Here is a 56,807-nt window from a genome sequence, read left to right on the forward strand (position 1 = left end):
CACCACTTCTTGGGACGCGATCTGCAGACATGAGTCCGATCCGCTCCGAACCGCACGAGGTTGATGCACAGACCATTGGCAGAGAAGGCAATCTGACCTTCGTCGAGCTGACCTGGAAAGAGGGACAGATCGAACAGTGGGTCCGGTTCGGCCATCCGGTCTGCGAAGAGCGCATTGATCATCACCGGCGCCGCTTCGGCTTCGCGCCGGGTGCCGTCTTCGCGGTCAATCGCTGGGCTGCCAACGCCTATGGCACGGTCCTCTCGCGCTTCGACATCCTTCAGGCTGCGAAGCCCGGAACTCCCCTTCAAACGCTGCCCTACCTGCGGCCTGGAGGGACTTTGCTGCTCTCCACCCACGGATGGACCAAGGTCGAACGCGTGTTGCAGGCGATCGACGCCATCGAGGCGCTCGGCATCGACCCGGCGGATGCGTCACCGGACCACTGGCGACACCTGCACAATCGTCTGGCCACCTCGCAATCGGCCCATTCCTATACCCGTCTCCAGCACCGAGCATGGCTCAAGCGACGGAGCCTCGGGCTATGAAGGCGCGGCGCACCATCATCTGGGTGACGGCCCTGTCGGTCACCCTGATCGTGCTGCCTGCAGTTGCCACATGGTCGCCGCGCGTGCTGTGGAATGCCAGCGCGAGCGTTCCTGTCGGGCTCTATCGGTTGCACTCGGTTGGCCATCTGACCATGGGGGATCTGGTGGTCGTTCAGCCGCCACCAGCGCTTTCGGACTACCTCGATGCGCTTGGCTACCTGCCGCGCAGCGTTCCGCTGCTTAAGCATGTCGCCGCGCTCGAAGGCGCTTTGGTGTGTCGCTCAGGTGACGCGATTACCGTCGATCAGCTTCGTCTTGGCTATGCCCATGTGCAGGACCGCTACGGCCGCGATCTGCCCGTATGGCAGGGCTGTCATCGGCTCGGCGCTGATGAAGTCTTCCTCATGAACCCGGAAGCGCCCGACAGCCTGGATGGTCGGTATTTCGGGCCTTTGCCGCGCACCGCGATCACCGCCCGGCTGACACCGCTTTGGACCGTTTCCAACCGTGCCATTGCAGAGCCGGCGCATCCGGAGTCCATGCCACACCGCAATAGAAAGGAGGCACGCCATGCCCCAGATTGGTGAATTCACCCGCACGAAATCTGGCTTTGCCGGGTATGTCCGAACGCTGACACTGGACCTTGAGGTCTCCCTCGAAAAGGCCGAGGCGACCGAGGCCGAGAACGCCCCTGACTACCGTCTTTTTCACGGGGACGGTGACCTCGCCCGTGAAATCGGCGCGGCCTGGGCCCGCACTGGGGAGAAGGCCGGAGAATACTTCTCGGTGCTGATTGATGACCCGATGCTGGCGCAACCGATCCGCGCCAACCTCTTCCGCAACGGTGAAATTTCTGTCTGGTCGCTGCAGTGGACCCGTCCGCCGAAGCGCAATGGGACGGCGTGAGTAATGCTGAAGATCCGCCCACAGCGCAGTGTCCGAAATGAGGTCGTGCAGCCACGCATCGTCCAGGCCTGCGCTGCCTTCCTTCTTTCCGGTCTTGCCGCGGCAACGCCTATCAGTGGTCCAGGGCTCGCTGAAACTCCAGCCGTCATCCGTGATCCGGCCCGCGATCCCTATGCAGCCGCCATCGCCGAAGCCTCCGCGCGCTTCGCCATCCCGGAGCGTTGGATCCGCGCCGTGATGCAGGCCGAAAGCGCGGGCGATCCGCGTGCGGTCAGCCATGCCGGGGCCATGGGGCTGATGCAGGTCATGCCCGGAACATGGGCCGTCCTGCAGCAGGACCACGGTCTCGGAAACCACCCGTTCGATCCGCGCGACAACATCCTTGCAGGCACGGCCTATCTGCGCGCCATGCTCGATCGCTATGGCACCGTCGGCGGTATGCTTGCCGCCTACAATGCGGGGCCAGGGCGCTACGACGCATACCTCTCAGAGGGCCGTGCTCTTCCCGCCGAGACCCGCGCCTATGTCGCGATGCTGGCCCCACGTCTGGACGGCGCGGCGCCGCTCCCGAGCCGCGCAACCGTCGCCGATTGGCGCGAGGCGGCCCTCTTCACCGACAGATCGGCGGAGCGTCCGCAGCGGAATGCCGGCAATCCGGATGCAGGGCGACCGTCGCTTGAAGCCAGTTCAGCCGCCACAGATCCCGGCATTTTCGTTGTCCGGCCCGGCGCGGAGACACGGCCATGAGCGTAATCGGGGTTTTGGGTGCGCTGGCGGGCTGTGTCGCAAACGCGGCGGAAGGGCGTGATTGGACAACGGGCGGGCAGGAAGGAGGGCAAGATAAAAGGGCATGCCACGAATGCCGCAAGTCCCTGACGGGACTGGCGTTTTCGCGTGCATGGCGGTCGGTCGTGTGCAGGTTTCCGGGATTTCTCCTGCGATTTCAATACTCCGGCATGCACAGGGGCGTTCCGAGAAACGGGAGAGTTTTCGCATGACCGAACCTGAGCGCGACTTCCGCATCAGGCCCGGAAAGCCCCGCAGCACGCGTACCCCGCGTCCCAAAGCCTTTGTCGACCAGGTTCTGCGGGCGGCCCACAAGGCAGGTCACGTTTCGACGCGCCCAAGCGGCAAAGAGCGAAGCCATTCCACCTTCGGGCGCGGGCAAAGTCGATTTGGCAGATCGCGGCTTTTCTCCTCATCGCGTCGGGTCATGGTCGCTGCCCGCATCGCCCGCCACAAGGGCCGGGCCTATCGCGCGGCTCCGCTCTCGACCCATCTCGCCTATCTGCGCCGCGACGGCGTCGGCAAGGATGGGGAGAAGGGCCTGCTCTTCGGTGCCCGGACCGACGATCTGGACGGTTCCGACTTCGCGGCAAGATGCGAGGACGACCGGCACCATTTCCGCTTCATCATCTCGCCCGAGGATGCCGCAGAGATGGAGGACCTGCGCGGGTTCACCCGCGATCTCGCGCGGCGGATGGAAGCCGATCTCGGAACGCGGCTGGACTGGGTCGCCGTGGATCACTGGAACACCGACAATCCGCATGTGCATCTGATCGTCCGTGGCGTGGATGATCGTGGCGGCGATCTCGTGATCGCGCGCGACTACATCAGCAGCGGGCTGCGGTCCCGCGCCGAGGAGCTCGTTGCGCTGGAGCTCGGCCCAAAGCCGGAGCACGAAATCTGGCATGCGCTCGAACGGGAAGTCACGGCAGAACGCTGGACGCGCCTCGACCGGGAGCTGCGCTATCAGGCCGATGATCTCGGTCTGCTCGACCTGCGCCCCTCAGCACCCGGACCCGCGGACCCGCAAATCCGCCGGTTGATGATCGGCCGCCTTCAGTACCTTCGGAGACTCGGTCTCGTGTCGGAGGGCCGCCCCGGTGAATGGATGCTCGGGCTCGAGGCCGAACGTACGCTCCGCGATCTGGGCGAGCGCGGCGACATCATCAAGACGATGCACCGTGCCTTCGCCGAGCGGGGGCAAGACCGCGGCTTCTCGGACTTCGCCATCGATGCAGGCAGGTCAGGGGACCCGATCATCGGCAGGCTGGTCAAGACCGGCCTGCATGACGAACAGACCGGCACCGCCTATGCCGTGATCGATGGGACGGATGGGCGCGCGCACCATGTCCGCTTCCGCGGTCTGGAGGCCTTCGAGCAGGCACCCGCGCCGGGCGGAATCGTCGAGGTCCGCCGTTTCGGCGGTCTGGGCGATCCGCGTGCGACGCTTGTCTTGGCAAACCGATCCGATCTCGACCTGCAAGGCCAGATCACCGCCCCCGGCGCCACCTGGCTCGATCATCGGTTGGTCGAACGTTCCCGTATGCCGCTTGCGATGGGCGGATTCGGGGCGGAGGTCCGGGACGCGCTCGATGCCCGTGCCGAACATCTGGCGGACGAGGGGCTGGCCCAAAGGCAGGGACAGCGGGTCATCTTCCAGCGCAAACTCCTCGCGACCCTGCGGCAGCGCGAACTCGATGCTGTCGGCCAGACCCTCGAGACCGAGACAGGCTTGCAACATCGTCCCGCAATGTCCGGCGAGCATGTGTCCGGCACCTACACGCGGCAGCTCCGTCTGTCCTCCGGCCGCTACGCGATGATCGAGGGTATCGGTCCGGATGGCGGTCGCAGTTTCCAGCTCGTCCCCTGGTCCCGCGAGATCGAGCCCCGCATTGGCCAGCACATCACCGGGATCGCGCGAGGCGGCGGTGGGGTCGACTGGAGCCTCGGGCGCAAGCGCGGGCTCGGCATCTGACGAAAGGACACTGACCATGACCGCTACGAAAATCCTTTGGGGCCAGATCCTCGCCGTCTTTCTGATCGTGCTCACGACGACCTGGGGCGCGACGCAATGGGTGGCCTGGCGGCTAGGGTTTCAGGCGCAGCTGGGCAGCCCATGGTTCGAGGCCTTCGGCATGCCGATCTACCCGCCACCCGCCTTCTTCTGGTGGTGGTACTTCTACGATGCCTATGCGCGCACGGTGTTCTGGGAGGGCGGGGCGATCGCGGCCTCGGGCGGCTTCATCTCCATCGCCGTCGCCATCACCATGTCCGTCATCCGGGCGCGCGAGGCCGCCGACGTCGATACCTATGGGTCGGCCCGCTGGGCGAACAGGGCCGAGGTCGAGGCCGCCGACCTGCTGGGTTCCGATGGTGTCGTGCTCGGCAAGCTGGATCAGGACTACCTGCGCCACAACGGGCCTGAGCATGTGCTCTGCTTTGCGCCGACCCGGTCAGGCAAGGGCGTGGGTCTCGTCGTCCCGTCGCTGTTGACCTGGCCAGGCTCTGCCATCGTCCACGACATCAAGGGCGAGAACTGGGAGCTGACGGCCGGGTTCCGCGCGCGCCATGGCAGGGTGCTGCGGTTCGATCCGACCAGCATGACCTCTGCCGCCTACAACCCGTTGCTTGAGGTCCGCCGCGGTGAGTGGGAGGTGCGCGATGTCCAGAATGTAGCCGATGTTCTCGTCGATCCCGAAGGCTCGCTGGAGAAGCGAAACCATTGGGAAAAGACCTCGCATTCGCTGCTGGTGGGCGCGATCCTGCATGTGCTTTACGCCGAACCCGACAAGACCCTGGCCGGCGTTGCCGCATTCCTGTCCGATCCGCGCCGTCCGATCGAGCAGACCCTCGAAGCGATGATGGGGGCGCGCCACCTGGGGGAAGCCGGACCGCATCCGGTCATCGCCTCGACCGCGCGGGAGCTTCTGAACAAGTCCGACAACGAACGCTCGGGTGTTCTGTCGACGGCGATGTCCTTCCTTGGCCTCTACCGCGATCCCGTCGTCGCCCATGTGACCCGGCGCTGCGACTGGCGGATCGACGATCTCATCGGTGCGGACCAGCCGGCGACCCTCTACCTCGTCGTGCCGCCTTCTGACATCTCCCGCACCAAGCCGCTGATCCGGCTCGTGCTGAACCAGATCGGTCGACGGCTGACCGAAGATTTGAAGGACACGCGCCGTCGCCATCGCATCCTGATGATGCTCGACGAATTCCCGGCGCTCGGGCGGCTCGACTTCTTCGAAAGCGCACTGGCCTTCATGGCGGGCTACGGGATCAAGAGCTTCCTCATCGCGCAGTCCTTGAACCAGATCGAGAAGGCCTATGGCCAGAACAACTCCATCCTCGACAATTGCCATGTCCGGGTGAGCTTCGCGACCAATGACGAGCGCACCGCCAAGCGTGTCTCGGATGCCCTTGGCACGGCGACCGAGATGAAGGCGATGCGCAATTACGCCGGTCACCGGCTGGCACCCTGGCTGGGTCACCTCATGGTCTCTCGCTCTGAAACTGCGCGCCAGCTGCTGACGCCGGGCGAAATCATGCAGCTGCCGCCCGACGACGAGATCGTCATGGTCGCAGGTTCCCCGCCGATCCGGGCGAAGAAGGCGCGATATTTCGAGGACAAGCGGTTCGTCAATCGCGTGGTGCCGCCGCCAGAACCGCGGAAAGTAGATCCGGTCCTGCAGGATGATCCATGGTCATCGCTTCCGGCCATCGAAGCCGATGAACCTTTGCGCGCGTCCGCGCCGTCGGGTGAAGCTGATGACGCGAATGCAGGCCTGCGACGGGAACCAGACTTGCCTGAGCATGTGGCCGCAGCCCCGGAAAGGACGACAGAACCAGCGCGCGAGTTCGAGATGATGCTCGACGACGAAGCGGAGGAGACCGCACGACAACGGCAGGCCCTGCGCAAGCAGATGGGCCAGGTGGCCCGACAGGCCTCGATGGACCGCAACGATGGCATCGATCTCTGAGGACTGACCTATGCGCGACCGTCTCAACCTCTCCCTACCAGCCGAGTTGATCGGCCGGATCAACGACATCGCTGACCGGAAACGCGTGACCCGCTCCGCCATCGTCGAGGTGGCTGTAGAATCCTTCCTCTCGCCCGATCACGCCGACATGCAGGAGGCCGCCCTGACGCGCCGCCTCGATCGCCTCTCCCGCCAGGTCGCGCGGCTGGAACGCGACCAGCGGATCACGACCGAGACGCTCGCGCTCTTCGTCCGCTTCTGGCTCACCATCACTCCGCCGATCGCACCGGAGCAGCAGGCCGCGGCACAGGCCAAGGGCCGCGAGCGGTTCGACGGGTTTGTCGAGACCTTGGGGAAGCGAGTGCAGAAGGGGCGGTGGTTTGCGGATGAGCTATCAGATGAGGCCGATAGCAGGTAACCCGAACCGACCAGTGGAAAAGATCACTCTCGTCTGCATGGGGCACGAGCCCGACCTGTCAGCCCATCTGATCCTTGCAGCCAAGCCCTACAAAATCGATGTCGAAGTCGTGGACATCCTGCGCGACAAGGCCGACCTCGAGTTCAAGCGCGACTCAGACGCCAAGGTGGCGGTCAAGGACGGCGAGTTGGTCATCGAACGCTTCTACCCCATGAACCTGTTGCAGAAGCTGTCCATGCAGAAAGAGGCCGTGGACGACTGGCGCGAACTGACCGAGAGCATTCTAATCGACTGGAACTACGATGGCGCGGTTCTGCAGCCCGAAGTCGTGGATATCCCGGAGAAGAAAACTGACCTCGTGATCGGCCGCTACAAGGTGCCCGCCGACGCAGGCACCATCCGCGTCAAGATCACCGACCTCCTCTCGGAATCCTGGGAAGGGAACGTCACCAATGGCTAGACGTCCCAGAACCCAAAGCGCGTCGCTGGACTTCGCCTTCTTCCAGTTCCTGTGGGAGTTCTACCGCGGAAACCGCGGCACTATTCGCACCCACTACAAGGAGCTGACCCGCAAGTTCCTGGACTTCAACAACCCGGAAAAGAACCCCAAGGCCTTTCTGCGCGAACCGCAGTTCGAGGCGCTGGAGATGTACGTGTTCCTCAAAGAGTTCATGGGGAACGCAAAGGTCGAAGAGATCTTCAAGGCCTGGTTCGAGAAATCGGGCCGCTTTGCGGATCGTGCCGAGGGCGGGATTGTCGGCGACACGCGCCAAGGGTCGATGTTCGATGCAGTGACGCAGGACCAATACAAGGCCGTCTTTGCGGCGATGCGCAAGAACTCCCGCATCTATCCGAACTACATCTTCGCTCTGACCATGGGGACCGGCAAGACGATCCTCATGGCGACCTGCATCTTCTACGAGTTCCTGCTGGGCAACAAGTTCGAGAAGGACAAGCGTTTCTGCCACAACGCGCTGGTCTTCGCGCCGGACAAGAAGCTCAGCACACAGGTCACGTGTTCCTCTCAGACGACAATCTCGAGATCCTCAACGACGAGCTTCAACAGAACTTCCGCATCAGCGCCGACGAACTTCAAAACGTGGCAAGCGACAAGGAACGAGTTCAAATCCGCGTGGTTGAAAGGCGACCACCAGATCGAAGACTCGGTTGTGCAGGCAAAGAAAGACTTTGCACAGCAAATCGCCGTGGCCAGCGGCATGGAGTATCGCATCATCAAATCGAGTGATGCCGACGAGCGATGATATCGACTGCTAATGTGATCACCGGTGAAAATCGGCCTCGCTGCGGGGCCTCGGTTTGCACATCCAGCTAAGCCGTAGGACTGAATTGAGGTTCATTCAAATGAGAGCGTCTTATTCATTCAGGCTGGCTTCGTGCAAGTTTACGAGACCCGCCAAACCTCGCCATCATCCAACCGCTTCACGTAATCCACACGCTCCCCATCCCAGTGATACGCGAAATGAGCCCCTTGGGTCGGGATGGGGATCACGTCGGGCCAGAAGGCGGCGATGCACAGGCCCTCGGGAAAGCGCACGCTGGGCCAGGTGATGCCGTTCGATCCGGCCGCACGGCGCTCGGAACCGAAGAGTTGCGAGGGGCGGTAGTCGTGGGGATCCAGTAGATCGGCGCGGCCTGTGGCGTCGTCAAGATCGGCGTCGATCGATCCGATCAGCTCGCGGAACTGCGAGGTCCAGCCCGGCGGTTCGTCCGTCGCGCGCATGAAGCGGGCGTGGTGATGGACGGTCTCGGCGATCGCCACCTCGGTGCGGTCGCCCGCATAATAGAGGCCGAAGCTGCCATCCGAGAACCGTCCGGGCCTGAGCGGCGAGCAATGCACGAAGGGCGCCATGACCCAGCTCGCACCGGGGCCGGTCACGCGGCGGGCGACAGGCACCTTGGAGAGATCGCCGATGCTCTCGCGGATGCGCGGGTTGAACTTGGCCTCGGCCGAGGCCAGCGCCTCCCAGTCGGCTGGATCGGCGATGTCCTCGAAGAGGTCGATGGGCGGGTGGATCGAGCGGATGATGCGGACCGTCCGCGGCCAGGTCACGCGGCGGACAGGCACATTCACCAGGCACCCCGTTCGGCATCGAGATAGGCGCGCAGGTCGATCAGATCGGTGATCTCGCCTCTGAGCATAACGTCCAGTGCGCTTCGGCCCGCGAAGGCGGCGTTCGGCTTGCGGATCCAGGCATAGCCCCGGGCAGGGTCGGTGAAGAGATAGCGCAGCGCCTTGTGGATCCCCATCAGGATCGCCATGCGCGCGCGCAGGTCGCGGTCGATCCGGCCGATATCGCCGGTCTTCCACCGCGCCCAGGTGCGTTGCGCCATGTCGCCCAGCAAGGTGCGGGCTTCGGCATCCGTCAGCTCCCAGGCCCGGAACAGGTTGACCGTCGTCCGCGCCAGCGCAGCGGCCTCCTCATCGGTGATGACAGGAAGATCGGTGCGGGCGAGGACGGGCTGAACTGTGGCGAACTGCATGGTATTCTCCTTTGGCATCAATATAGACAATATGTGCCAAAAGGCAATATGGGTCGTGCGGTGCCGGTTCGAGCGCTTCCAGCCCTTTCCCCTGTCTTTGCACGCCAGAGCCCTACGCCCCTTGAAGACCTGTTGAGCGCATCCGGTTTCCGGTTTTCTTGATGGACCCGATCCAGGGCCACCCGTCGGTGGCCACTCACGGAACGGGGACAGCATGGCAGAGGCAGCTCGGAAACCGGAAGCGATGGCCCGCGGCGCGCGGATGCTACGAACGGCGCTCGGGCCCGCCATCGCCGGTTTTCTGGAAGACCCGATGACCGTCGAGGTCATGCTCAATCCCGACGGGCGGCTCTGGATCGACCGGCTCTCCGAGGGGCTTTCCGATACCGGCGCCACGCTGTCGCCCGCCGATGGCGAGCGGATCGTGCGGCTCGTCGCCCATCACGTAGGGGCCGAGGTCCATGCCGCGCGCCCGCGCGTCTCGGCCGAACTGCCCGAGACCGGGGAACGCTTCGAGGGGCTCCTCCCGCCCGTGGTCACCGCGCCCTGTTTCGCGATCCGCAAGCCCGCCGTCGCGGTTTTCACGCTCGCCGATTACGTCTCTGCCGGTATCATGACCGAGACCCAGGCGGCGCTGTTGCGCGAGGGCGTTGCCGCGCGGGCCAATATCCTCGTGGCGGGCGGCACCTCGACCGGCAAGACGACGCTGACCAATGCGCTTCTGGCGGAAGTGGCCGGATCGTCAGACCGCGTCGTGATCATCGAGGACACCCGCGAGCTGCAATGCACAGCACCCAACCTCGTGGCCCTGCGCACCAAGGACGGCGTCGCCTCGCTCTCCGATCTCGTCCGCTCCTCGCTGCGCCTGCGCCCCGACCGCATTCCCATCGGCGAGGTGCGCGGGGCCGAGGCGCTGGACCTCCTGAAGGCCTGGGGCACAGGGCATCCGGGCGGGATCGGCACCATCCATGCGGGCTCGGCGCTGGGCGCCCTGCGCCGGATGGAGCAGCTCATCCAGGAGGCGGTGGTCACCGTGCCGCGCGCCCTCATCGCCGAAACCATCGATCTCGTCGCCGTCCTCTCCGGGCGCGGGGCCAACCGCCATCTCGCCGAGCTTGCCCGCGTCGAGGGGCTGGGACCGGACGGCGACTACCGCATCGCCCCGGCGGCGCGGCCGATCGGGACGGACACTGACACAGGAGACTCTTCATGAACCGACCCCTTCACCGGCTGCGCGCGCGGGCTGCGCATACCGTCACCTATGCAACCGTCACCCTGATGCTGTCCGGACCCGCCCGGGCGGCAGGCTCGTCCATGCCCTGGGAGGCGCCGCTGCAATCGATCCTCGAGTCGATCGAAGGCCCGGTCGCCAAGATCATCGCGGTGATCATCATCATCGTCACCGGCCTGACGCTGGCCTTCGGCGACACCTCCGGGGGGTTCCGCCGCCTGATCCAGATCGTCTTCGGCATCTCCATCGCCTTCGCGGCGAGCTCCTTCTTCCTGAGCTTCTTCAGCTTCGGCGGCGGGGCACTGATCTGATGGACGGTACATTCGAACAGCTGGCGGACGTCCCGGGCTTCACCGTTCCGGTGCATCGTGCGTTGACAGAGCCGATCCTGCTGGCCGGTGCGCCGCGGGCCTTCGCGATCCTGAACGGGACACTGGCCGGGGCCATCGGGCTCGGGCTGCAGCTCTGGGTCTCTGGGATCGTCATCGGCCTTCTGGGCCACGTGGTGGCGGTCTGGGCCGCGCGGCGCGATCCGCTCTTCGTCGAGGTCGGACGCCGGCATCTGCGGCTTCCCGGTCATCTCGAGGTCTGAGGCAGAACCATGATGAATCTCGCGGAGTATCGCCGGAAAGGGACGCGACTGGCGGATTACCTGCCCTGGGCGGCGCTGGTGGCGCCCGGCGTGGTGCTGAACAAGGATGGCAGCCTGCAGCGCTCGGCCCGGTTCCGGGGCCCCGATCTCGACAGCGCGGTCGCGGCGGAACTCGTGGCCGTGGCGGGGCGCATCAACAATGCCTTCCGACGCCTCGGGTCCGGCTGGGCGATCTTCGTCGAAGCGCAGCGCGTGGCGGCGGCCGACTATCCCGACAGCCGCTTTCCCGACCCGGCCTCGGCGCTGCTCGATGCCGAGCGTCGCGCGGGCTTCGCCGAGCAGGGGGCGCATTTCCAGTCCGACTATCTTTTGACCTTCCTCTACCTGCCGCCCGCCGAGGAGGCCGCGCGGGCCGAGACCTGGCTCTACGAAGGCCGCGACAAGACCGGAATCGATGCGGGCGAGGTGCTGCGTGGGTTCATCGACCGCACCGACCGGGTGCTGGCGCTCTTCGACGGCATCATGCCCGAATGCCGCTGGATGGGCGACAGCGAGACGCTGACCTACCTACATTCCACGATCTCGACGCGGGCTCACCGCGTCCGCGTGCCGGAAACTCCGGCCTATCTCGACGCGCTTCTGGCCGACCAGCCGCTGACCGGTGGGCTCGAGCCGCGGTTGGGGACCGCCCATCTGCGCGTCCTGACTCTCTCGGGGTTTCCGACGGCCACCACGCCCGGGATCCTCGACGATCTCAACCGGCTGGCCTTCCCCTATCGCTGGGCGACCCGCGCGATCCTGATGGACAAGATGGAGGCCGCGCGGATAGTCGCGCGCATCCGTCGCCAATGGTTCGCCAAGCGCAAATCCATCGCCGCGATCCTGAAAGAGGTGATGACCAACGAGCCATCGGCGCTGGTCGATACCGATGCCGCCAACAAGGCCGCCGATGCCGACATGGCCCTGCAGGAGCTCGGGGCCGATATCGCGGGCGAGGCCTATGTCACGGCGACGCTCATCGTCTGGGACGAGGACCCGCGCCGCGCCGACGAGAAACTGCGCCTCGTCGAGAAGGTCGTGCAGGGCCGGGACTTCACCGCCATGGTCGAGACGGTCAACGCCGTCGATGCCTGGCTCGGCTCGCTGCCCGGGCAGGCCTACGCCAATGTCCGCCAGCCGCCGATCTCCACCCTGAACCTCGCCCATATGATCCCGCTCTCCGCCGTCTGGGCCGGGGATGAGCGGGATGCGCATTTCGACGGACCGCCGCTGCTCTATGGCAAGACCGAAGGCGCGACACCGTTCCGGCTTTCGCTCCACGTGGGTGATGTCGGCCATACGCTGGTCGTCGGTCCCACCGGGGCGGGCAAATCCGTGCTGCTCGCGCTCATGGCGCTGCAGTTCCGCCGCTACCCGCGCGCGCAGGTCTTCGCCTTCGATTTCGGGGGCTCGATCCGGGCCGCGACCCTCGCCATGAGCGGCGACTGGCATGATCTGGGGGGCGAGCTGACCGAAGCCGCAGAAGCCACGGTCTCCCTCCAGCCGTTGGCGCGCATCGACGAACCGGCAGAGCGCAGCTGGGCCGCAGGCTGGATCGGTGCCATCCTCGCCCGCGAGGGCATCACGATCACGCCGGAGGTGAAGGAGCATCTCTGGTCCGCGCTGACCTCGCTGGCCTCGGCCCCGGTCGGCGAGCGCACGATCACCGGTCTCGCCGTCCTGCTGCAATCCTCCGACCTCAAACAGGCCCTGCGCCCCTATTGCCTGGGCGGCGCCCATGGGCGGCTGCTCGATGCCGAGACCGAAGAGCTCGGCGCGGCCTCGGTCCAGGCCTTCGAGATCGAGGGGCTGATCGGCACCTCGGCGGCCCCCGCGGTCCTCTCCTATCTCTTCCACCGCATCGGCGACCGGCTCGACGGGCGGCCGACGCTCCTGATCATCGACGAGGGGTGGCTCGCGCTCGATGACGAGGGTTTCGCGGGCCAGCTCCGCGAATGGCTGAAGACGCTGCGCAAGAAGAACGCCTCGGTGATCTTCGCCACCCAGTCGCTCTCCGATATCGACGCCTCCGCCATCGCGCCCGCCATCATCGAAAGCTGTCCGACCCGGCTCCTCCTGCCCAACGAACGGGCCATCGAGCCCCAGATCACGGCGATCTACCGCCGTTTCGGCCTCAATGACCGGCAGATCGAGATCCTCGCCCGGGCCACGCCCAAGAGCGACTACTACTGCCAGTCGCGGCGCGGCAACCGGCTCTTCGAGCTGGGCCTTTCCGAAGTCGGCCTCGACCTCTGCGCCGCCTCGGCCAAGTCCGACCAGACGCTGATCTCGGACATCCTCGCCGAACACGGTCGCGACGGCTTTCTCGCGGCTTGGCTCAAAGCCCGCGGTATTGGCTGGGCTGCCGAGCTGATCCCCGAGCTCACCAATCTCGCGCCGGAGCCCGAGGCCCCGGACGCCCCGATCCCCCAAGCCCCCAAACCCGCAAAGGAGACCACCCCATGACCCATGCCGCCCATCGCCTGACCAAGCTCGCCAGCGCCTCCGCCTTGGCCCTCACGCTCGCAGCCCCCATCGGTCTTTCGCCGATCTTCGCGACGCCGGCCCAGGCCTTCCTCTTCGGCGGCGGCGGGCGCATCGTCTACGACCCGCGCAACCACGCCGAGAACATCCTCTCCGCCGCCCGGGCGCTCGAGCAGATCAACAACCAGATCACCCAGCTGCAGAACGAGGCGCAGATGCTGATGAACCAGGCCCGCAACCTTGCGAGCCTGCCCTATTCCTCGCTGCAGGCGCTGCAGCAGAATGTCGACCGGACCCGGCAGCTTCTGTCCCAGGCGCAGAACATCGCCTTCGATGTCGCCCAGATCGACCAGGTCTTTCAGCAGGACTACGCGAATATCCCCATGGCCGCGCCCGAGGCGCAGCTTCTCGCCGATGCGCGGTCCCGCTGGGAAAACACCGTCGGCGGTCTGCAGGACGCGCTGCGCGTGCAGGCCGGCGTCGTCGGCAATCTCGACGGCCAGCGCGCCGAGCTCTCCGCCCTGGTCGGCGAAAGCCAATCCGCCGTGGGCGCCCTGCAGGCCACCCAGGCGGGCAACCAGCTCCTGGCGCTGCAATCCCAGCAGATCGCCGACCTGATCGCCGTCGTCGCCGCCAATGGCCGCGCCTCGGCGCTGGTCGAGGCCGAGCGGTCCGCGGCGGCCGAACAGGGCCGCGTCCAACGCGAGCGGTTCCTCACCCCGGGCGCGGGCTACCAGCCCGGCAATGCCCAAATGTTCAACAACTGAAGGGAGCAGGCCCATGGAGGGATCGGTCCTCGCGCGCATCGCGGCCATCGTCTTCGTCGCCATCGCGATCACCGCGGCGGTGGTGGAGATGGGCCGGGACGAGGCGGGGCAGGTGGCGCGTCCGGTGGCTCCTCTCATGCCGGAGACCGATCCCTTGCGCGCCGAACAGAGGCGCTGCCAAGAGCTGGGCGAGGCCGCGGCCTCCGATCCCGGCTGTCTCGCCGTGTGGGCGGAAACCCGCGACCGCTTCCTTGGGCGCGGCCGGGCCGGGGGCGAGTGAGCCATGGGCGGCACCGGCGTTATCGACACCTTCCTCGGGGTCTTCACCTCCTATATCGACAGCGGCTTCGGACTGTTGGGTGGCGAAGTCGCCTTCATCGCCAGCACGCTGATCGTGATCGACGTGACGCTGGCCGCGCTCTTCTGGGCCTGGGGCGCGGATGACGACATCATCGCCCGTCTCGTGAAAAAGACCCTCTTCGTGGGCGTCTTCGCCTGGCTCATTTCCAACTGGAACAGCCTTGCGGCCATCGTCTTCGACAGTTTCGCGGGGTTGGGGCTTCTGGCCTCCGGCACCGGCTTCTCGCCCGCCGATCTCCTGCGCCCCGGACGGGTGGCGCAGACCGGGCTCGATGCCGGGCGGCCGCTTCTGGAGTCCACCGCCGATCTCATGGGCTTCGTCGCCTTCTTCGAGAATTTCATCCAGATCGCCTGCCTGCTCTTCGCCTGGGCGCTGGTGCTCCTGGCCTTCTTCCTGCTCGCCGTGCAGCTCTTCGTGACGCTGATCGAGTTCAAGCTGACGACGCTCGCGGGCTTCGTGCTGATCCCCTTCGGCCTCTTCGGCAAAACCGCCTTCATGGCCGAGCGGGTGCTGGGCAATGTCGTTTCCTCCGGCATCAAGGTGCTGGTGCTGGCGGTGATCATCGGCATCGGCTCGACGCTTTTCGGCCAGTTCACCGCCGGGTTCGGGGGCCTGACACCCACCATCGACGAGGCCATGGCGATCGTGCTGGCCGCGCTCTCGCTCCTCGGTCTCGGAATCTTCGGCCCCGGCATCGCCACGGGCCTTGTCTCCGGTGGGCCGCAACTGGGCGCAGGCGCGGCCGTCGGCACCGGGCTTGCCGTGGGCGGGGCTGCCGTCGCGGCGGGTGGCGGGGCCATGCTCGCGGCCCGAGGTACAGGCGCACTCGCCTCGGGCGGGGCAGCCGCCACGCGCGGAGCCGCTGCCGCCACCGGGACCGCGTCCACCGCCTATAGCCTCGGATCGATGGGTCAGACCGGGGCTGCTGGTGTGGCCTCCGGACTCCGCGGTGTGGCCCGGGCCGCTGGGTCCGCCGCCGCATCGCCCCTGCGCCGGGCCGCCGCCTCGGCTAGTGATGCCGTCAAGGCAAGCCATGCCGACGGCGCCCGCGCTGGCTTCGTAGCCACGGGCGGCACCTCCTCGCTCGGCAGCGTGGCAGGCGCGTCGGCTGCCATGTCCGCTCCCGCAGGCACCCCACCGGCCTGGGCGCGGTCCATGCGTCGCAGCCAGGCCATGAGCCATGGCGTCTCCGCAGCCACTCACGCGTTGCGCGCCGGGGACAGTCCCGGTTCCGGCGCCTCCGTCCCCCTCTCTGAAAGCGACCGCCCATGAGCCTCTTCAAACGCGCCGGCGCGCATTACGGCAAGACCCCGGACCCCGAGACCCCTTACCAGAAGGCCGCCCAGGTCTGGGACGAGCGCATCGGTTCCGCCCGGGTGCAAGCGAAGAACTGGCGCCTCATGGCCTTCGGCTGCCTGGTCCTAGCGGGCGGTTTCGCCACGGCGCTGGTCTGGCAATCGGCGCGCGGCACCGTCGTGCCTTACGTCGTCGAGATCGACCGGCATGGCGAGGCCCGCGCCGTCGAGGCGGCGAGCGCGGGGTATCGTCCGAGCGATCCGCAGGTCGCCTGGCATCTCGCCCGTTTCATCGAGGAGGTCCGGGGGCTGCCCGCTGATCCCATCGTCGTCCGGCAGAACTGGCTCCGCGCCTATGAATTCACCACCGACCGCGGCGCGCTGGCGCTGAACGACCATGCCCGGGCCAACGATCCCTTCACACGGGTCGGCGAGGACCAGGTCTCGGTCGAGGTCTCGAGTGTCATCCGCGCCTCGCCCGACAGTTTCCGGGTGGCCTGGTCCGAACGGCACTACGAGAACGGCCAGCTCGCGCGCACCGAGCGCTGGACCGCGATCCTCACCATCGTGATCGACCCGCCGCGCTCGGCGGACCGTCTGCGCGCCAACCCCCTCGGAATCTATGTGAACGCCATCAACTGGTCGCGGGAGATGAGCCAATGACCCGACCGATCCTGCCCCCCGTCCTTTTTGCGACAACGCTTCTGGCCGCCTGCGCCAGCGACCGCCCGCCCGCATTCGCCTATGACGACGCGGTGCCGCCCTTGCCATCGCCGCCTGCCACGGCGCCCGATGACCGGCCGCGCCCGCTCCATGTCCCGCCCGCCTGGACCCCGAGCAGGGGCGGGGAGGCGGCGGCGACGCCGGTCACCCAGGTTGGAAATGCCAATGCGGCCGCCCGCGTCGAACCGCGCCAGGCGGGGTATTTCAACGCGATCCAGATCTATCCCTGGTCCGAGGGGGCGCTCTATCAGGTCTACGCCGCCCCCGGCCAGATCACGACCATCGCCCTCGAACCCGGCGAACGCCTCGCCGGCACCGGTCCGATCGCGGCGGGCGACACGGCGCGCTGGATCATCGGCGACACCGAAAGCGGCGCGGGGCGCGATACCCGCGTCCTCGTGCTCGTCAAACCCACACGGCCCGATATCCGCACGAACCTCGTGATCTCGACCGACCGGCGCACCTACCTGATCGAGCTCAACGCCAGCGAAGAGACCTGGATGCCCGCCATCTCCTGGGCCTATCCGCGCGCGCCCGACGCCCCAAGCGTCGCGCCGGCCACGCCGCGCATCCCGCCCGTCCATGCCCGCAACCACCGCTACGGACTGCAGGGCGACAGCCCGCCCTGGCGGCCGGTTTCCGTCTTCGACGACGGGCGCCGGGTCTATGTCGTCTTCCCGCGCGGCATCGCCCAGGGCGAGATGCCGCCGCTCTTCGTGCTCGGGGCCGATGGTGAACTGGAGATCGTAAACTCCCGCATCCACGGCAATGTGCTGATCGTCGACCGGCTCTTCGGCGCGGCCGAGCTGCGCCTCGGACGCGGACCCCGGCAGGAGGTGGTCCGAATCCTGCGGATCGAACCCCGGACCGAGGCCACCGTGGTGCGGCAGGATGCGGAGCGGGGGACATGAGCGAGACATCGACCGACACCGCTGCCGCCATGCGCCTGCGTGCCGATCCGCCGCGCGTCACGCGGATTTCCCGCAAGGTGATCATCGGGCTCGGCGTCGTTGCAGGCCTCGGGATCGGTGCGGCCCTGATCTACGGCCTGCAACGTCCGGACAGGACGGCCGCCCCGGACGAGCTGATCACCACGGACCGCCGCCAGCCCGCCGATGGTCTCCGCGATCTGCCCGGCAGCTATGACGCGATCCCGCGGCTCGGACCGCCCCTGCCGGGCGATCTCGGTGGTGGCATCCTCGATGCGCAGCAACGGGGCCAGCCCATCGCGGCTCCAAGCCTCGCGCCCCCGACCATGGACCCGGCGGAGCAGCAGCGCCTCGCGGAACTGGAAGCGGCGCGCGTGAGTGACCTCTTCTTCCAGACGCGGCCCGGAGCGCCCGCGTCCACCGGGTTCCAGATGCCGCCTGCGGCACCGGAGAGCGGTTTGGCCGCTACCCCGGATACCGATCCACGTCAGGCCTTTCTGACAGCGCCGACCGACCGACGAACCGTCGCACCCGACCGCATCCAACCACCAGCGTCTCCGTACCTCCTGCAGGCCGGCTCCGTTATCCCGGCCGCGCTGATCACCGGTATCCGCTCCGACCTGCCGGGCCAGATCACCGCGCAGGTCACCCAGAACGTCTATGACAGCCCCACCGGCAGCCTGCTTCTGATCCCGCAAGGCACCCGGTTGATCGGCGCCTATGACGACAGCGTTACCGTCGGCCAGCGCCGCGTGCTCCTGGTCTGGACCCGGCTGATATTCCCAGATGGACGATCCCTCGTCTTAGAACGCCAGCCCGGCGCGGATGCCGCGGGCTATGCCGGTCTCGAGGACCGCGTCGACAATCACTGGGCCAGCATCTTGCGCGCGGCGGGGCTTTCGACCCTGCTCGCGGTCGGCGCGGAGCTTTCCCTCGATGAGGACGACCGCCTCGCCCGCGCGCTCCGCGACGGGGCCTTGGACACGATCAACGAGGCCGGACAGCGGATCGTTCAACGCCAGCTGGAGGTCCCGCCGACTCTCACCATTCGCCCGGGCTTCCCTGTCCGCGTGATCGTCACGCGGGATCTCGTCTTCGCGCCGTCCGGAGGCTGACATGACCAAGCTGAAACTCGGGCCGATCCCGGACGACAAGCCGGTGAAGCTGACCGTGGAACTGCCCGCAGAGTTGCATCGCGACCTGATCGCCTATGGTGAAATCCTCGGTCAGGAAGCCGGACAGGGACCGATCGAACCGGCAAAGCTGGTGGTTCCCATGCTCGAGCGGTTCATCGCGACGGATCGAGGGTTTGCCGGGCGCGGCAGTCAATCGTGACTGCGGGCATCGCGATCGCGGAAAAGCGTGTGTAAGGTTCTGCAACTTCGGCTGACTATCGTGTCCCGACAAGGAGAAAATTCAAAATGCCGGACCGCAACAGGCAGGAACGCAAATGGCCGCTGCAGGTTTGACAACACCTTCCATCGGTCTCGCTCTCGGCGGGGGAGCGGCACGCGGACTGGCGCATATCGTGGTTCTGGAGGCGCTGGACGAACTGGGGGTCAAGCCATCCTTCATCGCCGGCTGTTCGATCGGTGCCTTGCTCGGCGCGGCATATGCCTCGGGCCTGACCGGGGGCGAGATCCGCGAACACGCGCTTTCGGTTCTCGGCTCACCGAGTGCGGCGGCGCGCCGGCTGTTCTGGCCGGGCGAGCGCGAGGAAAAGGTGCGGCCGATAAATCTGGGACTGTTTCTCGGCGTTTCGCTGAACGGGCTCGGGCTGGTTCGGCTTGTGTCGCCGCCGGGTCTGGCCAGGCGCGTCGAGGATACCGAGATTCCCTTTGCGGTCAGCTCGACCGACTTCTACGCGGGCCGGGAAGTCACGATAGATACGGGCGAAATGGAACAGGCCGTGGCGGCCTCGATCGCCATTCCCGGTGTGATCGAGGCCCCGCGCCTGAACGGTCGGGTGATGATCGACGGAGCCTATACCAACCCGGTGCCCATGGATCACGTCCGAGAGCGGGGCTGCGAATTGCTGATCGCGGTCGACGTCACCGGCAAGGCGGTAGAGAACGAAGACGGGAAAGCCCCCGGCGCGACGGAGTTGATCATTGGCGGCACCCAGATCATGCAACGTGAAATCACGCGGCTGAAGGCGCAGACCGCTCGGCCGGACGTGATGATCGTGCCGGCGACCGACCGGTTCGGCGCGCATGAATTCCTGAAGATCCGGGAAATCCTCGCAGCCGCCGAGCCCGAGCGCGAGCGGCTCAAGCGGAACCTTTCCTTGCTCCTGGACGGCCGCAACGGCGCCTAAAAACGCGTGCGGAGTTGCGCGGTATTGCCCGTTTCGGGGCCGCCTGTGCATTGGATGTTCGCGAGGTAATCGAGACTTGCCCCCGGCGTAACGGCCCTTTTATCGAAAGGTCGGCGACCGCACCTGAACGGCTTACCAATCTGTAAGAAGCAGCCAAGGAATATCCGGGATTACATCGTCATGTCTCCGGGTGAGGCGGAATTTTGCCGCCCCGCAATCGGGACAGAAACCATGACGCAACCAGCGATCGAGACCCGCGGGCTGAGCCAGCGCTTCGGCGACTTCCGGGCGGTCGAGGATCTGAACCTCACCGTCGCAGAGGGCGAGGTGTTCGGCTTTCTCGGCCACAACGGCGCGGGCAAGACCACCACAATCCACATGCTCACAACGCTCGCACGGCCCGCTTCGGGCAGCGCACGGGTCGCGGGCCACGACATCGTGACAGACCCCTTGGGCGTTCGGCGCGAGATCGGCTACGTGCCCGAAAACGTGCGCCTCTACGACACGCTGACGACGCGCGAGAACCTGACCTTCTTCGCCCGGCTTTCCGGCGTCGAGGACGCATCGGACCGCATCGCCGAGGTGCTCGACTTCCTGTCCATCGAGGAGCTTGCCGACCGTCGGGTCGGCACGTTTTCCAAGGGCATGCGCCAGCGGGTGGGGCTTGCCCAGGCGATCCTGCACCGCCCCGGCATCCTGTTCCTGGACGAGCCGTCCTCGGGGCTCGATCCGATGGGCATGAAGATGCTGCGCGACCTCATCGGCCGGCTCAACCGCGAGTGGGGCATGACGATCTTCATGAACACGCACCTTCTGTCGGAGATCGCCAAGAGTTGCACCTCGATCGGTGTGCTGAACCACGGACGGCTGGTGTTCCACGATTCCATCGACGTGGTGATGAAACGCTATGGCGACGAGGAGGCGTTGGAAGAGCTTTACCTGTCGGTCGTTCCCGTCAATGCCAAGGGGGAGGCCGCGTGATGACCGCCCTCGCCACCCACGCCATGCCGCCCGACCGGGCGGTTGCGCGCCAGTCGCTTCTCTACATCTTTCGCGAACGAACCGTGGCGCTTCTGGCGGCGCTCTTCGTGGTGCTGGTCATGGTCTCGGCCTATCTGGGCTGGTCCGCGACGAGCACTGTCAATTCGATCTACAACGACGCGGTGGTCTACCTGACCGCACAGGGTCAGCCGATTCCGCCGAACCCGGTGCATGACATCTCGCCCCTGTCGCTGATGCGGAACATGTCGATCTATGTCAGCCTCATCGGCGCGCTGGCGGCGATCGTGATCGGCTATCAGCTGATCGCGGCGGATCGCAAATCGGGTGTTGTGCCGCTGATCGGAGCGCGGCCGCTGGAGCGCGGGGAGTATCTGCGCGGCAAGATCGCGGCGCTGCTGGCGGCCAATGGCGCGCTGATGAGCGTGGCGGCCGTGATCGCCACGGCCACCTTCCTGATCCTGCCGCAGGTGAGCCTTTCGGCAGCGGGCTGGGGCAAGCTCTTACTCTTCTTCGTGCTGGCCTATGGCTACATGGTGATGTTCGGGCTCCTGGCCCTGGGCACCGCCGCACGGACAAAATCGGAATCGGTGGGGCTGCTGGTGCCGGTGACCGCGTGGCTGACGGTGACCTTCATCCTTCCGTCGCTGACCGGCAACATCCACCCCACCGCAGCCATCAACCCGATCTCGGCCCTGGCGCCGCCGCCGGACACGACATTCTTTCACTGGACCGGCTGGCTGATCGGGCCGTTCTCGGTGGCGGAAAGCTTCAAGTGGCTGTCAGCCGACCTTCTGGACTATCTGCCTGCGACCGCCGTGACAGGTTCCATGGTTCCGCCGCTGCCGGATTTCTTGCTGGCGCTGATCCTGGCGGCCGCCTTTGCGGTGCACTCGGTCGGGGTCATGGACTTCACCCGGGGAGACTACGATGTCTGACTTTACCAACCATCCTGTCCGCACCATCGCGGGAAAGGACATCGCGGATGCCCGGCGGGACCGGTTCATCCTGATCGTCACCGGCTTCATCGCGCTGGCTGCTCTGACCTCGTTGATCACCGGTGCCGTCGCGCTGTCGACCGACGTGGCCACATACAACGACGCCAAGGCGACGTTGCTGGCGCTCGGCAAGTCGCTGGACAGTATCGCCGCGCCGGAGTTCTACCCGCTGAAGCTCCTGCGGGGCGCGATCGAGCAGTTCGAGATCATCGGCGCCGTGCTCGGCATCCTCGCCGGCTTCCGCGCCGCGGTCTCCGAGCGCGGTCGCCAGACGCTGGCGCTGATCATGACCCGGCCCGTGAAGGGATGGCAGTTCCTGGCCGGAAAGTATGTCGCCGGGCTGGTGCTGTTGTCGACCGGCCTGCTGGCGGTTTTCGCGCTGGCCGCGCTGGCACTGCAGCTATCGTCCGGCGTCGGCCTGGGACTTGGAGATCTCAGCCGCATCGGGATCGTCTGGTTAGTCGCTTCGGCCTATGTGATGGTTTTTTACGGCCTCACCTTCATCCTCACCCTCTGGATGAAGCGGCCCGCAAACGCGCTGCTGATTTCGTTCGCCGTCTGGCTCCTGGTGGTGCTGGTCGCGCCGCAGATCGGCGACACGCTGGACCCCGACAACCAAGTGGCCGGCGGTGTGTTCAAGCAGTTGCAGGTACCCAAGGCCGAGCAGGACCGCATCAAGGCCGGCTACGCGACCTTCGAGACCGTCCGGAACGGCATCGAGGCGGCATCGATCACCAAGCACTTCGAGCGGTTCTCCTTCGCCGTGCTGGGGATCAAGGACACCTACACCGGCAAGGCCCTCGGCCCGATCCTGGTCGAGAAGCAGGGCGACTTCCTCTGGATTTTCCTCACCTCCCTCGGACTGGCAGTTCTCATGATCGCCCGCCCGATCAATGCCAATCGTCTCACCAAGGAGTAATTGACGATGACCACCCTGACCAAAACCTCGATGATTGCGGTTCTGACCGCGTTCACCCTCTCGGCGGCGGCGCCTGCCTTCGCTGCTCAGGACACCGATGGAGATGGCGTGCCTGATACCGCCGAGCCGCTGATTCATACCGATCCGCTGAATGCCGATACCGACGGCGACGGGATGAACGACCTGAAAGACCCCAAGCCGGTCTTTGCCGACAATCAGATCAAGGCGGATGGCGGCCCGGCACCGTTCAAGATCAAGGAAGCGCTGGTCGAGGACAACTACGACCCCGCCGCGCGCAAGGACGCACCCGACCACCTGGAACTGCAACTGGTCAATTCCGGCGCGACCGATCTGACCGGGTTCTCGGTCTACTACACGATCAAGGACAAGGACACCGGCGATACCGAAGCCTACTACAAGGTGCTCGATGGCTTCTCTGTGCCTGCCGGTGGGGATGCCCGCATTAACTTCGACGACAGCGGCATGGCCGGTCACTTCCGCGCCAACCCGAATTCGATCTACCTCACCAGCCAGAACGCCAAGACCTTCACCGTCGAGGTCAAGGCCGACGGCTACCAGCCGGTGACGGTCGAGATCCAGAAGGATGCCGGCGGCGCCGAACAGGCGGACTGAGGCGTCACATACTCCGGCCGCATCGAAAATGCGGCCGGAGAGCCCGCGGCACCACTCACGGCGTGTGCGGGCGGATCGTCGCCGGGAAACCGGCGGCGATCCTTTGCAACATCTCTTGTTTGTTGCGCCCACATTTCCGACATATGTACCCTTCATGGATCATCTCAATCTCATCCTGTTTTCCTGGCTCAATGGGCCCGCCAGCCCGGGATTTCTGCAACTGGGCGTTGACCGCCTCGCCGCCGAATGGCTGATCTGGCTCGTCGCGATCGGTTTTGTGCTCGGCTATCTGCGGAGCGGCCGCGCCGGGCGGGTTGCGATCATACGCACCGGGATGGCAGCGGTGGTTGCGTTGGCGGTCAACTTCACCATCGCGGCGCTCTGGTATCACCCACGACCCTTCGAGTTGGGCGTGGGCCATCAGCTCTTGCCGCACGCAGCGGAGACGTCGTTTCCTTCTGACCACGCGACGGTGCTCTTCGCCGTGGCCTTCGGGCTGATGGCCTTCGGCGCACGGCGCATCTGGTGGTCGCTTGCCCTGTGCGCAGCCATTGCGGTCGCCTGGGCGCGCGTCTGGCTTGGTGTTCACTGGCCGCTCGACATGGCGGGTTCGCTCGCCGTGGCGGCTTTGGCGGTCATGATCCTGCGTGCCCTTGACCGCACGCGTCCCGCGGTGGCTCTGACCGAAGCTATCCTGGCGATTTCCGATCGTGTATTCGACCTGCTCCACCTCCCCGAACGCGTTGCTACTCGCTCCGGCGCCGGGAGGCAGACCCAAGGCGAGAGCGCCGATGGCAATCTTACAAAAGTTTAATCGGGCAGTAGGCCAAACTCGGGAAGATCGTTGATCGAGATCAATCCTGCCGAGAGCCAATGGGAGTAAGCCAGTCTCGCACCAATTATGCGATGGAGATCAAGATGATACTCACAAGACGAAACTTCCTGGTCGTGGCAGCCACGGCCGCCCCGGCGCTCGCCGCACTTCCGGCAGCCGCCGCTGGCGAGACCGTGATCGACGTTTCGCTCTGGGACGACCCGAACAAGGATACACCGACCGGTCTCGGCTACGGCATGGGCGGTGACATGTCGAAGGCGAACATGGGGATCAAGGTCAGCCAGGCCGAAGTCACCGCAGGTCATGTCGCCTTCAAGGTGACGAACGACAGCAAGGACATGATCCACGAAATGGTGGTCTCGCCGATCAAGGAGACGGGCAAGCCGCTTCCCTATGACGCCGACCTCGACAAGGTGATCGAGGACGATGCCGGGCACCTCGGCGAGGTGGCCGAGCTCGACCCCGGTCAGAAGGGTGGCCTGACGCTCGACCTCAAGCCCGGCCAGTACATCCTCTATTGCAACATTCCGGCTCACTACGGGGCGGGCATGTGGACCGTACTGACGGTGAAGTGAATGTGAACGGCGTCCGCCCGCGGTTTCCCCTGCAGGCGGGCGCCCTTCACTTCAGCGTGACCACCGCTGCCTTTCCATCGGTGAACCAAGGGTCTCCGGCGACGGATGTGCCCAGCCGCGCCTTCGAGAGTTGCAGCATCTCGGGCGTTGCGACGACGCCGGCGTTCCGAAGGTCGGTTACAAGGTTGTCGCGTTCGGCATCGACGTTGGGGTCGATGTGGTGGAGAAGCTGCCAGTCGAGCCCGTCGTCGAAGCTCGCGGCCCCGACGAACAGGCGCAGGCCCGCGCGCGTGACGAAGTAAGAGCGCCAGAAGCGGACATGGTGGCGCTTCCGGAGGGTCTTGTCGGCGGTGGGCTTCTGGAACGCGATGTCGTTGGGCTGGCCGCGCCAGAAGTAGGGCGTGACGGGGGCGGTGTCGTCCTCGAGCCCCGTCACCAGCGCCCATCCGGCGCGGCCCAGCGTGCCGAGCGTCGGCTTTTCGGCCGGTGTCCATCCGGCGCTCGCCATCGCGGCCTTCAGCGCCGCCTCGTCGCGGGCGAGGACGATCACGTTCACCGGTTCCAGCGGCGTGCCGATGATCGACTCGGTCGTGTTCGGCGCCTTGCCCGCGGTGAACAGGCTGGCGATGTCAGCGACGGTCTCTTCGGCAGTCTGCGCCGCCACCACGTTGCGCGCCTTGTCATAGGCGGCAACCTGCCAGCCGGCGAAGAGAACGAGCACGACCGCCAGCCCGATACCCCCGGCGCGCATTGCTCCCGATATGGGTGAGGCCACGCTGCCGCGCGTCTCGCGCCACCATTCGGCCAACGCGATGCCGATCAGCAGCCAGAGCGCGCCGACCAGCCAGCCGTTCAGCACATCGGTCAGGTAGTGCTCGATCAGGTAGAGCCGGCTGAGCCCGATCGCGAAGGCCAGCGTTGCGGCCAGAAGCGCCGCCATGACCGGTCCAAGGCGCCCAAGCCGCCAGGCGACGAAGAACAGCATCCCGTAGAAGGCTACCGAGATGGCAGCGTGACCGGAGGGGAAGCTGCCGGATGTCTCGACGAAATATGCCAGTTCCGGGCGGGGGCGATCGAATATGCGTTTCAACAGCGCCACGGTCACCACGTTGCCGGCGACCGAGGCCGCAACTCCCAGCGACAAGTCGGCCCGGCGGCGCAGCCACAAGAGAACCAATGCGGACGCCATCAGGGCTGCCACCACGCGCCTGTCGCCGAGTGCGGTGACATGAGCGGCGGTCTTCAGAAGCCAGGGCGTCCAGAAGGCGTGGATCAGGTTGGCCAGTCGCACGTCGGCCTGCACGATCGGCTCGGCCATCAGGAAGTCGAGCGCCGAGCCAGCCCAGATGATCAGCACATAAAGGATCGCGCCGCCCAGAAGCGTCGCCATTAACCCCGAGGCGCGCGAGGCATCAAAGCGATGGGCAATGAAGCCGGCCAACCTGGGGTGGCGTGCGCTCCAGGCCGCTACATCAGGGTTCGTCGTGATGGCCTGCGCGATGGAACGCAGGATCGACAGTACGAATGGCAGCATCCGCTCGATACGGATGATGAGCCACCAAAGCACGGCCAGCAGCAGCAGAACCGCGCCGGCGAAGATCGCAAGCCGCGTGGCGATCGGGCCGATGCGGGTTATGACGTCGCCGAGAAAATAGCCGAAGGCGACGTGCCCCAGCGCATAGGGAAAGCCCGAGGCGATGTTCCAGATCAGGAATCGTCGTCGCTCCATCCCGGCGACGGCGGCGGCAAAGGGCACCAGCCCCGAGACAGGGCCAAGGAAGCGCCCGATCACCAGCGCAAGGCCGCCGTGGCGCCGAAACAGCCGTTCTGCTTTCTGATAGCTCGGCGAATTTTCGGGCTTCCAGCGGGTGTTCATTCCGCGCCGCGCCCAGACGCCCGCCCAGTAGCCGATCTCGCCGCCGAGGATCGAGCCGATGGCCACGAACCAGGCAAGATCGAAGAAGTCGATCGCACCCTGCTGCACCAGGATCCCGCCAGCATCGACGACGAGCGTGCCAGGCACGAAGACGCCGGTCGCGAAGAACGCCTCCAGCATCGAGGCCAGGCCGATGATCCAGTAGGACCACAGTCCAAGCGCTTCCAGCGAGGGCAGGATCTGATCAAGCGTGTGGGGCATCCCGGATAGGCCTTCTTTCGTTAATTCCCGGTCGTCTGCTGGCCCGGTGTCCGCGCGGTAACCTTGCGGCCGGTCACGGCGTGCAGTCCCGTTTCAACGATGAAAGACAGCGCAATAAAGCCGACAATCCACAACAGCAATCCCGGATTTGTGGTGCTCAGATGCCAGCCGCCAAGCGCCACCGCCGCGGCGTTGGCCAGCACCGCCAGCCAGATGAGGCCACGCGATGCGCCGGTCTGGTCCAGAAGCCGCAGATGCCCGATATGGGTCACCATGTGGATGAACAGCATCGTCAGCGCGCCGATCACGGCGATGGCCGACAGGTCGAAAAGCACGGCCAGCAGAACGATGGTGGCGGAGCTGACGATCAATCCCTCGCGACTGTGGCCAATGGGCTCGCCGAAGATCGCAGGAAGCTCTCCCTTGCGAGCCATTTCGTAGGTCACGTTGGTCACGGCATATAGCGCAGCGTTGATTGCCGAGGCGGTTGAAAACAGCGCGGCGACAGCGACGATGATGAACCCGGCCTGACCAAAGACCGGGCGCGCCGCCTCTGCCAGCGCATAATCCCGCGCAGCGACCACCTTGTCAGGTGGCAGGTTGCCGAAGACGGCAATGGCGAGCGCTACATAGATCACCATGACCAGTCCGATCGCCGTCATGATCGCGCGCGGCAGGGTACGCGCCGGATCGGCCATGTCCTCGGCGGCGTTGGTGATGACGCGGAAGCCCTCGTAGGCAAAGAAAGTGATGGCGACGCTATAGAGGATCATCGGGGCAGGTGGATAGCTCGCCGGCGCCAGTTGCGCCGGATCGACAAAAACCAGCCCGACGGCTGCGAAAGCAACAAGAACCGACATCTTGATCAGAACGACGATGTTTTCTGCCCGCGCCATGGCCTTCGCACCGCCGAGATTGATGACCATGAAGGCGAGAATCACAAGGGCCGCCAAAACGGACACCATAATCTGCGGTGTGCCGACAGGTATGAGCGCCACCGCATAAGTGCCGAAGGTGCGCGCCACCAGCGACACAGCCACCAGCGCGCCCAGATACATCGTAACGCTCATGGTGCCGGAAAACCGGCCCACTCCGTAAGCTTGCACCAGGTATTCGACCAACCCGCCGGCGGCAGGGTAGCGGGCACCGAGCCGGCCGAAGGAATAGCCCGACAGCAGCGCGATCAGGCCGCCGATCACGAAGGAAACCCACACCGCGCTGCCGGCAATGGCACCCGCAGCGCCAAGAAGTGCGAAGATGCCGGCCCCCACCATCGCACCGACACCCATGGCGACGGCGGACCAGAAGGATACGTGTTGACCTGACCTGTGCATATGGCGTCGCTATCTTCCGATGATGCCGCGCGCGCCGCCGGCGATCAGCAGCGCTGCATCCTTGAGCGCGGCGAGCGGCGTGACCCCCGGTGGGACGGCCACGAAGCGCGGCCGCCATTCGGGATCGAACTTGTTCTTGTAGGCGCGCAGGCCCTCGAAGTTGTAGAAGGCACTGCCATGGCGGAAGAGGATCGCGCCGAAGCGGTTCCACAGCCGCGCCCCGCGCCGCGCCTCAAGGCCCGCCAGCGGCGCCATGCCGAGGCTGAACTCCCGCGCACCCGCATCGTGGTAGTGCTCCATCAGTTCGATGAACAGGAATTCCATCATCCCCGAGGCTTCCTCGGGCAGGTAGCGCATCAGGTCGATCGACACCCGCGCGCCGTCGCCCGGCGCCAGCACGTTGGCGAAGGCCAGCGTGCGGCCCTCGCGCCGGACCACTGCGACGGGGAAGTTCTGCAGATAGGCGGGGTCGAAGCGGCCCACGGAAAAGCCTTTCTCGCGGCCGACCTTGTCGCCCAGCCAGGCATCCGAGATCGTCTTCAGTTCGGCGATCAGTGCGTCGTCGTGGGGCGGCGGGAGGATGGCGAACTCCAGCCCTTCCTTCAGCGCCTTGTTGTGGGCGGCCCGCATCTTCTTGAACTTGCCGCCCGCGAGTGACCAGTCGGGCAGGTGCACCACCGCCTCCTCGCCGATCTTCTGCAAGGAAAACCCCATCTCGATCCAGAGCGACAGGTAGCGCTCGCTGACCTCGTAGAGAACCGGGCGCGCGGCATGCTCCCATGCTTCGTCCCAGAAGGCCCATGCGAGGTCTTCGATGGCCTCTTTTGGGCCCACGGGGTCGGCGTAGGCGACCCAGCTCTTGCCCTTCACGCCATACATGATGAAGGCCGTACCCGTGTCGTCGAAGAACAGCGACTTGTCGCCCGAGAGCGCGATGCAGGCCTCGGGGTCGTTCTGCGAAAGGGCGATGGCACGGGCCTTGTCCAGTGCTGCCGGGTCGGGCAGGCGGGTATGGGTGCGGGCCGGCTGGATCGCCAGCCAGACAGTCGCCACCAGAAGCACCGCCGAACCGGCCAGACCCGCCCGAAGCGCGCGCGGTGTGTTGGCCGCGCCCGAGAACTCGGTCCACAGCGAATTGGTGTAGGGCGTAGCCGCGTGCATGAAGAAGAAGAAGGCCCCGGCGCTGACCACGATGCCGGCAACGAGGATGGACCAGCCGGGACTGAGAACGCCGCGCGTCAGCTTGGCGGAGCGGTTGAACTCGGCCCTGAAGGGCCAAAGGATTGTCGCGGCACCGAGCAGGAGCGCCGCGCTCTCGATGTCGAGGCCATTGAGAAGCGACGCGGCGGCGCCGGCCGACAGCGCCGTCTCGGTCAGCCAGAAGGCGCCGGAAATGCGCCGCGCCAGCCCCTGGCTGAGGATCAGCAGCAAGACGCCCAGTATCGCTGACAGCAGTGCGCCGCCTTCCAGAAGGATCGCGGCGAGAAGGTCGTTGGGGTCGATCTCGTCGGGTTGAACGGACGGCACCAGTGCGATCAGCAAGAGATAGGCACCAAGGGCAAAAGACGTGACCCCGACCAGCGCCGGGGCGGCGGAGGTGGCCGATTGCATGACCGGCCGCAAAGGCTCGGGCACCTCGCCAAGGAGGCGCGTGACGAAGCCACCTGCCAACCGCGCCTCGTTCAGCGCGACCACGGCGAGCGCAAGCGCGAAGGGCACAAGGTAGTAAATCAGCCGGTAAAGCAGTAGCGCGGCCGCCACCTGGTCGAGCGGCACGCTGGCAGGCATGGCTGCGATGACGACGGATTCGAACACGCCAACACCGCCAGGGACGTGGCTGAGCACGCCCGCCATGGCGGCCGCAGCGAATATGGCGAGGAAGGTCAGGAAATCCGGTGCGCCGTGAGGCAACAGGACATAGAGCGTCAGCGCCGCCATCGCGGTGTCGACCAGCGTGAAGGCCAGCTGTCCGAACAGGATGCCGGGCGAGGGGGCCGAGATCTCGGCCTTGTGGATGCGCAACGTCGCGCCAGTCACGGAAAGCCAGGTCAGAAGGGCGACGGTCGCCAACGCTGCAAGCCCCGCCCAGACGCGGATCGTGCCCGGCGCGAAGGGCAGCACGCCCTCCAGTGCGTAAGGGTGGATGGCAAGCGCGCCGAGGCCGATCACCGTTATGCCAAAGCCGAAGGCGAGCGCCACGAAGGTCGAGACGGAGGCGACCTCGAAGGCGTTTAGACCAAAGGCGGAATAGATGCGGTAGCGCACCGCACCGCCCGAGACGACGCTGATGCCGATCGTGTTGCCGAAGCTGTAGCCGAGAAACCCGCCCACCGCGACGATGCGCAAGGGCACCTTCTTGCCCAGGTATCTGAGCGCCGACCAGTCATAGCCGATCAGCGCGACATAGCCGGCGGCGGTGGCAGCGAAGGCGGCCAGCAGCGTCGTCCAGGGCGTGCCACGCACCTGCGCAATCACGTCGGCCGCCTTGACCGGCTTCAACAGGTGGTAGAGGGCATAGACGCCAAGCCCGAAGAGCCCGAGGCCGAGAACGACCGGCAGGACATGGCGCAGGCCGCCCAGGCGGCTGCGGGTCGGAGCACTACCCGGGTCGGTTTCGGCTGTCATTCCTGATCCCCCGCTTGGAAATCGAAACGGGGCCCCGAATCCGCGTCCGGGGCCCCGCTTTGATCTATGATTAACAGTCGCGGCGTTTGTTGCGAAGGTCTTACAGGTCTGTAATGCCCCGGCTATCTATTGCGGCGCCGACGCGTCTCGCGAAGAACTGCCTCGCCAAGGACCGCGATGCTGATCGCGGCCAGCAGAAGGCCAGCGGCCACCGGGCCGACGACCCCTTGGCCCAGCAGGACTGCCACCGCGACGATGCCGGCCAGAATGGCGATCGTCAGGCGCAGGTCGGCCACGAACATCTTGAAAAGCTCCTTGAAGACGTCACCGAGGATATTCATGCCGGGCTCCTTTCAAAGCTGGTGCGGGCGGCGCGGGCCAGGGCGATCCCGGTCAGCAGGAAGACCGCCGCAAGCGGCAACAGGATCAGGTCGGCGCCGGGCCATTCCACGCCCATCCCCTCGCCGGTCCAGAAGACGCCGAAGGCCGAGAGCATCACACCGACGCCGAACTTGAGCGTGTTCTCGGGCACCTGCGACAGCGGTTTGTGCACCGCCGCGCCGACGATCAGCACCAGTGCGCAGGCGGCCAGCGCGCCAAGCGAGGCCTCCCACAACAGGCCCTTTCCGGCGCCCACGGCGACGACGATGAAGGCGACCTCCAGTCCTTCCAGCAGGACCGCCTTGAAGGCCGCGATGCCGGCGATCCATCGCAGCGTTTGCGGAGAGCCACCTTGTGCCTGCAACTCGGCGGTTTCCTCTGCAAAGGCCTCGATCTCGTCGTGCAGCGGCAGAACCCCGGCCGAGCGCAGGACCGCCTTGCGCAGCCAGCCCATGCCGAAGAGCAGCAGAAGGATGCCTACGAAGAGCTGCAGGATGTGAATCGGGATGAACTGCAGCGCTGGCCCCAAGATCAGAACGACCAGCCCCAGGACGGCCAGCGCGGCGACCGTGCCGACGATGGCCGGGCGCCAGCCGCGCGTGGTGGCAACGGCCAGAACGATGGTGAAGGCCTCGACCACCTCGACGATCGAGGCGAGGAAGGCCGCGGTGACTGCGGGAAACAGGACAGTCCAGAAATCAGGGGGCATGGCGCTCTCCTTGGATTGCGTCGTGTATACGACTCAGACGACGCGTTTCATACCGCTTGCGTGTTGCAAATACAACGCTTATGTTGTGAACATGATAAGCGACGGCCTCTCAACCCGTATCGCGGCCCTCACGCCCAAGGCCTCGCCAGTCGAGGCGCGGGTCCTCGACTGGCTTGCACGGAACCGCGAAACGGCGCTTCACGCCTCCGCCGCCCGGATCGCCGCCGCGGTCGGCACAAGCGACGCGACAGTCATCCGCGCCGCCCGCAGGCTCGGATATGATGGCCTGGACGCGTTGCGTACAGCGCTGGCCGAAGATCTGCGCCGCGATCTCACTCTGACCGAACGGATGGCAAGCGATGTCGAACGGGCCGAGGCGGGCACGCCCCTTGCGGTTGCCGCCGAAGCCCTGCGCGCGTCGCTCGACGCCATCGAGAGGCTCGACCGCAAACAAATCACACAGATGGCGAGGGAGATCGGCGCGGCGCGCCGGGTCCATGTGTTCGGCATCGGGCCATCGGGCTTCATCGCGGGCTACATGGCGGCGCAGTTGGTTCGTCTGGGGGTCGATGCCCGCGCGCTGATGCGCACCGGGCTTCAGTTCGCCGACGATCTTGTCGGTGTGGACAAGGGCGACATGGTGCTGGCGCTGGCCTACGACCGGCCCTACCCGGAAGTGCGTGCCCTGTTCGACCGGACAGAGGTTCTGGGCCTGTTCTCCGTGCTCGTGACCTCGGCCGGCACCCGGCTGCCCGACGCGCGTGCGAGCATGACGCTGCGCGTGCCGCGCGGGCGCGCCGAAGGCTTTGGCATGCACGCCGGCACGCTGGCGTTGCTGGAGGGCCTGCTGATCGCGGTCTCGGCGGCCGACCCAGAGCGCGCCGCCAGCGCACTTGACGCATTGAATGCCGCAAGACGGGCCATCTCCAGCGACAGCATGGATCTGTGAGCGGGGCCGTAAACCTCATTACGCGATTGTAAGAGCACGGTCAGGCCTTCCCGGGAACGGGTCTCCATTTTGTTGGTCATCGGGCGCCACACCGGTGCCCAGGAAACCGAAAGGAGAGCAGCAATGCAACGCAAACTGATCCTCGCCACCGTCATGACGGCCATCGGCATCTCGGGCGCCAGCCTGGCGATGGCGGCCGGAACCAACACCGGCAACAGCCCGGCCATGACTGAGGCCCAGATGTTCCAGGCCGCGAAGGTGAAGCTGGACGAAGCCGGCAAGATCGCGCTTCGCGAGGTGCCGGGCACCCTGGCCGCGATCGGCTTCAATGACGAAAACGGCAAGGGCGTCTACGAGGCAATGGTGATCGGCGCCGACGGCCAGCCTTCCATCGTCAAGATCGACGCGGACACCGGCGCCGTGCTGGGCAAGGGGCTCGCCGCGAACTTCGATGACGAGGATGGCGACCACGAGAACGGCGGCGTTGACGGCGACCACGACGGCGAAGGGAACGAATCCGACGAAGGGTGACCTTCGCGAAACGGACGAGTCGGGCCGGCCTTGTGCCGGCCCGGCGCATTTCGCTACAGATCTCTCTTGAAAGGCAGGGCAGAGGACATGCGCATACTTCTTGCAGAAGACGATCAGGAAACCGGCGACTGGATCCGCAAGGGCCTGGCCGGCGAGGGCCATGTCGTCGATCATGTCCTGAACGGGCGCGAGGCGCTGGCGCAGGCGATGGCCAGCGACTACGATCTGTTCATCGTCGACCGGATGATGCCGGAACTCGACGGTCTGTCGCTGGTGAAATCGCTGCGGTCGGCAAAGATCGAAGCGCCCGTCATCTTTCTCACCGCCCTGGGATCGGTGAACGACAAGGTCGATGGGTTGGGCGCCGGGGCCGACGATTATATCATCAAGCCCTTCGCCATGGCCGAACTGTCGGCGCGCATCGCCGCCATCGCCCGCCGCCCCAAGGAGCGGAAGGAGGTCATCGAGCTTGCGGTCGGCCCGCTGCATCTTGATCTGATCACGCGCACTGTCACGCGGGACGGGCAGCGCATCGACCTGCAGCCGCGTGAATTCCTGCTGCTGAAACATTTCATGGAACGTCCCGGCCGGGTGCAGACCCGCACCATGCTGCTTGATGCGGTTTGGGGCATTCATTTCGACCCCAAGACCAGCGTGGTCGAGACCCATATCAGCCGCCTCCGATCGAAGATCGACAAACGATTCGACAAGCCACTCCTGCAAACGCTTCACGGCGTGGGCTACGTGCTCCAGCCATGAGCGGGTGGCGCGCCCTCAGGCTGCCCTCGGCGATGCAGATGGCGCTGAGCCTCTCTGCACTCTTCGTCGTCTCGGCGGTGGTCGCAGGCGTGGTGGCATGGGTCGTGATGGGCGACGAGTTGCGTTCGCGCCTTTACGACGATGCCCGGGTGCAGGCCGAGGCTCTGGCGGCGGAGTTGTCCCGCGGCGGCCCCGAGGAGCTTCGCCGTCAGATCGGCACCATTGCCGCCTTCGGCGAAGACCACGGAACGCTTTATGCCTTCGTGCCTGCCGCTGGCAGTGCCCCGGTGGGGAACATGGCGCTTTCCCAACCCTTCAGCGGTCCGCGCCAGCTTGAGGCCGGGCGCGACATGGTTCTCGCTCACGATCCGGGCGACCAGCAAGGCGAGATCTATTTCGCCTGGGGGCTTCGAACCCCGGCTGGCTGGGTGGTGGTCGCCCGCGACAGCCAGTGGATCACCGACAGCCAGGAGGTGCTTGTCCAGTCGATCGCCTGGGGGCTGGGCGTGGCGCTGGTTGCAACTGTCCTGCTTGCCTTTGCCATCGGCCGGCGGGACGCGCGCCGCGTCGCCGAGATCAACCGTGTCCTGGCATCGGTGGCGCAGGGCGACCTGGCCGCGCGTTACCTTGAAGATGCGCGTGCCACAGGGGATGACCTGTCGGAAGTCGCTTCGGGCCTCAACCGGATGCTCGAGCGGCTGCAAACCAATGTCGAGCGTCTCGCCCAGGTTTCGGCCGACATAGCGCACGACTTGCGTTCGCCGCTTACACGGCTACGGTTGCGGCTCCAGCCGCAGGCGCTGCGCGACGGCCTGCCCGAAGACACCCGCGCCGCGATTGCCGCGTCTCTCGAGAGTCTCGACGCCATCGCCGCCAGCTTCGACGCCATCCTGCAATTGTCGCAGATCGAGACCGGCAACATGGCGCTGGAGGCCTGCCCGGCCGATCTGCGCGACATTGCCCGCGACGTGCACGAGATGCTGTTGCCCGTGGCCGAAGAGAGCGGCCACGGGCTGGAGCTGAGCCTTCCCCAGGTCCCGGTCAGGGCCGAGGTGAATGCCGAACTCGTCTCGCAGGCCCTGGTCAACCTCATCGACAACGCGTTGCGCCACACCCCGCCCGGCACGCGGATCGACTTTGGCCTGGCGCAGGAGAACGGGCGGGTGCGCCTGTCGGTTTGCGACAATGGCCCCGGCATCCCGGCCCAGGAGCGCGACAAGGTCACGCAGCGGTTCTACCGCCTCGACCGCAGCCGAAACCGCCCCGGAACCGGGCTCGGCCTCAGCCTGGTTGCTGCCATCGCGAGACTGCACGGCGGGCAACTTGAGCTGACCGACAATGCACCGGGGCTTTGCGCGCATATCCGGTTATGATGACTGGATGCAGAGCGGGCCACTCGAACCATGGAGGCCGCCGTGAGAAGCATTGGCGAACTGGCGAGACGCACCGGCACCAAGGTGCAAACGATCCGGTACTATGAACAGATCGGGCTGATGCCCGAGCCGGGCCGGACGGCCGGTGGCCAGCGGCGCTATGGCGATGCAGAACTCGACCGGCTGTCCTTCATCCGCCACGCGCGCCAACTTGGGTTCTCGCTCGACGCGATCCGCGAGCTTCTGGATCTGAGCGACAATCCGGACCGCCCCTGTGACGAGGCCAACGCGATCGCCGCGCGCCAGCTTCAGGAGGTGGAACTTCGCATCGTCCGGCTGGAAGCGTTGAAGCAAGAGCTTGCCCGGATGGTGCAGGAATGCAGCGGCGGCAGGACCGCCGATTGTCGCGTCCTGCACGTATTGAAGGACCATACCGAATGCCTGACCGATCACGATGCCGTCGGGGGCGGGCCTGTCGATCGATGAGCCGTTCGGGTTTGCAGCATTTTTCCAAAGGCCGCTTGAACCTACAACGACTGGAGGAATTACCTTGCCGGTGAGTTGATTCAAGGAAAGTCCTTGCGATGCCGCACGACCACCACGACCACGCCCACCTTGATCCCAAAAGCGGCGACCGTCGCGTCGCTGTCGCGATCTGGGCCAACGGGCTTCTGACCGTCGCGCAGATCGTCGGCGGGCTCCTGTCGGGGTCCCTGGCACTGATCGCCGACGCGCTGCACAATTTCTCGGACATGGCCGCGCTTCTGATCGCCTTTGCGGCTCGCAAGATCGCCCGCCGCCCGGCGGACGCGCGCATGACCTTCGGCTATCGGCGGATCGAGACCGTCGCGGCGCTGATCAACTACACCACGCTGATCATCGTCGGGCTCTACCTGATCTACGAAGGCGTCATGCGCCTGTTCGAGCCGCCGGAAGTGCAGGGCTGGACCGTGGTGATCCTGGCCGGCATCGCGCTCGTCATCGACGCACTGACGGCGGCGCTGACCTGGTCGATGCAGAAGGGCAGCCAGAACATCCGCGCGCTGTTCCTGCACAACCTTTCTGACGCGCTCTCCTCGGTTGCCGTGATCGTCGGCGGCGCGCTGATCATCCTCTACGACATGGCCTGGGTTGATCCGGTCATCACCATCGGCATCGCGCTCTACATCCTGGGGCTGGCGGCGCGGGAGTTCCTTGGCCCCGTGCGCACGCTGATGCTGGGCATTCCCGACGGCATGGACCCGACCGCGGTCGTCGCTGCCTTGCGCGCGGCCGAGGGGGTCGAGGATGTGCATCATGTGCACCTGTGGCAGTTGGACGAGAATGCGCCCGCGCTCGATGCCCATATCGTGCTGGCAGAGGACCAGTGGGCGCGCGTCGAGACGATCAAGGCCAACGTCAAGGCAATGCTCACGCACGAGTTCGGCATCGGCCATTCGACGCTGGAGTTCGAGAACGATGGCGCCTGCCATGCCGAGGCGCCGACCTTCGGCCACATTCGCCGCGGCGAAGTGACGTGAGAGATCGAGACACCAACCTGTGGATGTTTGGATTGAGGTGTATGAAGGCCTGCAGACGCCAACAATACCCCGGAAGGTCAGATAAGTGCCCGGGTCAGCTCAGGTTTTGGCCCCCACGTCCATTTGAGGTAACTTGTCAATTTCACCGGCTTGGAAAATCCGGTCTGGCCGACAGACCGCGTTTATCTGGCGCCCGGTGTTTGGCAAGCAATCAAATGTACTGACCATTGTATCTGGAATCGCAAATCCCGCCCCAAGTCATGACCTAATGCGACTGTTCAGGTTAAACCACAAGCCGCGGAACCGTGCCTGCCACCAACCGCAGAAATCGTGAGTTGCGAGCCCCCGCAACCAACGATACTTGCGATGCCTCCGCCGGTCCTGCCGCGGAGGTTTTTGCTTTTGGAGCACCGGCACGCCGAGATCGTCTGCTGCGCCCTCCCGCAACCAAAATACAAAAAACACCCAAACCCAACTCGCCTCGCTACAAGCGGGGCGTTACGCGTTCCGGATGACGTGGGTGCAAATGAAGACGATGCGATATGCACTATGCCGGCGATCCTTTGATTGACGGTGGAGCTTCCTGCTACTGGCCCGATCAAATCAACTTAGCTTTGTTCACCGGTTGTTGGGATTTGGTGTTGATTGCAACCTCATCGCTCTAGATCCGCGCCTATTTGCTCCCACATTCTTCATGTCAGCGAATTTGCTCTTCAAATTGCAAGAAATGTCGTGCGTTGCGTTTCATTCCGGTGTGGCGCCGGGCGCTCGCCGCTTGCTGTGCCGTAGCTGAGAGAGCCAGTGACCTCTTGGTGCGTCGCTCGGAAGCGCGGAAATTTCCGCTTTAGCGTCGGGCTTGTCGGTCATCGATGGCTGCGAAGAAAATTCGTAGTTGAAAGAAGAACAGGCGGCAAGGTGCCGCCTGTTCCTTGTTTCTTAGACATTTCGTTCGTCTCAGGACGCGAGGAGCTCCTTCAGCTTGTCATCGATGAATTTGACATCCTCGGGGTTGGTGCCGGGGCCGCCGGCGAAATGCCCCCAGATCGAAGGCACCGGAATGAACGCGGCATTGGGCATGTTGGCGACCTCGTTCTGGCTGTCCTCGGGCGGGAAGTAGAGGTCGGTCTGCCCGGGCATGACATAGGCTTTTGCCTTGATCGCGCCCAGGGCGGCCTTGTAGTCGCCGTTGTAAAGCTCGTTCGCGCTGATGTCGCCGTTCTGCCAGGTCCAGGCCATGGTGAGGAGGTTGTTGGCGTCCTTGGGCAGGAAGAAGCCTTCCCAGAATCCGATCAGGAAATCCTCCAGCGAGGCATAGCCAAGGGCTTTGAGGTCGAGTTCTTCCCGGTAGAAGGTCTGCGAGAGGCCCCAGCCGGCGTACACACGACCGACGGCGCGCAGGCCCTTCTCGGGCTTCGAGGTGTAACGCCCGTTTTCCCAGGCCGCATCGGCGCGCAGCGCGGCTTTCACGCCTTCGAGGAAGACGTAGTTGTGGCGCGAGCATTTCGCCGAGCCGCAGAACGGCGCGATCAGATCCATCATGTCGGGATACATCGCCCCCCAATGGAAGGTCTGCAGCGCGCCCATCGACCAGCCGGTCACCATACGGATCTTCTCGATGCCGAATTTCTCGGTCACCAGACGGTGCTGCGCCTTGACGTTGTCATAGGCGGTCACGTTCGGGAAGCGGTCCGCGTTATAGGGTTCGGGCGTGTTCGAGGGCGAGGACGAGAGGCCGTTGCCGAACATGTTCGGGATGATGATGAAGTATTTTTCGGGGTCGAGCGCCATTCCGGGCCCGATCAGCCATTCGTTGTCGTAATGTTGTCCCGAGTACCAGGTCGGGTAGACGATCACGTTGTCCTTGGCGGCATTCAGCGTGCCGAAGGTCTTGTAGGCGAGCTTGCAGTCGGGCACGGCGAGGCCGCACTGGAACTTGAAGGTGCCGAGCTCGAAGATTTCGTAATCTTGGGTCATGTTCTTTCCTCAGATCTGGAGAAGCGCCGCCCGCTTGGGCGACGCTTCGAAATTTTGTGGGGTTAGGCGGTGGCGGTTTTGCCGCCCAGCGTGCTGATCAGGTAATAGGCCACGCCACCGACGAGACCGGCCGAGATGGCGGTCGACAGGTGGGGCAGGTACCACTCGACGATGAAGGCCACGGCGGAGCCACAGGCCCAAGCGAGGAAGGCGCTGCCACGCCAGTCGCGGTCGATCTCCGAGTTCTTGCGCACGATGAACTGATCCACGAGGATGATCGCGCCGATCGGGGGCACGAGGATCCCCAGCAGCGACAGCCACTGGATGAAGAAGGCCCAGACGTTGGTCGCCGCGATCACGATGCCGATGGCGCCCAGGATCACCGCGAAGAGACGCATGTGGCTGCGCAGGATGCGCGACCAGCCCGTAGCGGCGTTGTAGAGGCAGTGGGCGCAGACCGAACCAAGGTTCACATAGAGGAACAGGAAGGCCAGAACGCTCAGCCAGGTCATCTGCATGCCGTTCATGTAGCCAAACATGTTGTCGGTGCCGAAGGGGTTGGCATCCGGAACGGCGAGGGCCGCGGTCATGATGCCGCCGACCAGCATTGCTGCCAGGTTGGCGAAGGGGAAGGCGCTGAACGTGGCAACCCAGGAGCTCTTGGTGTCCTTGGCCCAGCGATTGAAGTCGGCGCTCACGGTGCCGGCGTCGATGAAGAGCGCGATGACGACCGTGAGGCCAACGCCCATGGACATCGTCGCGACGCCGTTATTGCCCGGATAGGACATGATCGCATCCCAGCTGGTCGTTGCAGCTGCATCGCCGACCACGAAAAGACCGAGAATGACGAAGAGGGGAACCGAAATCATGCCGATCAGGTGCAGACCTTTCACGCCCACGAAGGTGATCCCGATATAGAGCGCCCCTGCGATCAGTGTCATGACGACGTAGTTCAGATCATAGGTCGAGCTGACGAGCGCCCCGGTGATCCCGGTTTGCACCGCATACCATCCGAGAAGCAGTGTCGAGAGCAGGCCGGAGGCGAAGACATAGCCCTTCCGGCCGAAGACGATGCTGGCGAGCAGCGCGAAGTTCATGCCTTTGGTCGCACCGAGCTGCCCGAGCAGGCCGACATAGACCAGCATGATCAGGTTGCCGATGATCATTGCCGTCAGCGCGGAGGAGAACCCCATGCCGAGAACGAGGATCGAGCCTGTCATCGCGCCGGTGATGATCATCGGGAAACCCATCCAGACCATCGTGACCGAGAACATGCTCCGCCGTGCTTTCGCCGGAACCGGCTCGTGTTCGTATTCTTCGCCGAGCGCGTGATCGATTTCTTCTTCGATATGTTCGAGCGCTTCGGGCTCGATATGCTTTTCCGTCGTTGACATGGTGTACCTCGCTGTTGTGACGGTTTTTGTGTTTTTTGTTGTTGCTGGCATGCAAAGGCCCTTCGCTTGCAGGCGCAAACGTTGGCGAAAGCTTCGCCGGATTGGGGTCGAGTAGGGAAAGATCAGTTCGGCAGTTCCAGGCTGCCATCATTTGTGACCGGTTATACTGATCTCGGGGTCATAAGACGTTTGCGCTGTTGCGCTTCGTGCTGTGCAGTCTCTCCAAGTTTGGCGACTAATCGCCGGGGCCAAAAACGCAAAAGCCCCTTACGAACCATCGATGAATGGTTGCGTAAGGGGCTTTCATTGCCAGATGCCGCGCTCATCATTGAACGAAGCAAAATTACGATGACTTGATTCGTTTCAATATGCAAATGTTTTTATGTAAGGCTGTAAACTCTTGAGAAGTCTGCTAAAAAGTACCTGTTTCTTGGTCATCCATGCGTTTCGCAACTCGTTGCGCTTGCCGCGACAATAGTCATTTGCTATTTGATTCGTATGTGACCGTTCCCTCGGACTCCGCGAAAGCTGGAGTTCTCGTTGAATGATATGGAACCCTATTTATGGCTTTTGACAACGAGCCGGTCACGATTGGCCTCCTGTTTTCCCAGTCCGGTGTTACCTCGGTCATCGAACGCACGCAGCGACAGGCCGCGATGCTTGCTGTCGAGGAAATCAACAATGCGGGGGGCATCAACGGCCGAGAGCTTCTGATCGAAGACAGCGATCCAGCTTCGGACCCTCTGCGGTTCAAGAGTGAGGCGGAGCGCCTGATCGATGTCGGCGCTACGACCATCTTCGGTTGTTACATGTCTTCGACCCGCAAGGCTGTCTTGCCGGTGGTCGAGCAACGCCGAGCCCTGCTGTTCTACCCCACGCTTTACGAAGGCTTCGAGTTCTCGGGCAGCTGCGTCTATTCCGGCGCGGCTCCGAACCAGAACTCGCGCTGGCTCGCGGATTATCTCACGCAGACCTATGGCGAGCGCTTTGTCTTTGTCGGGTCGAATTACGTTTTTCCGTATGAATCCAATCGGATCATGAAAGATTTGCTGCACCACCGAGGTGCCCAGGTGGTTGATGAAGTCTACATCCCGTTGCGCCACAATGAGGACTACATCGAGCGCGCGATCGCGCGCATCAAGGCCGCGGGGCCGGCGGTCGTGTTCTCGACGGTCGTGGGCGAGGGGTCGGTTCGCTTTTACCAGGCCTATGATCGCGCGGGCTTCGATCGCAGCAAGCAACCCATCGCCAGCCTGACTTCCGGCGAGCCCGAGCTTTTGGCGGTCGGGAAGGACGCTTCGATCGGCAACGTCACCGCTGCGCCATACTTCAGCGTCTTGGATACCGAAGCGAACCGACGGTTCGTCTCGGCCTATTATCGTAGGTTCGGGCCGGATCAGCCAATCTCGGCGGGAACGGAAGCGGCCTATTTCCAAGTCTACCTCTTCGCGGAGGCTGTGCGCCGCTGTGGAGCGACGGATCGCGATAGCGTTCTGCGCACCTTGCCAACCTTCAGCTTCGAAGCGCCCCAAGGCCCTGTGCAGGTCGAAGGGGATACGCATCACACGAGCCTCTGGCCCCGGGTTGCCGTCGTCGGCGAGAGCGGCTCGTTCGAAATCGTTCGCGAGGCTCAGGCGCCCGTGCGGCCGGATCCATATCTCATTGAGTATGATGGGGAATTTCAGATGACGTCTCCCCAGTTCGGTATTGGAGGAGGCGGTAACTGATGTCCCGTCTGCGTCTCAAGGATTTGCGCGATCTCTCGGTAATCGTGGTCCATCCGCCGGACGCAGATGGCAAGGCGCTCATGGACCAGCTCAAGCGCATCGGCTGTCGGGCCGAATTGATGTGGCCGCCCGCAAAGGCGCTGCCGAGCGGAACGGATGTCGTCTTTGCCGGGGTTTTCTTCGAAAGCCAGGGCGCGCTCGCGAGCATGTTGCGGAAGTCCGAGAAGCCCGGGCCGACGGTCATCGGGGTCGTGAATTACGAGAACCCGGCGATGATCGAACTGGTCCTCGATATCAACGCATTCGCGGTCATTTCGAAGCCGGTCCGAACCTTCGGCATGCTGACAAATCTCGTCGTTGCGCGCTCGAACTGGATGCAGGCGGCGGATTTCCACGACAAGATCAGCAAGCTCGAAAAGAAGATCTCCGGTCAGAAGAAGATCGCGAAGGCAAAGTCTATCCTTATGGAAATGCACAAGATTTCCGAAAGGGAGGCCTATGGGACAATCCGGGCGCAAGCGATGGGAAAGCGGATTTCCGTAGAGGAAATGGCGGTCGCGATCATCAACGCAAACGAATTGTTGTCATCGAGACCGGATGATGTATAGTCGAATCAGGTTGATGGCCAATGATGTCCGTCGACCCGGCACAGAAAGCCCGCTGAAGACACCGTAGTGTCTTCGCGGGCTTTTTTGGTTTTCAGGATGGCGCAAAGGCCGCGCCTTCGCTACGGGCGTCTCGCGATGCCCGTACCCCGCCTTCATCGGCGGCGCTGAATGGCAACGATGCCAATGCTCCTCACCTAGGGAGCGCCCCAGCCGGCATGACCCGGATCCCGCGATCCGGTCACGGCACCTCACACATTCGGTCACAGATCTACGCTCGTGCACGGGAGTCCTCCCTGCGCATTCACGGCCTAAAAAAAATCCAACATGGGAGTCTAAAATGAAGACCAACCGGAGAAATTTCCTCAAGCACACAACCGCCTTCGGCGCCGCTGCCGCCCTTGGCCCGTCAATGATCGCGAGCCCCGCCCGCGCTTCGGGCGAGATCGAGGTGGGCGTTCTGTTCTCGCTCACCGGCGGCCTTTCGATCATCGAGAAATCGCTTGCTGATGCCACGATGATGGCGATCGACGAGATCAACGCCGCAGGCGGCGTGAACGGGATGATGATCAAGCCGATCCTCGAAGACGGCGCCTCCGACCCGAAGACCTATAACGAGAAAGCCTCGAAGCTGGTGATCCGTGATCGTCTTCAGACCGTCTTCGGCTCCTACACCTCGGCGAGCCGCAAGGCCGTGCTACCGGTCTTCGAGAAGCGCAACAGCATGTACTTCTACCCGACCTATTACGAAGGCTTCGAATGCTCGAAGAACGTGGTCTACACCGGTGCGGTGCCGAACCAGCAGCTGTCGAACTTCATTCCCTGGATCATCAACACGCTCGGCAAGAAGAAGTTCTTCATCGTCGGCTCGAACTACATCTACCCGCGCGAGATGGCGAAGGTGTCGAAGATCCTCATCGAGCAGAACGGCGGTGAGTGGATCGCCGACGAATATCTCGAGCTCGGCCATTCCGAATGGGGCGCGATGGTCTCCAAGATCAAGGAAAGCGGTTGCGACGTGGTTCTGTCGAACGTCGTGGGCGACTCGGTCGTGGCCTTCTACCGCGAGTTCAAGAACCAGGGCCTGACCCACGACAAGCTGCCGATCTGCGCGACCGTGACTTCGGAGATCGAGATTGCCGCGATGGGGCCGGAATTCGCGGTCGGAAGCTACACCTCCTTCCCGTATTTCCAGGCCATCGACACCGATCGCAACCGCGATTTCGTCGAGCGTTACCGCAAATATGTGAACGATCCCAAGGCGGTGACGCACCACGCGCTCGAGAGCAGCTATTTCCAGGTCTATCTGTGGAAACAGGCGGTCGAGAAGGCCGGGGACATCTCGGCCGACGCGGTGCGTGAAGGCATCAAGGGGCAGGTCTTCGAGGCGCCGAACGGCACCGTGACCGTCGATCCGGAAAACCTGCACACCTATCTCACGCCGCGCATCGCGCAGTGGGGGGCTGATGGTCAGGGCACGATCGTCGATGAATATCCCGCGCCGACCGAGCCGCTGCCCTACGTCGCCTATGGCGAGACGCCGGACAACCTGTTCTGCACCGGCGCCGGTCTCGACACCTCCAAGCTGTGACGCAAACCGGGCACCGGGCCCATGCCCGGTGCCCATCCGAGCGAGGCGGAATTTTCCATGTCTGACATCATCTTCATCGGCCTGTCACTCTCTTCGATCCTGCTGCTGATCGCGCTTGGCCTGTCGATCACCTATGGCGCGATGGGCGTCATCAACATGGCGCATGGCGAGTTGGTCATGATCGGCGCCTATACGGCGGTGCTCGCGGGGCTTCATCTCGGGCTCAACCTGTTCTTTGCGCTGCCACTGGCCTTCGTGACCTCGGGGCTTGTCGGGCTGGTGATCGAGCGGTTGGTGATCCGAAGGCTCTACGGACGGATCATCGACACATTGCTCGCGACATGGGGCGTTGCGATCCTGCTGCAACAGCTGATCCGCCTCGAATTCGGCCTGAGCTTCTTCGGCATCCATATCGACGGGCTCGGACCGGGCCTGCAAAACATGACGGTGCCGGCCTTCCTTACCCAGCCGATTGACGTGGCGGGCATGACGATCCAGCCCTATCGCACATTCATCATCGTCGTGACCTTGCTTCTCGCGGGGCTGACCTGGTGGCTGATGTATCGCACCCCGATGGGCGTGCAGGTGCGCGCGATCATGCGCAATCCCCAGATCGCGGCGGCCTGCGGCATCGACGTGCGCCGTGTCTCGGCGCTGACCTTCGCCTATGGCTCCGGCCTCGCCGGGATTGCCGGTGTGCTGCTTGCGGGCTTCAAGACGGTCATGCCTGAAATGGGCGCATCCGTCGTGGTCGACGGGTTCCTCGTCGTCGTCGTCGGAGGGGTCGGAAGCCTTCTCGGAACCATCCTCGCGGCCGGTATTCTCGGGCAGATCAACGGCATCGTGGCCTTGCTGTCCAACGACATCATCGCCCGCGCCGTCGTCTTCGCGGTGGTCATCGCGCTGATCCTGTGGCGCCCGCGCGGCCTGTTCTCCTTCAAGTCGAGGTAAGTGATGTCCATCGAAGATACATCCACACCCACCAGCTCCTCGAGCCGCCTTCAACGTTACGCCGACTGGGCCGTCTACGCTGTCTTCATCGTGATCATTCTCGGTGCGCCGATGGTTATCGACGATGTGTTCTGGCTCAACCGGATCTCCAAATACCTGGTCTTTGGCATGCTCGGGATCGCGATCGCGCTGTCCTGGGGCTATGCCGGGATCCTCAACCTGGGGCAGGGGCTCTTCTTCGGCCTCGGCGCCTACATGACGGCGATGTCGCTTAAGCTGATGAGCGCCACGAGCCTTCAGCAGGGCTCCGACAAACCGGTACCCGACTTCATGCTCTGGAATGCCGAGCCGGGAGCCGTCACCGATCTGTGCTGCATCAACAAGGGCTCGTTCCTCTGGATCCCGTTCCAGTCGCAATGGTTCGGCATGGCGATGTCGATCGTGATCCCGCTGATAGTCGCCTTCGTGCTGTCCTCGTCGATCTTCCGGCTGCGTGTCTCCGGCGTCTATGTCGCGATCATCACGCTGGCGCTGGTGCTTCTGGTGCGGCTCTTGCTCATCGATGCGCAGCCGATCACCAACGGGTTCAACGGGCTGACCGATCTGGGCTGGCTGACCATCGGCGGGTTCGAATTCGACCCCTATATGGTCGAGACCTATTACGTCGTCGCCATCTCGCTCACGGTGGTCTTGCTGTTGGGGCGCTGGCTGGTCTCGACACGGGCCGGGCTGATCCTGCAATCGACGCGGGATGATCCGACCCGGGCGCGCTATCTCGGCTATGACGTCGCGGCCTATCAGATCTTCTTCTTCACGATCTCCGCCGGGATCGCGGGCTTTGCGGGGCTCCTTTACGTGGTCGCCGCGGAATTCGCCTCGCCGAGCTTCATGGATATCGGTTTCTCGATCTCGATGGTCGTCTGGGCCGCGGTTGGCGGGCGCAACTCGCTGATCGGCGCCTGCATCGGTGCGATTCTGATCAACACCGTCGAGGCCACCGTCAGCGAGACCGAGATCTTCAAAGAGGCCTGGAAGCTGATCATCGGCGGGGTCTTCGTCCTCGTTGTTCTCTACATGCCGAACGGCCTTGCGGGCATCGCGCGCGATCTTCTGGCGCGGTTCGAACGTCGCCGGAAAGGCGCCCCCGCAGAGACGGCCCCGAAGGCCGCGGAATAGGAGGCGGAGATGAATGAAGCACTCACAATCGACGGGCTGACAGTGGATTTCGGCGGGTTCAAGGCCGTGGACGGGTTCACCACCGTGGTCCAGAAGGGCGAGCTGCGGGTCATCCTTGGCCCCAACGGCGCAGGAAAGACCACGCTGATGGATCTCGTCAGTGGCAAGACCGCCTCTACCCAAGGCACCGTCCATCTCTTTGGCGAGAACATCACCAACCGCCCCGAGCACATCATTGCGCGGCACGGGATCGGGCGAAAGTTCCAGATCCCGAGCGTGTTCCGTGATCTGACCGTTCGGCAGAACCTCGAAGTCGCGGCCTCGGGCGAGCCCGGTGTGTTCCGCAACCTTCGCCTGCACATGGCGGCGGAGGACCGCGCGCGGGTCGAGGACGTAATCGCGCTGACGCGGCTCGAGCCGGTCCTTGGGACGATCGCAGGCGAGTTGTCCCATGGCCAGATGCAATGGCTGGAACTGGGAATGCTGATCACGCAACAGGCGAAGGTGATCCTGCTCGATGAGCCCACTGCGGGGATGACCCATGCCGAGACCTTCCGCACCGCCGAAATCATCAACGAAATGAAGGGCAGCCACACGATCCTCGTGGTCGAGCACGACATGGCTTTCGTGCGCAAGATCGCCGAGCGGATCACCGTCATGCACATGGGCAAGCTGCTCGCGGAGGGCCCGATGGAAAAGATCGAGACCGATCCAAAGGTGCGCGAGGCCTATCTCGGTTCGGGAGGGATCCACTGATGCTTTCTCTGAAAAATCTCGACAGCTTCTACGGTCGCAGTCAGGCATTGCATGACGTGTCGCTGGCCGCGCCGACCGGAACGATCCTTGCGGTTCTCGGACGAAATGGCGTTGGCAAGACGACGCTCCTGCGGTCGATCCTCGGCCTCACCGATCGCCAGAGCGGCGACGTCGTTCTCGATGGGGAGAACATCTCCTCGGATGCGACCTTCCGGCGCGCACGGGCGGGGATCGCCTATGTGCCGCAGGGGCGGATGATCATTCCCGATTTCACGATCCGCGAGAACATCCTGATGGGCGGTTTCGCGGCGAACGGACCGCGCGCCATTCCCGAAATCGTCCCGAAGATCTTTCCTTATCTGATGGAAAATCTCGACCGACCCGGAGGCGTTCTCTCGGGCGGACAGCAACAGCAGCTTGCCATCGCCCGCGCCCTGGCAAGCGGCCCCAAGGTCCTCCTCATGGACGAGCCGACCGAGGGCATCCAGCCCAATATCGTCGAGCAGATCGAGGACATCATCATTCGCCTCAATGCCGAACTCGGACTGACGATCCTCCTTGTCGAGCAGAACGTGAAATTCGCACGCCGCGCCGCGCAGAACTTCACGATGCTCGAGAACGGTCGGGTCGTGGCCGATGGCGCGATCGCGGATCTCACCGAGGAGACGGTCACCAAGCACATGGCGATCTGACCCCCATAAACCCGCTTTCCCGGATCAACCGGGACGGCACCCAACCACTCCACCAACAGCAGAGGTAACAACATGTATCATGGAGATATTTCGAGCAGCGCCGACACCGTGGGCGTGGCCGTCGTTAACTACAAGATGCCGCGTCTTCACACGAAGGCCGAGGTTCTCGAGAACTGCCACAAGATCGCCGACATGCTCAAGGGCATGAAGAAGGGTCTTCCGGGCATGGATCTGGTGATCTTCCCCGAATACTCGACCCACGGCATCATGTATGACGAGACCGAGATGTACGAGACGGCCTCGTCGGTACCCGGTGAGGAGACTGAGATCTTCGCCGCCGCCTGCCGTGAAGCCAATGTCTGGGGCGTGTTCTCGCTGACCGGCGAGCGCCATGAAGAGCACCCCAAGAAGGCGCCCTACAACACGCTCATCTTGATGAACAACAAGGGTGAGATCGTCCAGAAATACCGCAAGATCATGCCCTGGGTTCCGATCGAGGGCTGGTATCCGGGCAATTGCACCTATGTCTCGGAAGGCCCCAAGGGCATGAAGATGAGCCTCATCATCTGTGATGACGGCAACTATCCCGAGATCTGGCGCGACTGCGCGATGAAGGGCGCCGAGCTGATCATCCGCTGCCAGGGCTACATGTATCCGGCCAAGGATCAGCAGGTGATCATGGCCAAGGCGATGGCCTGGGCGAACAACTCCTATGTCGCGGTCGCCAATGCGGCGGGCTTCGACGGCGTCTATTCCTATTTCGGCCACTCGGCCATCGTCGGCTTTGACGGCCGTACGCTCGGCGAATGCGGCGAAGAGGAATACGGCATCCAGTACGCGCAGCTGTCGGTCTCGGGCATCCGTGACGCGCGCAAGAACATGCAGAGCCAGAACCACCTCTTCAAGCTCGTGCACCGTGGCTACACCGGGATGATCAACTCGGGCGACGGCGACAAGGGTTTGGCCGAGTGCCCCTACGAGTTCTACACCAAGTGGGCGGAAGATCCGGAAGGCACGCGCGAAATGGTCGAGGCGATGACCCGTTCGACCGTCGGCACCGAGGAATGCCCGATCGACGGTATCCCGAACGAGAAAACCGACCCCACTCACCGGTGAGGCAGGCGAGCAGGGCCGGCGGAGATATCCGCCGGCCAATCAAACGCGAGGATCTTCTATGACGATCGATCAGTACCGGCTTGAGCAAGAGCCGACCTACCACCCGAGCGGCGACGAGGTGGCCTTCTACGAATCCGCCTATGCGGCGCGGCTTCCGGTGATGCTCAAGGGGCCGACCGGCTGCGGCAAGACCCGCTTTGTCGAACATATGGCCTGGCACCTCGGCAAGCCGCTCATCACGGTGTCGTGCCACGAGGACATGACCGCTTCGGATCTTGTCGGCCGCTTCCTGCTCGGGCCTGAAGGCACGCACTGGCAGGATGGACCGCTCACCATGGCCGTCCGGCACGGGGCGATCTGCTATCTCGACGAGATCGTCGAGGCACGTCAGGACACCACGGTGGTGATCCATTCGCTGACCGATGATCGCCGCATCCTGCCGCTCGAAAAGAAGGGCGAGCTGGTCCACGCACATCCCGATTTCCAGCTCGTGATCTCGTATAACCCGGGCTATCAGAGCGTCTTGAAGGACCTCAAGGAATCCACCAAGCAACGCTTCAGTGCAGTGGATTTCACCTATCCCGTGGCCTCCGTCGAGGCGTCGATCGTGGCCTCGGAAGCCGATGTCTCGCCCGAAATCGCCAACAAGCTGGTGAAAATCGCCGAGAAATCGCGTCATCTGCGCGGGCAGGGACTTGAGGAAGGGGCGTCCACGCGGATGCTCATCCATGCCGGTCGCCTCATCAAGACCGGCATGCCTCTGGTCGATGCCTGCAAGCACGCGATCATCGTGCCGATCACGGATGACCCGGATATGCGCGGTGCGCTCGATGCGGTCGTCGATGCCTGCGCCTGACAGCATGAATGTCGAAACTCTTCAGGACCTGCCGGAAGCGATCCGCAGCGCGTTCTCCGAGCCCGAGATGGCCGAGTGGCTCCGGGCGCGGGAGCGGCTGCGGGGCGCGGGATACGGACGTACGGTCCCGCGCGCCTATGAGCGGTGTTCGCTGGTTCTTGCACCCAGGCTTGGTGCGGTCGCAACGGTCGAGCTGGCAAAGCTCATCTCGCACGTCGCGATCCGGGTATCGCCGCGCGCGGCTGAACGCGTTTGTACCTCGGCAGAATTCGTCGCGCAGAGATATGAGGCCCTGGCCTTCAGTGCCTGGCTGGCGCTGATGAAACGCGTGGCAACGCAGGCGCCGGAATCCGTCTACCCTTTTCTCGACAATATGGAGCGGCTTGTCGGTCGTCTCTCTGCAAAGGGTCTCGAAGACTGGGTCGCCACCGGGTTGCGCCTTGCGGGAAGAGACGCGGACAAGAGAACGTCTTATTTCTCCTTGCAGACCGCCGAGGCACAGCGTGCGCTCGAGCAGGAGAGCGGAGAACAAAGCTTTTACGATTACGAACGTCGGCTGCGTGCCTATCTCACGGCAATTTCCGGCGCGACACCGCCTCTGCGCGTGGCGCCCACGGCTGGGGGCGAAAAAGCTGTGCGGCGGGTGTCCTTCGCGGGCAATGTGATCCTCGTGCCGCCGAGCCTGCCCGGCTACCGCGGCGAGATGGAACCCCTGTTCCGCGCCGCGCTCGCCCATATCGGGGCGCATATCAGATTCACGCCGAAGCCTTTCGAAGTGGGCCAGCTCAAGCCGTTACAGATGGCGGTCGTGTCCCTGATAGAGGATGCGCGGGTTGAACAGCTTGCCGCGCAGGAGATGCCCGGATTGCGCAGGCTTTGGCTGCGTTTTCATGTCGCTCAGCCCGGTGGCCTTCCGACGGCGCCCAGCCTTTTCGCGCGTCTGGCGCGCGCGCTGATCGATCCTGACTTCGAGGACCCGGACGGATGGGTCCAGAAGGGGCGCCGGATGTTCATGGGGCTCCGCGATCACTGGCACGATCCGGCGATCAGCCGCGAGATCGGAAACCTTCTCGGCAACGATCTCGGGCAGCTTCGCGTGCAGTTCAATGCGAAGGATTACGTGGTTCAGCCCGCCTATCGTGATGACAATCTCGGTCTGTGGGCGCTCGACGAGCCGCCTCCGGAAGAGGCGCAGACCCTTGAGGTTCAGGTCGACACCGTGCAGCTACGTCGCTCCGAACCGACCCCGGGCGCGGGCAACCAGTCCCAACAACAGGAAACGACCGAGAACGACCGGGTCGAGAAGGTCGCGCCCGTCACCGAAGAAGCCGAAGAGGGGCGGGCGGTCGCCTCTTATCCCGAATACGACTACGAGATCGGCCGGGAACGCGCGAACTGGACTGTGGTGAAGGAATATCCGGCTGCTCCGGGTAATCGCCGCTTCTGGCAGGATTTGCAGGACACGCAGGGTGCGCTTCTGTCCCGCATCACCGGGCTGGTGCGATCGGCGCAGATTGGGCGTGCCCGCAGGGAGAAACGGCAGGCAGAGGGCGAGGTTCTCGATCTCGACGCCTGTATCGAAGCGGCGACGGCATTGCGGGCGGGGGAGTTTCCCGATCACCGTCTCTATGAGAGGCAGGCGCCGCCGACACGCGATCTCGCGGTCAGTCTTTTGCTTGATATTTCGCAATCGACATCCGATCTGGTCCCCGGAACTCAGCACCGAATTCTTGATATGGAGCGCGATGCGACAGCGGTTCTTGCGCATGCGATGAACGAGATCGGGGATCCTTTCGCGATCAATGCCTTTTGCTCGGCCGGGCGCGAAGACGTGCGCGTCGTCGCGGTGAAAAGATTTTCCGATTCGATGGATGCGGATACGGGCTCAGCGCTCTCGGGGCTGAAGCCAGGCTATTCGACGCGACTCGGGGCTGCCTTGCGCCATGCCGGGAGAGACCTCGCGCAAGTGCCGCGTCATCGCCGTTTGTTGCTTCTCATCACGGATGGTGAGCCGTCCGATATCGACTCGCCCGATCCGGAATATCTTGTTCGGGACGCGCAGCGCGCCGTCCGCAGCCTGAGCGCGATGGGAATTGACACCTTCTGCGTCGGCCTCGGGCCGCGAAACAAGGAACAGGAAGCCGCTATTTTCGGCCGGAACGGGTTTATCCAGATCGACGCGCTGAGCACGCTGCCGGACAAGCTTCTGTCGCTCTATCTCAGACTGACCCGCTAGCTCCGGTCGCGGGCGCCGAGGGGAACTGGCCTCTCCACATGGCTCTTCAGTAGCGCGATCACGAGCCGAAGCCGCGCGCGTCGCGGATCGCGGGGTGCAGCGCGCGGTAGCGGGCATATTGCGCGTCGAAAGCGGCGCGCAGTGCGGCGCGTGGCGCGACGCGCCCGGCGATGGCCGGGGCGGTGAAGATATCCGACGGGAGCGCACCGGTCGCGGCGCAAAGGCCAAGGCGGGCCGCCCCGAAGGCCGCGCCGTAATCCCCGGCTTCGGGCAGAAGGATCTCGGTGTCGAGATTGGTCGCGATCATCTCCAGCCAGAGCCGCGACCGTGACCCCCCGCCGACCGCGATCAGCTGATCGACCCGCGTCCCGGCCTCCGCCAACACCCGCTGGCAATCGCGGAACGCGAAGGCGACGCCCTCCATCACCGCCTGGGTCATGCGCTCGGCGGTGCTCAGATGCGACAGGCCGGTGAAGCTGCCGCGCGCGCTCGCATCGTTATGAGGGGTGCGCTCACCCGATAGATAGGGCAGGAAAATCTCTTCGCCCGGGCCTTTATAGTCCCGCGCGATCTCGCCGGTCAGTTCCGCGACATCGCGCCCGATCAGCTTTGCGATCCAGTTGAGGCTGTCGCTTGCCGACAGGATCACCCCCATCTGGTGCCACATGTCGGGCAGGGCATGGCAGAAGCTGTGCACCGCACCGGCCGTATTGGGCGAAAACCGGTCATCGGCGACGAAAAGCACGCCGGAGGTGCCAAGCGAGACGAAGCCCTGACCGGGGGTGATCGCACCGATCCCGCAGGCCGAGGCGGCATTGTCGCCGCCGCCACCCGCGACGGGGACCGGACGGGGAATTCTCCAACGCGCGCGCAGTTCGGGGCGCAAGGCTCCTGCGACGGCAGTTCCCTCGACCAGCGCGGGCATGTGGCTGCGTGTGAGCCCCGTCGCCGTCAGGATCGTACCGGACCAGTCACGCTTGCCGACATCGAGCCAGAGCGTGCCCGCCGCATCCGACATCTCCGAGATATGCTCGCCGGTCAGGCGCAGCCGCAGATAATCCTTCGGCAGAAGGATTTTCGCGACTTTCGCGAAGATTTCGGGTTCGTGACGCGCGACCCAGAGCAGTTTGGGCACGGTGAAGCCGGGCATCGCGAGGTTGCCGGTGATTGCGTGCAAATCGGGCGCCGCGGTTTCGAGCGCCGCACATTCCTCGGCTGCGCGCATATCGTTCCACAGGATCGCGGGACGTAGAACCGTGTCGGCGGCATCGAGCAGAACCGCCCCGTGCATCTGGCCCGACAAACCCAGCCCGCTCAGCGCAGCCATATCCTCGGGTGCCTTCGCGGCCAGCGCGTCGAGCGCGGCGAGTGTTGCCTGCCACCAATCCTCGGGGGCTTGCTCGGACCAGCCCGATTGTGGGCGCGAGACTGTAAGCGGCTGATGCGCCTCGGCCAGAACCTTTCCGGTCGGGTCGATCAGCACCGCCTTGATCCCGGAGGTGCCCAAATCGATGCCCAGATAGGTCTCGCGCGCCATGTGTTCTTCCCCTACGCCGCTCAGGACGCGAGATAGGCGTCGATCGCGGCGCTCATGCCCTCGGCCCAGATCATCTCGAGCCAATGGGCGAAAGCGTCTGCGAAACGGGGCGCGTCGGCAAGATCGCCATAGGTCTGGCGTATCTCGAGCCACCGGCGCGGATCGGATTTCGCCTCCTGCGCGCGCAGCGTGAGCGCCTCCCAGAACGGATCGTTCGGGGTGATCTCGGAGCCGTCCTCGCGCGTGCCGGCGCACATCCGCGCCCAGGCCGCCTCGACCAGCGCCAGACCGGACACCGGCTTGCCCGCAGCCAGACCTTCACGCACCGAAGGCAGAACGAAGCCCGGGTGACGCGACGATCCGTCGAATGCCACGCGCCGCGTCGTGTCCACGATCGCCGGGTTCGAGAACCGCCGTGCGATCAAATCGACATAGGCCTCGGGTGTCATTCCGGGCACTTCGGCGACGTGGGGGGCGATCTCCTCGCGCTCGACCTTGTCATAGAGCGCGCGGATCTTCGGGTGCTCCATGCAGCCCGAGATCGTCTCGACGCGCAGCACCTCGCCGGGCACGGAAATCACCTGATGACCGCCATTGAGAATGCGGATCTTCATCACCTCGTAATCATGCACGCGGTCCGAGAAGGTCGCGCCCGCGCGGTCCCAATCGGGGCGACCGGCGCAGAAATCATCCTCGATCACCCATTGGCGGAAATTCTCATGCGTGACCGGCGCCGCGTCATCGATCCCGAAAGCGAGCGCCTGGGCGAGCTCTTTCGGGCCGGTCGCCGGCACGATGCAATCGACCATCGAGTTCGGGAAAGAACAATTCGTCTCGATCCAGTCGGCGAGGTCCGGATCCTGCATCCGCGCGAGTGACACCACCGTCTGGCGCAGAATGCGGCCATTGGCTTGAAGATTGTCGCAGCTCTGGCCGGTGAAGGGGCCGGTCCCGCGCGCGCGGCGCAGCCGCAGCGCCGCGACCATCGCACCGAATGCGGTGCGCGGGCGATCGGGATTGGCCGCGTCATGGACAATATCGGGATGAGCGGCGTCGAAGCCCTTGCCAGCGGGGTCGATGTAATAGCCACCCTCGGTCACGGTCAGCGCGACGATGCGGATATCGGGCTCGGCCATCCGCGCGATGAGCGCGCCATTGTCCTCCTCGATCGGGATATAGTCGATCATCGAGCCCACCACTTCCGCCGAGGAGCTTTCAGGACCAAGTTCGATCAGCGTCGTCAAATAGTCCTGAGCGGCCAATTTCGCGCGCTGCACGGCGTCATAGCTGCGCACGCCCGCGCCCACGATGGCCCAATCCTGCGCGAGACCTTGCTGCATCAGTCGGTGCAGATACCAGGCCTGATGCGCACGGTGAAAATTGCCCAGCCCGATATGCACGATCCCGGCGCGGAGCGCGCTTCGGTCATAGCGGGGCCGCTCCACGCTGTCGGGCAGGCGGTTCAGGGTCGCGTTCGAGAGCTTGATGGCCATCTCGGGGGCTCCTTCTTCCGGCGTGGGCCGGTCAACTCATCCAGTTGCCGCCATCGACATTGAGCGTCTGGGCGGTGATGTAGCGGGCCTCGTCGGAGGCGAGAAAAACACATGGACCGGCGATGTCCTCGGGGCGGCCCATCCGTCCGAGCGGGACGGCCTCGCCAACGAGGCGCTTTTTCTCGCCAAGTGCGCGGTGCTCGTATTTGGCGAAAAGTGCGTCGACCTGATCCCACATCGGAGTGTCGACCACCCCTGGTGCGATCGCGTTCACGCGGATGTTGTGGGGGGCGAATTCCAGCGCGAGCGATTGCGTGAGCGAGATCACCGCCGCCTTTGTCGAACAGTAGATCGCGATGTTCGGCTCGCCCCGCCGTCCGGCCTGCGAGCTGAAATTCACGATCGCGCCGCCCCCGCGCCGCTTCATCCCCGGCACGACGGCCTGAATGGCAAAGAGCGTGCCCGCGACGTTGATGTCATATTGGCGGCGGTAGTCCTCGAAGGTGATCTCTTCGATCGGGGCCATGTTGAAGACGCCCGCATTGTTCACGAGGATGTCGATCCCGCCCCAGCGTGCCTCGACGGCGGCGACACCTGCCGCGATCTCCTCGCGGTCAGTGACATCCATCGCGACGGCCATCGCCTCGGGGCCGAGGGCGGCGGCAGTCTCGGCTGCCTCTGCTTCAAGCCGGTCGGCCACGGCGACATGCGCCCCCGCCGCGACATAGGCCGCACAGATCGCCCGTCCGATCCCGCGCGCGCCCCCGGTGACGAGGGCGACCTTGCCCGCGAGCGCGCTCATGCGATCCGCATCCCGTCCGCGTCGAAGCGATGGATCTTGTCCTCCTGCGGTGTGAGGAAGATCGTATCGCCATGGCGCAGGCTGACTTCGCCGCTGGTGCGCACGGTCATGCTCTCGGCCAGCCCCGTGCCCATCACATGGAAGAAGGTGTCGGAGCCCAGATGCTCGGAGACGCCGACCGTTCCTTTCCACGCGCCTTCGCTGGACGAGATCGCGATATGCTCGGGGCGGATGCCGATGGTATGGGCGCCGTGCTTTGCGGCTTCCTCGCCGGAGATGAAATTCATCTTCGGGCTGCCGATGAAGCCTGCAACGAAGAGGTTGCGCGGGCGCTCATAGAGCTCAAGTGGTGCGCCGACTTGCTCGATCCGGCCTGCTTGCAGAACCACGATCTTGTCGGCCATGGTCATCGCCTCGACCTGATCATGGGTGACGTAGATCATCGTCGTGGCGAGGCGGTTATGCAGCTCGGAGATCTCCAGCCGCATGCCCACGCGCAGCGCCGCGTCGAGATTTGAGAGTGGCTCGTCGAAGAGGAAAGCCGCCGGTTCGCGCACGATGGCGCGGCCGATGGCGACGCGCTGGCGCTGACCGCCCGAAAGCTGGCCGGGCCGACGATCGAGATAGTCGCCAAGGTTGAGAACCTTCGCCGCCGCCTCCACGCGCTTGTCGATCTCGGCCTGGTCGAACTTCGCCATCTTCAGCGGGAAGGCGATGTTCTTGCGCACCGACATATGCGGGTAGAG

Annotated in this window: 56 protein-coding genes; 43 read left to right on the plus strand and 13 right to left on the minus strand. The window is 64.6% G+C overall.

What is annotated here, in order from left to right; translation table 11 throughout:
• From TP2_RS04730 to TP2_RS04770, 9 genes are all read left to right on the plus strand, one after another.
• On the plus strand, positions 1-548 hold a 548-nt coding region (locus TP2_RS04730), incomplete at its 5' end, for a DUF2840 domain-containing protein (RefSeq protein WP_338065275.1).
• Positions 545-1,135 (plus strand): S26 family signal peptidase, encoded by a 591-nt coding sequence (locus TP2_RS04735; RefSeq protein ID WP_084713957.1) that lies wholly within the window; start codon positions 545-547, stop codon positions 1,133-1,135. The genes TP2_RS04730 and TP2_RS04735, both read left to right, overlap by 4 nt.
• Positions 1,119-1,454: a DUF736 domain-containing protein gene (locus TP2_RS04740; protein ID WP_038074196.1), complete on the plus strand. Its 336-nt coding sequence runs from the start codon at positions 1,119-1,121 to the stop codon at positions 1,452-1,454. Before TP2_RS04735 ends, TP2_RS04740 begins: the two co-directional genes overlap by 17 nt.
• A gap of 3 nt (positions 1,455-1,457) precedes the next feature.
• On the plus strand, positions 1,458-2,201 hold the full coding sequence (locus TP2_RS04745; RefSeq protein ID WP_051692185.1) for a lytic transglycosylase domain-containing protein: 744 nt from the start codon (positions 1,458-1,460) through the stop codon (positions 2,199-2,201).
• Positions 2,202-2,667: 466 nt separating this feature from the next.
• Positions 2,668-4,215, plus strand: coding sequence for a relaxase/mobilization nuclease domain-containing protein (locus TP2_RS04750; RefSeq protein WP_476718439.1), 1,548 nt, complete (start codon positions 2,668-2,670; stop codon positions 4,213-4,215).
• A gap of 16 nt (positions 4,216-4,231) precedes the next feature.
• Positions 4,232-6,220, plus strand: coding sequence for a conjugal transfer protein TraG (locus TP2_RS04755; protein ID WP_038074200.1), 1,989 nt, complete (start codon positions 4,232-4,234; stop codon positions 6,218-6,220).
• 10 nt (positions 6,221-6,230) lie between these two features.
• Positions 6,231-6,638: a ribbon-helix-helix domain-containing protein gene (locus TP2_RS04760; protein WP_038074201.1), complete on the plus strand. Its 408-nt coding sequence runs from the start codon at positions 6,231-6,233 to the stop codon at positions 6,636-6,638.
• A 13-nt stretch (positions 6,639-6,651) separates the two neighbouring features.
• Positions 6,652-7,098, plus strand: coding sequence for a hypothetical protein (locus TP2_RS04765; protein WP_206198314.1), 447 nt, complete (start codon positions 6,652-6,654; stop codon positions 7,096-7,098).
• Positions 7,091-7,900 (plus strand): DEAD/DEAH box helicase family protein, encoded by an 810-nt coding sequence (locus TP2_RS04770; RefSeq protein WP_038074205.1) that lies wholly within the window; start codon positions 7,091-7,093, stop codon positions 7,898-7,900. The genes TP2_RS04765 and TP2_RS04770 overlap by 8 nt, the downstream gene beginning before the upstream one ends.
• Before the next feature lie 140 nt (positions 7,901-8,040).
• On the opposite strand, the gene TP2_RS04775 is transcribed toward TP2_RS04770, so the two are convergent.
• Together TP2_RS04775 and TP2_RS04780 are read right to left on the minus strand one after the other, a co-directional pair.
• Entirely contained in the window at positions 8,041-8,730 is a 690-nt protein-coding gene (locus tag TP2_RS04775) for an RES family NAD+ phosphorylase (protein ID WP_420804589.1), read from the minus strand.
• Positions 8,727-9,140, minus strand: a complete 414-nt coding sequence (locus TP2_RS04780; RefSeq protein WP_038074207.1) for an MbcA/ParS/Xre antitoxin family protein — start codon at positions 9,138-9,140, stop codon at positions 8,727-8,729. The genes TP2_RS04775 and TP2_RS04780 overlap by 4 nt, the downstream gene beginning before the upstream one ends.
• A 262-nt stretch (positions 9,141-9,402) precedes the next feature.
• On the opposite strand from TP2_RS04780, the gene trbB reads away from it, so the two are divergent.
• The 18 genes from trbB to TP2_RS04870 all read left to right on the plus strand — a co-directional run bounded on the left by trbB (position 9,403) and on the right by TP2_RS04870 (position 24,837).
• Positions 9,403-10,353 carry a P-type conjugative transfer ATPase TrbB gene (trbB, locus tag TP2_RS04785; RefSeq protein WP_476718440.1) on the plus strand — a complete coding sequence of 317 codons (951 nt, stop codon included), beginning with the start codon at positions 9,403-9,405 and terminating at the stop codon, positions 10,351-10,353.
• 65 nt (positions 10,354-10,418) lie between these two features.
• Positions 10,419-10,682, plus strand: coding sequence for a TrbC/VirB2 family type IV secretion system protein (locus tag TP2_RS04790; protein ID WP_476718441.1), 264 nt, complete (start codon positions 10,419-10,421; stop codon positions 10,680-10,682).
• Positions 10,682-10,963, plus strand: coding sequence for a VirB3 family type IV secretion system protein (locus TP2_RS04795; RefSeq protein ID WP_038074213.1), 282 nt, complete (start codon positions 10,682-10,684; stop codon positions 10,961-10,963). Before TP2_RS04790 ends, TP2_RS04795 begins: the two co-directional genes overlap by 1 nt.
• A gap of 9 nt (positions 10,964-10,972) precedes the next feature.
• Complete coding sequence (gene trbE / locus TP2_RS04800; protein ID WP_038074217.1) at positions 10,973-13,468, plus strand: conjugal transfer protein TrbE; 2,496 nt, start codon at positions 10,973-10,975, stop codon at positions 13,466-13,468.
• Positions 13,465-14,253, plus strand: a complete 789-nt coding sequence (gene trbJ / locus TP2_RS04805) for a P-type conjugative transfer protein TrbJ (protein WP_038074219.1) — start codon at positions 13,465-13,467, stop codon at positions 14,251-14,253. The genes trbE and trbJ overlap by 4 nt, the downstream gene beginning before the upstream one ends.
• A 13-nt stretch (positions 14,254-14,266) precedes the next feature.
• Positions 14,267-14,533: a putative entry exclusion protein TrbK-alt gene (gene trbK-alt / locus TP2_RS04810; RefSeq protein ID WP_038074222.1), complete on the plus strand. Its 267-nt coding sequence runs from the start codon at positions 14,267-14,269 to the stop codon at positions 14,531-14,533.
• Between the two features lie 3 nt (positions 14,534-14,536).
• A complete protein-coding gene (gene trbL, locus TP2_RS04815; RefSeq protein WP_038074227.1) occupies positions 14,537-15,886 on the plus strand; it encodes a P-type conjugative transfer protein TrbL in 1,350 nt (449 codons plus the stop codon).
• Positions 15,883-16,572: a conjugal transfer protein TrbF gene (gene trbF / locus TP2_RS04820; RefSeq protein ID WP_038074230.1), complete on the plus strand. Its 690-nt coding sequence runs from the start codon at positions 15,883-15,885 to the stop codon at positions 16,570-16,572. Before trbL ends, trbF begins: the two co-directional genes overlap by 4 nt.
• Entirely contained in the window at positions 16,569-17,543 is a 975-nt protein-coding gene (gene trbG, locus TP2_RS04825) for a P-type conjugative transfer protein TrbG (RefSeq protein WP_051692186.1), read from the plus strand. The genes trbF and trbG overlap by 4 nt, the downstream gene beginning before the upstream one ends.
• Positions 17,540-18,676: a TraB/TrbI/VirB10 family type IV secretion system protein gene (locus TP2_RS04830; protein ID WP_038074233.1), complete on the plus strand. Its 1,137-nt coding sequence runs from the start codon at positions 17,540-17,542 to the stop codon at positions 18,674-18,676. Before trbG ends, TP2_RS04830 begins: the two co-directional genes overlap by 4 nt.
• A gap of 1 nt (position 18,677) precedes the next feature.
• Positions 18,678-18,896, plus strand: coding sequence for a DUF2274 domain-containing protein (locus tag TP2_RS04835; RefSeq protein ID WP_038074236.1), 219 nt, complete (start codon positions 18,678-18,680; stop codon positions 18,894-18,896).
• A 115-nt stretch (positions 18,897-19,011) separates the two neighbouring features.
• A complete protein-coding gene (locus TP2_RS04840; protein ID WP_038074239.1) occupies positions 19,012-19,878 on the plus strand; it encodes a patatin-like phospholipase family protein in 867 nt (288 codons plus the stop codon).
• Positions 19,879-20,109: 231 nt separating this feature from the next.
• The gene (locus TP2_RS04845) at positions 20,110-20,859 is read left to right on the plus strand and encodes an ABC transporter ATP-binding protein (protein ID WP_038074242.1); all 750 of its coding nucleotides are present in this window, start codon (positions 20,110-20,112) and stop codon (positions 20,857-20,859) included.
• Positions 20,859-21,815 (plus strand): ABC transporter permease, encoded by a 957-nt coding sequence (locus TP2_RS04850; RefSeq protein WP_038074244.1) that lies wholly within the window; start codon positions 20,859-20,861, stop codon positions 21,813-21,815. The genes TP2_RS04845 and TP2_RS04850 overlap by 1 nt, the downstream gene beginning before the upstream one ends.
• Positions 21,808-22,794 carry an ABC transporter permease gene (locus TP2_RS04855; RefSeq protein WP_038074247.1) on the plus strand — a complete coding sequence of 329 codons (987 nt, stop codon included), beginning with the start codon at positions 21,808-21,810 and terminating at the stop codon, positions 22,792-22,794. Before TP2_RS04850 ends, TP2_RS04855 begins: the two co-directional genes overlap by 8 nt.
• Positions 22,795-22,800: 6 nt before the next feature.
• Positions 22,801-23,427 carry a hypothetical protein gene (locus tag TP2_RS18795; RefSeq protein ID WP_206198315.1) on the plus strand — a complete coding sequence of 209 codons (627 nt, stop codon included), beginning with the start codon at positions 22,801-22,803 and terminating at the stop codon, positions 23,425-23,427.
• Positions 23,428-23,581: 154 nt separating this feature from the next.
• Positions 23,582-24,241 (plus strand): undecaprenyl-diphosphatase, encoded by a 660-nt coding sequence (locus tag TP2_RS04865; protein ID WP_051692188.1) that lies wholly within the window; start codon positions 23,582-23,584, stop codon positions 24,239-24,241.
• A 104-nt stretch (positions 24,242-24,345) separates the two neighbouring features.
• On the plus strand, positions 24,346-24,837 hold the full coding sequence (locus tag TP2_RS04870) for a plastocyanin/azurin family copper-binding protein (protein WP_084713969.1): 492 nt from the start codon (positions 24,346-24,348) through the stop codon (positions 24,835-24,837).
• A 46-nt stretch (positions 24,838-24,883) separates the two neighbouring features.
• Here the strand turns inward: TP2_RS04870 and TP2_RS04875 are convergent, their stop codons facing one another.
• The 5 genes from TP2_RS04875 to TP2_RS04895 form a co-directional block, all read right to left on the minus strand.
• A complete protein-coding gene (locus tag TP2_RS04875) occupies positions 24,884-26,974 on the minus strand; it encodes an LssY C-terminal domain-containing protein (RefSeq protein ID WP_038074249.1) in 2,091 nt (696 codons plus the stop codon).
• Between the two features lie 20 nt (positions 26,975-26,994).
• Positions 26,995-28,308 carry an APC family permease gene (locus TP2_RS04880; RefSeq protein ID WP_038074251.1) on the minus strand — a complete coding sequence of 438 codons (1,314 nt, stop codon included), beginning with the start codon at positions 28,306-28,308 and terminating at the stop codon, positions 26,995-26,997.
• 9 nt (positions 28,309-28,317) lie between these two features.
• A complete protein-coding gene (mprF, locus tag TP2_RS04885; protein WP_051692190.1) occupies positions 28,318-30,933 on the minus strand; it encodes a bifunctional lysylphosphatidylglycerol flippase/synthetase MprF in 2,616 nt (871 codons plus the stop codon).
• Positions 30,934-31,055: 122 nt separating this feature from the next.
• Entirely contained in the window at positions 31,056-31,274 is a 219-nt protein-coding gene (locus TP2_RS04890) for a hypothetical protein (protein ID WP_038074254.1), read from the minus strand.
• Entirely contained in the window at positions 31,271-32,023 is a 753-nt protein-coding gene (locus TP2_RS04895) for a COG4280 domain-containing protein (RefSeq protein ID WP_051692191.1), read from the minus strand. The genes TP2_RS04890 and TP2_RS04895 overlap by 4 nt, the downstream gene beginning before the upstream one ends.
• Here TP2_RS04895 and TP2_RS04900 point away from each other — a divergent pair.
• The 6 genes from TP2_RS04900 to TP2_RS04925 all read left to right on the plus strand — a co-directional run bounded on the left by TP2_RS04900 (position 32,022) and on the right by TP2_RS04925 (position 37,155).
• Entirely contained in the window at positions 32,022-32,972 is a 951-nt protein-coding gene (locus tag TP2_RS04900; RefSeq protein ID WP_051692192.1) for a MurR/RpiR family transcriptional regulator, read from the plus strand. The two genes, TP2_RS04895 and TP2_RS04900, sit on opposite strands and share 2 nt — an antisense overlap.
• Before the next feature lie 123 nt (positions 32,973-33,095).
• The gene (locus tag TP2_RS17890; protein ID WP_051692193.1) at positions 33,096-33,503 is read left to right on the plus strand and encodes a PepSY domain-containing protein; all 408 of its coding nucleotides are present in this window, start codon (positions 33,096-33,098) and stop codon (positions 33,501-33,503) included.
• 87 nt (positions 33,504-33,590) lie between these two features.
• Positions 33,591-34,262 carry a response regulator transcription factor gene (locus TP2_RS04910; RefSeq protein ID WP_038074256.1) on the plus strand — a complete coding sequence of 224 codons (672 nt, stop codon included), beginning with the start codon at positions 33,591-33,593 and terminating at the stop codon, positions 34,260-34,262.
• Positions 34,259-35,635, plus strand: a complete 1,377-nt coding sequence (locus TP2_RS04915; protein ID WP_038074259.1) for a sensor histidine kinase — start codon at positions 34,259-34,261, stop codon at positions 35,633-35,635. Before TP2_RS04910 ends, TP2_RS04915 begins: the two co-directional genes overlap by 4 nt.
• A gap of 42 nt (positions 35,636-35,677) precedes the next feature.
• The gene (locus TP2_RS04920; protein WP_038074334.1) at positions 35,678-36,121 is read left to right on the plus strand and encodes a MerR family transcriptional regulator; all 444 of its coding nucleotides are present in this window, start codon (positions 35,678-35,680) and stop codon (positions 36,119-36,121) included.
• Positions 36,122-36,219: 98 nt separating this feature from the next.
• The gene (locus TP2_RS04925; RefSeq protein WP_038074261.1) at positions 36,220-37,155 is read left to right on the plus strand and encodes a cation diffusion facilitator family transporter; all 936 of its coding nucleotides are present in this window, start codon (positions 36,220-36,222) and stop codon (positions 37,153-37,155) included.
• A 954-nt stretch (positions 37,156-38,109) separates the two neighbouring features.
• Here TP2_RS04925 and TP2_RS04930 read toward each other — a convergent pair.
• Together TP2_RS04930 and TP2_RS04935 are read right to left on the minus strand one after the other, a co-directional pair.
• Positions 38,110-39,129, minus strand: a complete 1,020-nt coding sequence (locus TP2_RS04930) for an alpha/beta fold hydrolase (protein ID WP_038074264.1) — start codon at positions 39,127-39,129, stop codon at positions 38,110-38,112.
• 62 nt (positions 39,130-39,191) lie between these two features.
• Positions 39,192-40,523 (minus strand): purine-cytosine permease family protein, encoded by a 1,332-nt coding sequence (locus TP2_RS04935; RefSeq protein WP_051692194.1) that lies wholly within the window; start codon positions 40,521-40,523, stop codon positions 39,192-39,194.
• Positions 40,524-41,086: 563 nt separating this feature from the next.
• Here TP2_RS04935 and TP2_RS04940 point away from each other — a divergent pair.
• The 10 genes from TP2_RS04940 (at position 41,087) to TP2_RS04985 (ending at position 52,229) form a co-directional block, all read left to right on the plus strand.
• Positions 41,087-42,250, plus strand: coding sequence for a transporter substrate-binding domain-containing protein (locus tag TP2_RS04940; RefSeq protein ID WP_051692195.1), 1,164 nt, complete (start codon positions 41,087-41,089; stop codon positions 42,248-42,250).
• Positions 42,250-42,858 (plus strand): ANTAR domain-containing response regulator, encoded by a 609-nt coding sequence (locus TP2_RS04945; protein ID WP_038074267.1) that lies wholly within the window; start codon positions 42,250-42,252, stop codon positions 42,856-42,858. Before TP2_RS04940 ends, TP2_RS04945 begins: the two co-directional genes overlap by 1 nt.
• 337 nt (positions 42,859-43,195) lie before the next feature.
• The gene (locus TP2_RS04950; protein ID WP_038074270.1) at positions 43,196-44,446 is read left to right on the plus strand and encodes a transporter substrate-binding protein; all 1,251 of its coding nucleotides are present in this window, start codon (positions 43,196-43,198) and stop codon (positions 44,444-44,446) included.
• 57 nt (positions 44,447-44,503) lie between these two features.
• Positions 44,504-45,397, plus strand: a complete 894-nt coding sequence (urtB, locus tag TP2_RS04955; RefSeq protein WP_038074273.1) for an urea ABC transporter permease subunit UrtB — start codon at positions 44,504-44,506, stop codon at positions 45,395-45,397.
• A gap of 3 nt (positions 45,398-45,400) precedes the next feature.
• Positions 45,401-46,573, plus strand: coding sequence for an urea ABC transporter permease subunit UrtC (gene urtC / locus TP2_RS04960; protein WP_038074276.1), 1,173 nt, complete (start codon positions 45,401-45,403; stop codon positions 46,571-46,573).
• Positions 46,574-46,582: 9 nt separating this feature from the next.
• Positions 46,583-47,329, plus strand: a complete 747-nt coding sequence (urtD, locus tag TP2_RS04965; RefSeq protein ID WP_038074279.1) for an urea ABC transporter ATP-binding protein UrtD — start codon at positions 46,583-46,585, stop codon at positions 47,327-47,329.
• Complete coding sequence (gene urtE / locus TP2_RS04970) at positions 47,329-48,021, plus strand: urea ABC transporter ATP-binding subunit UrtE (RefSeq protein WP_038074283.1); 693 nt, start codon at positions 47,329-47,331, stop codon at positions 48,019-48,021. The genes urtD and urtE overlap by 1 nt, the downstream gene beginning before the upstream one ends.
• Before the next feature lie 72 nt (positions 48,022-48,093).
• Positions 48,094-49,137 (plus strand): aliphatic amidase, encoded by a 1,044-nt coding sequence (locus tag TP2_RS04975; protein ID WP_038074286.1) that lies wholly within the window; start codon positions 48,094-48,096, stop codon positions 49,135-49,137.
• 58 nt (positions 49,138-49,195) lie between these two features.
• Entirely contained in the window at positions 49,196-49,993 is a 798-nt protein-coding gene (locus TP2_RS04980; RefSeq protein ID WP_038074289.1) for a CbbQ/NirQ/NorQ/GpvN family protein, read from the plus strand.
• Positions 49,980-52,229 (plus strand): nitric oxide reductase activation protein NorD, encoded by a 2,250-nt coding sequence (locus TP2_RS04985; RefSeq protein ID WP_084713972.1) that lies wholly within the window; start codon positions 49,980-49,982, stop codon positions 52,227-52,229. Before TP2_RS04980 ends, TP2_RS04985 begins: the two co-directional genes overlap by 14 nt.
• Positions 52,230-52,287: 58 nt before the next feature.
• Here TP2_RS04985 and xylB read toward each other — a convergent pair whose 3' ends face one another.
• The 4 genes from xylB to TP2_RS05005 all read right to left on the minus strand — a co-directional run.
• Positions 52,288-53,766 (minus strand): xylulokinase, encoded by a 1,479-nt coding sequence (gene xylB, locus TP2_RS04990; protein ID WP_038074292.1) that lies wholly within the window; start codon positions 53,764-53,766, stop codon positions 52,288-52,290.
• A 20-nt stretch (positions 53,767-53,786) separates the two neighbouring features.
• The gene (locus TP2_RS04995; RefSeq protein WP_038074296.1) at positions 53,787-55,259 is read right to left on the minus strand and encodes a mannitol dehydrogenase family protein; all 1,473 of its coding nucleotides are present in this window, start codon (positions 55,257-55,259) and stop codon (positions 53,787-53,789) included.
• A gap of 31 nt (positions 55,260-55,290) precedes the next feature.
• Positions 55,291-56,061: an L-iditol 2-dehydrogenase gene (locus TP2_RS05000; RefSeq protein ID WP_038074299.1), complete on the minus strand. Its 771-nt coding sequence runs from the start codon at positions 56,059-56,061 to the stop codon at positions 55,291-55,293.
• Positions 56,058-56,807: ABC transporter ATP-binding protein (locus TP2_RS05005; protein ID WP_038074348.1), on the minus strand; the 750-nt coding region annotated here is incomplete at its 5' end. The genes TP2_RS05005 and TP2_RS05000, both read right to left, overlap by 4 nt.

The sequence above is a fragment of the Thioclava pacifica DSM 10166 genome (genome assembly GCF_000714535.1).
GTDB classification, from domain to species: domain Bacteria; phylum Pseudomonadota; class Alphaproteobacteria; order Rhodobacterales; family Rhodobacteraceae; genus Thioclava; species Thioclava pacifica.

Bases quoted from the DNA above. Each gene is read 5' to 3' on its own strand.
- TP2_RS04735 (WP_084713957.1), top strand. From the start codon at position 545: ATGAAGGCGCGGCGCACCATCATCTGGGTGACGGCCCTGTCGGTCACC.
- TP2_RS04740 (WP_038074196.1), top strand. From the start codon at position 1,119: ATGCCCCAGATTGGTGAATTCACCCGCACGAAATCTGGCTTTGCCGGG.
- TP2_RS04745 (WP_051692185.1), top strand. From the start codon at position 1,458: ATGCTGAAGATCCGCCCACAGCGCAGTGTCCGAAATGAGGTCGTGCAG.
- TP2_RS04750 (WP_476718439.1), top strand. From the start codon at position 2,668: ATGGTCGCTGCCCGCATCGCCCGCCACAAGGGCCGGGCCTATCGCGCG.
- TP2_RS04755 (WP_038074200.1), top strand. From the start codon at position 4,232: ATGACCGCTACGAAAATCCTTTGGGGCCAGATCCTCGCCGTCTTTCTG.
- TP2_RS04760 (WP_038074201.1), top strand. From the start codon at position 6,231: ATGCGCGACCGTCTCAACCTCTCCCTACCAGCCGAGTTGATCGGCCGG.
- TP2_RS04770 (WP_038074205.1), top strand. From the start codon at position 7,091: ATGGCTAGACGTCCCAGAACCCAAAGCGCGTCGCTGGACTTCGCCTTC.
- TP2_RS04780 (WP_038074207.1), bottom strand. From the start codon at position 9,140: ATGCAGTTCGCCACAGTTCAGCCCGTCCTCGCCCGCACCGATCTTCCT.
- trbB (WP_476718440.1), top strand. From the start codon at position 9,403: ATGCTACGAACGGCGCTCGGGCCCGCCATCGCCGGTTTTCTGGAAGAC.
- TP2_RS04790 (WP_476718441.1), top strand. From the start codon at position 10,419: ATGCTGTCCGGACCCGCCCGGGCGGCAGGCTCGTCCATGCCCTGGGAG.
- TP2_RS04795 (WP_038074213.1), top strand. From the start codon at position 10,682: ATGGACGGTACATTCGAACAGCTGGCGGACGTCCCGGGCTTCACCGTT.
- trbE (WP_038074217.1), top strand. From the start codon at position 10,973: ATGATGAATCTCGCGGAGTATCGCCGGAAAGGGACGCGACTGGCGGAT.
- trbJ (WP_038074219.1), top strand. From the start codon at position 13,465: ATGACCCATGCCGCCCATCGCCTGACCAAGCTCGCCAGCGCCTCCGCC.
- trbK-alt (WP_038074222.1), top strand. From the start codon at position 14,267: ATGGAGGGATCGGTCCTCGCGCGCATCGCGGCCATCGTCTTCGTCGCC.
- trbL (WP_038074227.1), top strand. From the start codon at position 14,537: ATGGGCGGCACCGGCGTTATCGACACCTTCCTCGGGGTCTTCACCTCC.
- trbF (WP_038074230.1), top strand. From the start codon at position 15,883: ATGAGCCTCTTCAAACGCGCCGGCGCGCATTACGGCAAGACCCCGGAC.
- trbG (WP_051692186.1), top strand. From the start codon at position 16,569: ATGACCCGACCGATCCTGCCCCCCGTCCTTTTTGCGACAACGCTTCTG.
- TP2_RS04830 (WP_038074233.1), top strand. From the start codon at position 17,540: ATGAGCGAGACATCGACCGACACCGCTGCCGCCATGCGCCTGCGTGCC.
- TP2_RS04835 (WP_038074236.1), top strand. From the start codon at position 18,678: ATGACCAAGCTGAAACTCGGGCCGATCCCGGACGACAAGCCGGTGAAG.
- TP2_RS04840 (WP_038074239.1), top strand. From the start codon at position 19,012: ATGGCCGCTGCAGGTTTGACAACACCTTCCATCGGTCTCGCTCTCGGC.
- TP2_RS04845 (WP_038074242.1), top strand. From the start codon at position 20,110: ATGACGCAACCAGCGATCGAGACCCGCGGGCTGAGCCAGCGCTTCGGC.
- TP2_RS04850 (WP_038074244.1), top strand. From the start codon at position 20,859: ATGACCGCCCTCGCCACCCACGCCATGCCGCCCGACCGGGCGGTTGCG.
- TP2_RS04855 (WP_038074247.1), top strand. From the start codon at position 21,808: ATGTCTGACTTTACCAACCATCCTGTCCGCACCATCGCGGGAAAGGAC.
- TP2_RS18795 (WP_206198315.1), top strand. From the start codon at position 22,801: ATGACCACCCTGACCAAAACCTCGATGATTGCGGTTCTGACCGCGTTC.
- TP2_RS04865 (WP_051692188.1), top strand. From the start codon at position 23,582: ATGGATCATCTCAATCTCATCCTGTTTTCCTGGCTCAATGGGCCCGCC.
- TP2_RS04870 (WP_084713969.1), top strand. From the start codon at position 24,346: ATGATACTCACAAGACGAAACTTCCTGGTCGTGGCAGCCACGGCCGCC.
- TP2_RS04875 (WP_038074249.1), bottom strand. From the start codon at position 26,974: ATGCCCCACACGCTTGATCAGATCCTGCCCTCGCTGGAAGCGCTTGGA.
- TP2_RS04880 (WP_038074251.1), bottom strand. From the start codon at position 28,308: ATGCACAGGTCAGGTCAACACGTATCCTTCTGGTCCGCCGTCGCCATG.
- mprF (WP_051692190.1), bottom strand. From the start codon at position 30,933: ATGACAGCCGAAACCGACCCGGGTAGTGCTCCGACCCGCAGCCGCCTG.
- TP2_RS04890 (WP_038074254.1), bottom strand. From the start codon at position 31,274: ATGAATATCCTCGGTGACGTCTTCAAGGAGCTTTTCAAGATGTTCGTG.
- TP2_RS04900 (WP_051692192.1), top strand. From the start codon at position 32,022: ATGGCGCTCTCCTTGGATTGCGTCGTGTATACGACTCAGACGACGCGT.
- TP2_RS04895 (WP_051692191.1), bottom strand. From the start codon at position 32,023: ATGCCCCCTGATTTCTGGACTGTCCTGTTTCCCGCAGTCACCGCGGCC.
- TP2_RS17890 (WP_051692193.1), top strand. From the start codon at position 33,096: ATGCAACGCAAACTGATCCTCGCCACCGTCATGACGGCCATCGGCATC.
- TP2_RS04910 (WP_038074256.1), top strand. From the start codon at position 33,591: ATGCGCATACTTCTTGCAGAAGACGATCAGGAAACCGGCGACTGGATC.
- TP2_RS04915 (WP_038074259.1), top strand. From the start codon at position 34,259: ATGAGCGGGTGGCGCGCCCTCAGGCTGCCCTCGGCGATGCAGATGGCG.
- TP2_RS04925 (WP_038074261.1), top strand. From the start codon at position 36,220: ATGCCGCACGACCACCACGACCACGCCCACCTTGATCCCAAAAGCGGC.
- TP2_RS04930 (WP_038074264.1), bottom strand. From the start codon at position 39,129: ATGACCCAAGATTACGAAATCTTCGAGCTCGGCACCTTCAAGTTCCAG.
- TP2_RS04935 (WP_051692194.1), bottom strand. From the start codon at position 40,523: ATGTCAACGACGGAAAAGCATATCGAGCCCGAAGCGCTCGAACATATC.
- TP2_RS04940 (WP_051692195.1), top strand. From the start codon at position 41,087: ATGGCTTTTGACAACGAGCCGGTCACGATTGGCCTCCTGTTTTCCCAG.
- TP2_RS04945 (WP_038074267.1), top strand. From the start codon at position 42,250: ATGTCCCGTCTGCGTCTCAAGGATTTGCGCGATCTCTCGGTAATCGTG.
- TP2_RS04950 (WP_038074270.1), top strand. From the start codon at position 43,196: ATGAAGACCAACCGGAGAAATTTCCTCAAGCACACAACCGCCTTCGGC.
- urtB (WP_038074273.1), top strand. From the start codon at position 44,504: ATGTCTGACATCATCTTCATCGGCCTGTCACTCTCTTCGATCCTGCTG.
- urtC (WP_038074276.1), top strand. From the start codon at position 45,401: ATGTCCATCGAAGATACATCCACACCCACCAGCTCCTCGAGCCGCCTT.
- urtD (WP_038074279.1), top strand. From the start codon at position 46,583: ATGAATGAAGCACTCACAATCGACGGGCTGACAGTGGATTTCGGCGGG.
- urtE (WP_038074283.1), top strand. From the start codon at position 47,329: ATGCTTTCTCTGAAAAATCTCGACAGCTTCTACGGTCGCAGTCAGGCA.
- TP2_RS04975 (WP_038074286.1), top strand. From the start codon at position 48,094: ATGTATCATGGAGATATTTCGAGCAGCGCCGACACCGTGGGCGTGGCC.
- TP2_RS04980 (WP_038074289.1), top strand. From the start codon at position 49,196: ATGACGATCGATCAGTACCGGCTTGAGCAAGAGCCGACCTACCACCCG.
- TP2_RS04985 (WP_084713972.1), top strand. From the start codon at position 49,980: ATGCCTGCGCCTGACAGCATGAATGTCGAAACTCTTCAGGACCTGCCG.
- xylB (WP_038074292.1), bottom strand. From the start codon at position 53,766: ATGGCGCGCGAGACCTATCTGGGCATCGATTTGGGCACCTCCGGGATC.
- TP2_RS04995 (WP_038074296.1), bottom strand. From the start codon at position 55,259: ATGGCCATCAAGCTCTCGAACGCGACCCTGAACCGCCTGCCCGACAGC.
- TP2_RS05000 (WP_038074299.1), bottom strand. From the start codon at position 56,061: ATGAGCGCGCTCGCGGGCAAGGTCGCCCTCGTCACCGGGGGCGCGCGC.